General features: G+C 71.4%; 53 protein-coding genes (2 of these 53 cut by a window edge). 33 read left to right on the top strand and 20 right to left on the bottom strand.

Features of this window, described 5'->3' with window-relative positions; genetic code table 11:
* Both AQI94_RS14335 and AQI94_RS14330 read left to right on the top strand, forming a co-directional pair.
* Positions 1-1,147: the 3' portion of a family 20 glycosylhydrolase gene (locus AQI94_RS14335; RefSeq protein WP_031036419.1), read on the top strand. The gene continues 674 nt to the left of window position 1, outside the view; the window shows 1,147 of its 1,821 coding nt (coding positions 675-1,821); the start codon falls outside the window, past its left edge; it ends in the stop codon at positions 1,145-1,147.
* A gap of 12 nt (positions 1,148-1,159) precedes the next feature.
* Complete coding sequence (locus AQI94_RS14330) at positions 1,160-2,692, top strand: alpha-L-fucosidase (protein ID WP_031036417.1); 1,533 nt, start codon at positions 1,160-1,162, stop codon at positions 2,690-2,692.
* A 168-nt stretch (positions 2,693-2,860) separates the two neighbouring features.
* Here AQI94_RS14330 and AQI94_RS14325 read toward each other — a convergent pair whose 3' ends face one another.
* Positions 2,861-3,883 (bottom strand): LacI family DNA-binding transcriptional regulator, encoded by a 1,023-nt coding sequence (locus AQI94_RS14325; protein WP_051831873.1) that lies wholly within the window; start codon positions 3,881-3,883, stop codon positions 2,861-2,863.
* Positions 3,884-4,103: 220 nt separating this feature from the next.
* On the opposite strand from AQI94_RS14325, the gene AQI94_RS14320 reads away from it, so the two are divergent.
* The 6 genes from AQI94_RS14320 to AQI94_RS14295 are packed head-to-tail and all read left to right on the top strand — an operon-like array spanning position 4,104 to position 13,464.
* The gene (locus AQI94_RS14320) at positions 4,104-5,390 is read left to right on the top strand and encodes an ABC transporter substrate-binding protein (protein WP_031036414.1); all 1,287 of its coding nucleotides are present in this window, start codon (positions 4,104-4,106) and stop codon (positions 5,388-5,390) included.
* 2 nt (positions 5,391-5,392) lie between these two features.
* On the top strand, positions 5,393-6,289 hold the full coding sequence (locus AQI94_RS14315; protein ID WP_031036411.1) for a carbohydrate ABC transporter permease: 897 nt from the start codon (positions 5,393-5,395) through the stop codon (positions 6,287-6,289).
* Positions 6,286-7,116, top strand: a complete 831-nt coding sequence (locus AQI94_RS14310; RefSeq protein ID WP_031036406.1) for a carbohydrate ABC transporter permease — start codon at positions 6,286-6,288, stop codon at positions 7,114-7,116. The genes AQI94_RS14315 and AQI94_RS14310 overlap by 4 nt, the downstream gene beginning before the upstream one ends.
* Positions 7,117-7,147: 31 nt before the next feature.
* Entirely contained in the window at positions 7,148-8,395 is a 1,248-nt protein-coding gene (locus AQI94_RS14305) for a glycoside hydrolase 5 family protein (RefSeq protein ID WP_031036405.1), read from the top strand.
* A 13-nt stretch (positions 8,396-8,408) separates the two neighbouring features.
* Entirely contained in the window at positions 8,409-10,400 is a 1,992-nt protein-coding gene (locus AQI94_RS14300; protein WP_031036404.1) for an endo-beta-N-acetylglucosaminidase, read from the top strand.
* A 49-nt stretch (positions 10,401-10,449) separates the two neighbouring features.
* Complete coding sequence (locus tag AQI94_RS14295; RefSeq protein ID WP_031036403.1) at positions 10,450-13,464, top strand: alpha-mannosidase; 3,015 nt, start codon at positions 10,450-10,452, stop codon at positions 13,462-13,464.
* Positions 13,465-13,573: 109 nt separating this feature from the next.
* Here the strand turns inward: AQI94_RS14295 and AQI94_RS14290 are convergent, their stop codons facing one another.
* Positions 13,574-14,275 carry a FadR/GntR family transcriptional regulator gene (locus AQI94_RS14290; RefSeq protein ID WP_031036401.1) on the bottom strand — a complete coding sequence of 234 codons (702 nt, stop codon included), beginning with the start codon at positions 14,273-14,275 and terminating at the stop codon, positions 13,574-13,576.
* 204 nt (positions 14,276-14,479) lie between these two features.
* On the opposite strand from AQI94_RS14290, the gene AQI94_RS14285 reads away from it, so the two are divergent.
* The 8 genes from AQI94_RS14285 to AQI94_RS14250 are packed head-to-tail and all read left to right on the top strand — an operon-like array spanning position 14,480 to position 22,307.
* The gene (locus AQI94_RS14285; protein WP_031036397.1) at positions 14,480-15,553 is read left to right on the top strand and encodes a sugar ABC transporter substrate-binding protein; all 1,074 of its coding nucleotides are present in this window, start codon (positions 14,480-14,482) and stop codon (positions 15,551-15,553) included.
* Positions 15,550-17,043 (top strand): sugar ABC transporter ATP-binding protein, encoded by a 1,494-nt coding sequence (locus AQI94_RS14280; RefSeq protein WP_031036395.1) that lies wholly within the window; start codon positions 15,550-15,552, stop codon positions 17,041-17,043. The genes AQI94_RS14285 and AQI94_RS14280 overlap by 4 nt, the downstream gene beginning before the upstream one ends.
* Positions 17,036-18,061: an ABC transporter permease gene (locus AQI94_RS14275; RefSeq protein WP_031036393.1), complete on the top strand. Its 1,026-nt coding sequence runs from the start codon at positions 17,036-17,038 to the stop codon at positions 18,059-18,061. The genes AQI94_RS14280 and AQI94_RS14275 overlap by 8 nt, the downstream gene beginning before the upstream one ends.
* Positions 18,062-18,096: 35 nt before the next feature.
* Positions 18,097-19,446, top strand: a complete 1,350-nt coding sequence (locus tag AQI94_RS14270) for an L-fuconate dehydratase (protein WP_031036391.1) — start codon at positions 18,097-18,099, stop codon at positions 19,444-19,446.
* Positions 19,443-20,198, top strand: coding sequence for an SDR family NAD(P)-dependent oxidoreductase (locus tag AQI94_RS14265; protein ID WP_031036388.1), 756 nt, complete (start codon positions 19,443-19,445; stop codon positions 20,196-20,198). Before AQI94_RS14270 ends, AQI94_RS14265 begins: the two co-directional genes overlap by 4 nt.
* Positions 20,195-21,163, top strand: a complete 969-nt coding sequence (locus tag AQI94_RS14260; RefSeq protein WP_031036385.1) for an aldo/keto reductase — start codon at positions 20,195-20,197, stop codon at positions 21,161-21,163. The genes AQI94_RS14265 and AQI94_RS14260 overlap by 4 nt, the downstream gene beginning before the upstream one ends.
* Positions 21,160-21,474, top strand: a complete 315-nt coding sequence (locus AQI94_RS14255) for an L-rhamnose mutarotase (RefSeq protein WP_031036381.1) — start codon at positions 21,160-21,162, stop codon at positions 21,472-21,474. Before AQI94_RS14260 ends, AQI94_RS14255 begins: the two co-directional genes overlap by 4 nt.
* On the top strand, positions 21,471-22,307 hold the full coding sequence (locus AQI94_RS14250; RefSeq protein WP_031036377.1) for an amidohydrolase family protein: 837 nt from the start codon (positions 21,471-21,473) through the stop codon (positions 22,305-22,307). The genes AQI94_RS14255 and AQI94_RS14250 overlap by 4 nt, the downstream gene beginning before the upstream one ends.
* Here the strand turns inward: AQI94_RS14250 and AQI94_RS14245 are convergent.
* Entirely contained in the window at positions 22,295-23,722 is a 1,428-nt protein-coding gene (locus AQI94_RS14245) for a lipase maturation factor family protein (protein ID WP_031036375.1), read from the bottom strand. The two genes, AQI94_RS14250 and AQI94_RS14245, sit on opposite strands and share 13 nt — an antisense overlap.
* A gap of 133 nt (positions 23,723-23,855) precedes the next feature.
* Here AQI94_RS14245 and AQI94_RS14240 point away from each other — a divergent pair, with 133 nt between their 5' ends.
* The 3 genes from AQI94_RS14240 (at position 23,856) to AQI94_RS14230 (ending at position 28,091) form a co-directional block, all read left to right on the top strand.
* Positions 23,856-25,046 (top strand): DUF6777 domain-containing protein, encoded by a 1,191-nt coding sequence (locus tag AQI94_RS14240; RefSeq protein WP_062229749.1) that lies wholly within the window; start codon positions 23,856-23,858, stop codon positions 25,044-25,046.
* A 62-nt stretch (positions 25,047-25,108) separates the two neighbouring features.
* Positions 25,109-27,196: a SpoIIE family protein phosphatase gene (locus AQI94_RS14235; protein ID WP_031050006.1), complete on the top strand. Its 2,088-nt coding sequence runs from the start codon at positions 25,109-25,111 to the stop codon at positions 27,194-27,196.
* A 31-nt stretch (positions 27,197-27,227) separates the two neighbouring features.
* On the top strand, positions 27,228-28,091 hold the full coding sequence (locus tag AQI94_RS14230) for an Fpg/Nei family DNA glycosylase (protein ID WP_031050007.1): 864 nt from the start codon (positions 27,228-27,230) through the stop codon (positions 28,089-28,091).
* 10 nt (positions 28,092-28,101) lie between these two features.
* Here AQI94_RS14230 and AQI94_RS14225 read toward each other — a convergent pair whose 3' ends face one another.
* The 3 genes from AQI94_RS14225 to AQI94_RS14215 form a co-directional block, all read right to left on the bottom strand.
* Entirely contained in the window at positions 28,102-28,755 is a 654-nt protein-coding gene (locus AQI94_RS14225; protein ID WP_031050010.1) for a zf-HC2 domain-containing protein, read from the bottom strand.
* Positions 28,756-28,906: 151 nt separating this feature from the next.
* A complete protein-coding gene (locus AQI94_RS14220; RefSeq protein ID WP_031050013.1) occupies positions 28,907-29,422 on the bottom strand; it encodes a hypothetical protein in 516 nt (171 codons plus the stop codon).
* A 135-nt stretch (positions 29,423-29,557) separates the two neighbouring features.
* On the bottom strand, positions 29,558-30,103 hold the full coding sequence (locus AQI94_RS14215; RefSeq protein WP_031050016.1) for a sigma-70 family RNA polymerase sigma factor: 546 nt from the start codon (positions 30,101-30,103) through the stop codon (positions 29,558-29,560).
* A 231-nt stretch (positions 30,104-30,334) separates the two neighbouring features.
* On the opposite strand from AQI94_RS14215, the gene AQI94_RS14210 reads away from it, so the two are divergent.
* On the top strand, positions 30,335-31,486 hold the full coding sequence (locus AQI94_RS14210; protein ID WP_031050018.1) for a CapA family protein: 1,152 nt from the start codon (positions 30,335-30,337) through the stop codon (positions 31,484-31,486).
* Between the two features lies 1 nt (position 31,487).
* Here the strand turns inward: AQI94_RS14210 and AQI94_RS14205 are convergent, their stop codons facing one another.
* Positions 31,488-31,964: a MarR family winged helix-turn-helix transcriptional regulator gene (locus AQI94_RS14205; RefSeq protein WP_031050021.1), complete on the bottom strand. Its 477-nt coding sequence runs from the start codon at positions 31,962-31,964 to the stop codon at positions 31,488-31,490.
* Between the two features lie 57 nt (positions 31,965-32,021).
* On the opposite strand from AQI94_RS14205, the gene AQI94_RS14200 reads away from it, so the two are divergent.
* The gene (locus AQI94_RS14200) at positions 32,022-32,849 is read left to right on the top strand and encodes an alpha/beta fold hydrolase (RefSeq protein WP_031050024.1); all 828 of its coding nucleotides are present in this window, start codon (positions 32,022-32,024) and stop codon (positions 32,847-32,849) included.
* A gap of 21 nt (positions 32,850-32,870) precedes the next feature.
* Here the strand turns inward: AQI94_RS14200 and AQI94_RS14195 are convergent, their stop codons facing one another.
* Positions 32,871-33,332 (bottom strand): universal stress protein, encoded by a 462-nt coding sequence (locus AQI94_RS14195; protein ID WP_031050027.1) that lies wholly within the window; start codon positions 33,330-33,332, stop codon positions 32,871-32,873.
* Positions 33,333-33,649: 317 nt separating this feature from the next.
* Here AQI94_RS14195 and AQI94_RS14190 point away from each other — a divergent pair, with 317 nt between their 5' ends.
* Positions 33,650-34,519, top strand: coding sequence for a polysaccharide deacetylase family protein (locus tag AQI94_RS14190; protein ID WP_062229748.1), 870 nt, complete (start codon positions 33,650-33,652; stop codon positions 34,517-34,519).
* 30 nt (positions 34,520-34,549) lie between these two features.
* Here AQI94_RS14190 and AQI94_RS14185 read toward each other — a convergent pair whose 3' ends face one another.
* The gene (locus AQI94_RS14185; protein WP_031040967.1) at positions 34,550-35,221 is read right to left on the bottom strand and encodes a class F sortase; all 672 of its coding nucleotides are present in this window, start codon (positions 35,219-35,221) and stop codon (positions 34,550-34,552) included.
* Positions 35,222-35,554: 333 nt separating this feature from the next.
* On the opposite strand from AQI94_RS14185, the gene AQI94_RS14180 reads away from it, so the two are divergent.
* A complete protein-coding gene (locus AQI94_RS14180) occupies positions 35,555-36,046 on the top strand; it encodes a hypothetical protein (protein WP_031040965.1) in 492 nt (163 codons plus the stop codon).
* Positions 36,047-36,083: 37 nt separating this feature from the next.
* Here AQI94_RS14180 and AQI94_RS14175 read toward each other — a convergent pair whose 3' ends face one another.
* The 3 genes from AQI94_RS14175 to AQI94_RS46225 form a co-directional block, all read right to left on the bottom strand.
* A complete protein-coding gene (locus tag AQI94_RS14175) occupies positions 36,084-36,617 on the bottom strand; it encodes a hypothetical protein (RefSeq protein ID WP_031040964.1) in 534 nt (177 codons plus the stop codon).
* 210 nt (positions 36,618-36,827) lie between these two features.
* On the bottom strand, positions 36,828-37,592 hold the full coding sequence (locus AQI94_RS14170) for a bestrophin-like domain (RefSeq protein WP_107064221.1): 765 nt from the start codon (positions 37,590-37,592) through the stop codon (positions 36,828-36,830).
* A gap of 21 nt (positions 37,593-37,613) precedes the next feature.
* Positions 37,614-37,745: a hypothetical protein gene (locus AQI94_RS46225; protein WP_263973302.1), complete on the bottom strand. Its 132-nt coding sequence runs from the start codon at positions 37,743-37,745 to the stop codon at positions 37,614-37,616.
* A gap of 786 nt (positions 37,746-38,531) precedes the next feature.
* Between AQI94_RS46225 and AQI94_RS14165 the strand changes: the two genes are divergently transcribed.
* From AQI94_RS14165 to AQI94_RS14155, 3 genes are all read left to right on the top strand, one after another.
* A complete protein-coding gene (locus AQI94_RS14165) occupies positions 38,532-39,500 on the top strand; it encodes an SCO0930 family lipoprotein (RefSeq protein ID WP_031040961.1) in 969 nt (322 codons plus the stop codon).
* Between the two features lie 284 nt (positions 39,501-39,784).
* On the top strand, positions 39,785-40,606 hold the full coding sequence (locus AQI94_RS14160; RefSeq protein ID WP_031040958.1) for an SAM-dependent methyltransferase: 822 nt from the start codon (positions 39,785-39,787) through the stop codon (positions 40,604-40,606).
* Positions 40,603-42,747, top strand: coding sequence for a putative bifunctional diguanylate cyclase/phosphodiesterase (locus tag AQI94_RS14155; protein WP_031040955.1), 2,145 nt, complete (start codon positions 40,603-40,605; stop codon positions 42,745-42,747). The genes AQI94_RS14160 and AQI94_RS14155 overlap by 4 nt, the downstream gene beginning before the upstream one ends.
* A gap of 16 nt (positions 42,748-42,763) precedes the next feature.
* Here the strand turns inward: AQI94_RS14155 and AQI94_RS14150 are convergent, their stop codons facing one another.
* On the bottom strand, positions 42,764-44,005 hold the full coding sequence (locus AQI94_RS14150; RefSeq protein WP_031040952.1) for an outer membrane protein assembly factor BamB family protein: 1,242 nt from the start codon (positions 44,003-44,005) through the stop codon (positions 42,764-42,766).
* A 42-nt stretch (positions 44,006-44,047) separates the two neighbouring features.
* Positions 44,048-44,935, bottom strand: coding sequence for a LysR family transcriptional regulator (locus tag AQI94_RS14145; protein ID WP_031040949.1), 888 nt, complete (start codon positions 44,933-44,935; stop codon positions 44,048-44,050).
* An 84-nt stretch (positions 44,936-45,019) separates the two neighbouring features.
* Between AQI94_RS14145 and AQI94_RS14140 the strand changes: the two genes are divergently transcribed.
* The 5 genes from AQI94_RS14140 (at position 45,020) to AQI94_RS14120 (ending at position 50,341) form a co-directional block, all read left to right on the top strand.
* Complete coding sequence (locus AQI94_RS14140) at positions 45,020-45,727, top strand: succinate dehydrogenase (RefSeq protein ID WP_051831999.1); 708 nt, start codon at positions 45,020-45,022, stop codon at positions 45,725-45,727.
* Positions 45,728-45,729: 2 nt separating this feature from the next.
* The gene (locus AQI94_RS14135) at positions 45,730-47,676 is read left to right on the top strand and encodes a fumarate reductase/succinate dehydrogenase flavoprotein subunit (RefSeq protein ID WP_031040944.1); all 1,947 of its coding nucleotides are present in this window, start codon (positions 45,730-45,732) and stop codon (positions 47,674-47,676) included.
* Positions 47,673-48,422: a succinate dehydrogenase/fumarate reductase iron-sulfur subunit gene (locus tag AQI94_RS14130; protein ID WP_031040941.1), complete on the top strand. Its 750-nt coding sequence runs from the start codon at positions 47,673-47,675 to the stop codon at positions 48,420-48,422. The genes AQI94_RS14135 and AQI94_RS14130 overlap by 4 nt, the downstream gene beginning before the upstream one ends.
* Before the next feature lie 270 nt (positions 48,423-48,692).
* Positions 48,693-49,463: a GNAT family N-acetyltransferase gene (locus tag AQI94_RS14125; protein ID WP_031040939.1), complete on the top strand. Its 771-nt coding sequence runs from the start codon at positions 48,693-48,695 to the stop codon at positions 49,461-49,463.
* Complete coding sequence (locus tag AQI94_RS14120; RefSeq protein WP_078902658.1) at positions 49,463-50,341, top strand: lysophospholipid acyltransferase family protein; 879 nt, start codon at positions 49,463-49,465, stop codon at positions 50,339-50,341. Before AQI94_RS14125 ends, AQI94_RS14120 begins: the two co-directional genes overlap by 1 nt.
* Here the strand turns inward: AQI94_RS14120 and AQI94_RS14115 are convergent.
* On the bottom strand, positions 50,298-52,646 hold the full coding sequence (locus AQI94_RS14115) for an ATP-binding cassette domain-containing protein (protein WP_031040933.1): 2,349 nt from the start codon (positions 52,644-52,646) through the stop codon (positions 50,298-50,300). The two genes, AQI94_RS14120 and AQI94_RS14115, sit on opposite strands and share 44 nt — an antisense overlap.
* Positions 52,647-52,656: 10 nt before the next feature.
* Positions 52,657-53,655, bottom strand: a complete 999-nt coding sequence (locus tag AQI94_RS14110; RefSeq protein WP_031040931.1) for an LLM class flavin-dependent oxidoreductase — start codon at positions 53,653-53,655, stop codon at positions 52,657-52,659.
* Between the two features lie 83 nt (positions 53,656-53,738).
* Between AQI94_RS14110 and AQI94_RS14105 the strand changes: the two genes are divergently transcribed.
* The gene (locus AQI94_RS14105) at positions 53,739-54,410 is read left to right on the top strand and encodes a nucleotidyltransferase domain-containing protein (RefSeq protein WP_037941716.1); all 672 of its coding nucleotides are present in this window, start codon (positions 53,739-53,741) and stop codon (positions 54,408-54,410) included.
* Here the strand turns inward: AQI94_RS14105 and AQI94_RS44595 are convergent.
* The 3 genes from AQI94_RS44595 to AQI94_RS14095 form a co-directional block, all read right to left on the bottom strand.
* A complete protein-coding gene (locus AQI94_RS44595; protein WP_158806200.1) occupies positions 54,392-54,559 on the bottom strand; it encodes a hypothetical protein in 168 nt (55 codons plus the stop codon). The two genes, AQI94_RS14105 and AQI94_RS44595, sit on opposite strands and share 19 nt — an antisense overlap.
* A gap of 7 nt (positions 54,560-54,566) precedes the next feature.
* Complete coding sequence (gene rpmF / locus AQI94_RS14100; RefSeq protein ID WP_031040924.1) at positions 54,567-54,737, bottom strand: 50S ribosomal protein L32; 171 nt, start codon at positions 54,735-54,737, stop codon at positions 54,567-54,569.
* A gap of 69 nt (positions 54,738-54,806) precedes the next feature.
* Entirely contained in the window at positions 54,807-55,217 is a 411-nt protein-coding gene (locus AQI94_RS14095; protein ID WP_031040922.1) for a hypothetical protein, read from the bottom strand.
* A gap of 128 nt (positions 55,218-55,345) precedes the next feature.
* Between AQI94_RS14095 and AQI94_RS14090 the strand changes: the two genes are divergently transcribed.
* Entirely contained in the window at positions 55,346-55,837 is a 492-nt protein-coding gene (locus AQI94_RS14090; RefSeq protein ID WP_031040919.1) for a phosphatase domain-containing protein, read from the top strand.
* A gap of 11 nt (positions 55,838-55,848) precedes the next feature.
* On the opposite strand, the gene AQI94_RS14085 is transcribed toward AQI94_RS14090, so the two are convergent.
* Positions 55,849-56,057, bottom strand: the 3' portion of a protein-coding gene (locus tag AQI94_RS14085) for a dodecin (protein WP_031040916.1). It continues 7 nt past the right edge of the window; 209 of the gene's 216 nt are visible here — the last part of the coding sequence; the start codon falls outside the window, past its right edge; it ends in the stop codon at positions 55,849-55,851.

Raw genomic sequence — 56,057 nt, 5'->3', positions numbered from 1 at the left:
CCACGTCGAGATCATCCCCGAGATCAACTCCCCGGGGCACATCGACCCGTGGATCGAGAACCGCCCGGACCTCCAGCTGACCGACTCCGACGGCGCCAAGCAGCCCTCACGTCTCGACATCACCCAGCAGGCGGCCTTCGACTACTACACGGGCCTGATGGACGAGTACGCCCAGGTCTTCACGGCGAAGTCCTGGCACATGGGCGCCGACGAGTACATGCTCGGCTCCGACTTCGCCAAGTACCCGCAGATCCTCAAGTACGCCCGGCAGAAGTACGGTCCGGACGCGACCCCGCAGGACGCCTTCGTCGACTTCGTCAACCGCGTCCACGACCACGCGGCGAGCAAGGGCATCGGGCTGCGCATCTGGAACGACGGGCTGACCGGCGCCAACACCGTGCCGGTGAACACCGACACCACGGTCGAGCACTGGCTGAACGTCGCGGTCAAGCCGAGCGGGCTCATCGCGCAGGGCTACTCGGTGATGAACTCCGCCTACTCGCTCTACCTGATCCGCGGCGGCTTCCACAGCGACACCGAGTCGCTGTACGACCAGAAGTGGGACCCGCGCAGCTTCGAGGGCGAGCGGCTGGCCTCCTCCCACGGGGTCACGGGCGCGAAGATCAGCCTGTGGCCGGACAACGGACGCGGTGAGACCGAGAACGAGGTCGCCGTGCGGCTCTGGCCCGCCCTGCGGCACGTCGCCCAGGCCACCTGGGGCGATCCGCATCCCGACGCGAGCTACACGGAGTTCGCGGAACGCGGTACCGCTGTCGGGCACGCGCCCGGTTGGCGGGACCTGACCCGGGTGCCGGTGGCGGACGGGACGTACACCTTCGGGCGGTCCTTCACGGCCTCGGTGCAGCGCACGGCGGACGGCTATGTGACCCTCCGGTCGGCGGCCGGCTGCCTCGCGATCAGCGGCGGCAAGCTCACGCTCAACGTGCCGCTCCAGCCCGGCGTCGAGGCGACCTGGGACACCTGCGACCCGACGAACACCCTGCAGCGCTGGGAGCTGGAGCCCGCGCCGGGCGGCCACCGACTCGTCAACGCGATCACCCGGATGGCGCTCACGGTCACGGACGACGGCCGGATCGTGCAGGACCCGGCCGACCAACGCACCCCCACAGTCTGGCACTTGAGCTGAGGAGCCCCCCCCATGACCGTCTCCAGACGCCTCTTCGTCACCGCCGCGGCCGGCCTTGCCGTGACCGGCGTTCCGGGCCGGGCGGCCGCCCTCGACGGTGACGGCTGCTACCGCATCCCCGTCTCGCCGGACGACACCGAGGCCGACCTCGTGCGCAAGGCGTCCCAAGTCCGGCCCACCGCACGGCAGATCGCCTGGCAGAGCCTGGAACGGACCGCGTTCCTGCACTTCGGCGTGAACACCTTCACCGGCCTGGAGTGGGGCACCGGCGACGAGGACCCGGACGTCTTCCAGCCGGCCGGCCTCGACACCGACCAGTGGGCGGCCGCGCTGAAGGACGGCGGCTTCAAGCTGGCCATCCTCACGGTCAAGCACCACGACGGCTTCGTGCTCTACCCCTCCCGCTACACCGACCACACCGTGGCGTCGAGCAGTTGGCGGGACGGGCGGGGTGACGTCCTGCGCTCCTTCGCCGACTCGATGCGACGGCACGGACTCAAGGTCGGCGTCTACCTCTCACCGGCCGACGAGAACCAGTACCTCCACGGCGTCTACGCCAACGGCAGCGCCCGCTCCCCGCGCACGATCCCGACCCTCGTGGCGGGCGACGACCGTACGCCGGACCGCTCCTTCACCCTCCCCGCGACCGACTACGGCGCCCACATGCTCAACACCCTGTATGAGGTGCTCACCGAGTACGGGCCCGTCGACGAGGTGTGGTTCGACGGCGCCCAGGGACACATCCCGCCCGACAAGGTCGAGAGCTACGACTGGGACAGCTGGTACACCCTCGTACGGTCCCTCGCCCCGGACGCGGCGATCGCCGTCACCGGCCCCGACCTGCGCTGGGTCGGCAACGAGAGCGGCATCGCACGCGAGGACGAGTGGAGCGTGATCCCGGTCAAGGAGAACCAGTACGGCCGCACCGACTGGGCGCTGTCGTACGACACACCCGACGAGGGCAGCCGCGCCGCCCTGGTGAAGGCGCAGCCCGCGACGGACCACCTCCAGTGGTGGCCCGCCGAGTGCGATGTCTCCATCCGCGACGGCTGGTTCTACCACGCCGACCAACAGCCCAAGTCCGTCGACTACTTGACGGAGATCTTCTTCGGCTCGGTGGGCCGCAACGCGGTGCTCCTGCTGAACGTCCCGCCGGACACCGACGGCCTGCTGCACCCCACGGACGTCGTCCGGCTGCGGGAGTTCCGTGAGCGCGTCGACCGCGAGCTGCCCCGCGACCTTGCGCGGGGCGCGCACCGGACCACGGCACCGGGCCGGGTCACCCTGGACCTGGGCCACGAGCGGGAGGTGGACCGGGTCCGCCTCGCGGAGGACATCCGGCACGGTCAGCAGGTGGAGGACTTCGTCGTTGAGGCCTTCCGCGACGGCACCTGGACCGAGGTCGCGGCCGCCGGGACGATCGGCGCGAGCCGCATCCTGCTGCTGCCGTCTCCGGTGCGGGCCCGGAGATGGCGGCTGAGGGTGACACGGTCCCGAAGTGCCGTACGGGTGGCGGAGTTCGGGTTGTACCGATCCGAGGTCTGAGGGGGCCGGGGGCCGGGCCACCGGATCGCGGGCGGTCGGGTGGCCCCTTCAGTCACCGGGGCAGCGACCGGCCGAAGGGCATGAGGTCCTGTTCCCGGCCGGGGGAGCCGCTCGCATCCGCTTCCTCGCCCGACCGCCCTGCTCCTCCGCCCGATCCGACCGGACGGCTCACCGTGGCGGGCGCGCGGTGCGCGCGGCCGCCGTGCTGTCCCGCACGATCAACCGGGGCACCGGCACCCGTACGGTCCGGGCCGGGCCGCCGTCCAGCAGCGCGGTCAGTTCGGTGGCCGCCGTGCGGCCGAACTCCACGCTGTCCCGGGACAGGGCCGACAGCCAGGGCTTGACCATGCGGCACAGCGCCGAGTCCTCCCAGGCCACCACCGACACGTCCGCGGGGACCGAGCGGCCCAGTTCGGTCGCGGTGGCGACTCCGGCGAGGGCCATCACGTCGTTGTCGTAGATCAGCGCGGTAGGCGGGGCGGACGCCTCAAGGACCCGGCGGGTCACGGCCGCGCCCTCCGCGTCGGAGTAGTCGGTGGTCACCGATTTCACCGCGGTCAGCCCGCGCCGCTCGGCCTCCGCGCGCAGGGTGCGGATGCGGCGCTCGGTGTGGGCGAGCCCCGGCAGGCCCGCGATGTGGACGATCCGCCGGTGGCCCAGCGCGTACAGCTCGTCCACGACCGCGGCCATCGCGCCCGCGTCGTCCGCCCAGACGGTCGACAGCCCGGGATGGCGTTCGTCGGGGGCGCCGCCGATCACCACGCCGGGCAGGCCCAGTTCGTCGAGAACCCCGGTGCGGGGGTCGTCGGTCCGGGGGTCCACCACCAGTACGCCGTCCACCCGGTGCTCGGCCCACCAGCGCCGGTACACCGCGCACTCGTCCTCGACGTCCTCCACCACCTGGAACAGCAGGCCGAGGTGACGCTCCGCCAGCACCTCCTGTATCCCCGAGACGAGCTGGAGGAAGAAGGAGTCGACGCCGAGCGTCTCGGCGGGGCGGGCGAGGACGAAGCCCACCGTGGCGGCGCCCTCGCCGGACAGCGCGCGGGCCGCGGTGCTGGGGCGCCAGCCGAGTTCCTCGGCGACCTGCCGTACCCGGTCGCGGGTGTCCTCGGAGACCCCGGGCCGGCCGTTCAGCGCGAAGGAGACCGCGCTCTGGGAGACCCCGGCCCGCCGCGCGATGTCCTTCATCGTGGGCCTGCGGACAGGTGACCGCTTGCCTGACACGCTCTTTCCCCCTTTCCGCGACGGTTGGTCCGCGCAGAATGTACTAATGCGGTTCAGTGGCGTCAACCTAATACGCATTAGTCACTAAACACATTAGCTGTGCGAGATGCATTGACGGGCCCGCGGGGAGGCGTGCAGGGTCTCCGTCGTTGGCCACCTCCGCCGCGAAGGAGAACGGTTCGCCGTGCCCATTTCCCGCAGAACCCTCGCTGCCGCCGCCGTCTGTGTCGTCCTGCCGCTGAGCGGCTGCGGCTCCGGCGACGACAGCGGTTCGAGTGACGCCTCCGGCAAGATCGAGGGCGACATCACCTTCCAGACCTGGAACCTCAGGGCGAATTTCAAGGACTACTTCGAGGGCCTGATCGCCGACTTCGAGAAGAAGTACCCCAGCACCGACGTGAAGTGGATCGACCAGCCCGCCGAGGGCTACGCCGACAAGATCAGCGCCGATGCCGCGGGCGGCACCCTGCCCGACGTCGTCAACGTGTCCCCGGACCTGGTCGCCCCCCTCGCCAAGGCCGGCCTCGCGCTCGACCTCGACAAGGCGGCCGGACAGTACAGGAAGGAGTACCTGGACGGCGCCTGGGCCAGCCACCGGATACCGGGCATGAGCGGCACGTACGCCTTCCCCTGGTACCTCAACACCGGCCCGCTCTTCTACAACAAGTCCCTCTTCGAGGAGGCCGGGATCGACCCCGACCAGCCGCCGAAGACCTATGACGAACTCTTCACCGACGCGCTCGAACTGGCGAAGAAGAGCGACGGCAAGGTCGCCACCCTCGCCAACGTGCCCACCGTCGAGGACTTCGGCCGCTACGGCGTCCCGCTCATGAACTCCGAGGGCACCGCCTTCGCGTTCAACGACGCCAAGGGGGTCGAACTGCTCACCAAGTACAAGGAGTTGTACGACGCCAAGGCGCTCGACCCGCAGGCGCTGACCGCCACCCCCGAGTCGTCCGGCAAGAAGTTCCTCACCGGGGCCGTCGCCATGAACCCCGGCAGCGCCCTGGACCTCGGCAACTTCAAGAAGCAGGCGCCGAACCTGTACCGGAACATCGGCATCACCGACCAGATCACCAGCACCGGACACGTCAACATGTACGTGATGGGCGTGATGGTCAACGCGCAGACCAAGAAGAAGGCCGCCTCCGTCGCCTTCGCGCACTACGTCACCGACGCCGAGCACCAGATGTCCTTCGCGAAAAAGGTCGCCATCTTCCCGAGCACCGCGGGATCGCTGGACGACCCGTACTTCACCAAGGAGGACGGGACGGACGAGACGCGGGTCCGGATCGCCGCCGCCAAGTCCCTGAAGAGCGCGGTCAACTACACGCCCGTGCTGTTCAGCGAGCAGATGAAGACGGCCCTGCGCAACGAGGTCGCCAAGGCGTTGCAGGGCAAGGAGAGCCCGAAGGAAGCTCTCGACAACGCTGTCAAGGCCTGTGACACCCTGCTCCAGCAGCAGGGATAGTCATGGCCGCTGTCTCTCGGGCGCGCCGGGTGCGGCGCCAGCTGCCGCTGAGTCCCTGGTTGTTCGCCGCTCCCGGGCTGCTGATCATCGGCGTGTTCATCCTGTACCCGTTCGTCTCCACACTGGTCAACGCCTTCACCGACAAGCGCACCCTGATCCCCGGCGAGTTCGTGGGCCTCGCGAACTTCCGTGAGCTGCTGCACGACGACATGTTCTGGATCGGCCTGCGCAACAGCACCCTGTACGTCCTCGGAGTCGTGCCCGCGCTGGTGATCCTGCCGCTGCTGCTCGCGCTGCTGGTCCAGAAGAACATCCCCGGCATCACCTTCTTCCGGTCCGCCTTCTACACCCCGGTCGTCGCGTCGATCGTCGTGGTCGGACTCATCTGGGTCTGGCTCCTCGACGAACGCGGCCTGATCAACTCGTTGCTGGAGGCCGTCGGGGTCGGCCGGGTCGGCTTTCTGAGCGACCAGTGGCTGCTCCTGCTGAGCGCCATGGCGGTCACGGTGTGGAAGGGCCTCGGCTACTACATGATCATTTATCTGGCCGCGCTGGCCAACGTGCCGCGTGAGCTGCACGAGGCCGCGGCGGTGGACGGGGCCGGGGCGATCCGGCGGTTCGTCACGGTGACCGTGCCCGCCGTCCGTTCCACCATGGCACTCGTCGGGGCGCTGTCCTCGGTCGCCGCCTTCAAGGTGTTCTCCGAGGTCTACCTGATGGCCGGCCCGAGCGGCGGACCGGCCGGCGAGGACACCACGCTCGTGATGCTCGTCCAGCGCACCGGCACCGGACTGACGGGCCGGGTCGGCTACGCGTCCGCGATCTCGGTCGTCGTCTTCGTCGTCACCGTCGCGCTGATGCTGCTCGTGCTGCGAGCCGATCGGAGGGGGGAGGCATGACCCGGACACGCAAGGGCGAACTGGTGCTGCGCTACGTTCTGTTGCTCGCCGTCCTGGCCCTGACCGTCGGCCCCTTCCTCTGGCAGCTGTCGACCTCGCTCAAGGGCCCCACGGAGGACATCTACAGCTCGCCACCGTCCTTCTTCCCTCGGCACCCGACCCTGCACAACTACGAGCGCGTCTCCGACACCATCCCCGTCTGGGACTACGCCTTCAACTCGCTGAAGGTCGCCACCGCCAACGTCGTGACCAACTGCGTCGGTTCGGCACTCGCCGGCTACGCCCTGGCCCGGCTGCGCTACCGCGGTCGCCGCGCGGCCACCCTCGCCTTCGTCCTGGCGATGCTCGTGCCCGTGGAGGGCATCATCATCGCCCAGTTCACCACCATGCGGGAGCTCGGCCTCAACAACACCCTGGTCGGCGTGGTCCTGCCCGGCTGCATCGGCGCGATGAACGTCCTGCTGATGCGCAACGCCTTCCTCAACCTGCCCTACGAGATCGAGGAGGCGGCCTACGTCGACGGCGCCGACGTCTGGCAGCGGTTCCTGCGGATCGCGCTGCCGTCGGTGAAGGGGACCGTGGCCGTCGTCGCGATCTTCGCCTTCATGGGCGCCTGGGACGACTTCCTGTGGCCGCTGATCGTGTTGAGCGACCCCTCGAAGTTCACCCTCACCATCGGCCTCAACTACCTGCACGGCACCTTCGCCAACGACGAACGGCTCGTCGCCGCGGGCACGGTCATCGCCGTGGCCCCGCTGATCGCCCTCTTCGCCGGTCTCCAGCGGTACTTCTTCCGCGGAGTGGGCGAGGGGGCGGTGAAGGGCTGAACCCCCGCTCCGCGTCTGACAAGGACTCCGCATGCCTGCTGCCGTGCGCTTCGGCGTCAACTACACCCCGAGCGTCGGATGGTTCCACCACTGGCTCGACTTCGACCTGGACGCCGTCCGCGCCGACCTCGACTCGATCGCCGCCCTGGGCCTCGACCACATTCGGGTCTTCCCGCTGTGGCCGTACTTCCAGCCGAACCGCACCCTGATCCGGGAGCGTGCCGTAGCGGACCTCGTACGGCTCGTCGACGCCGCCGCCGAACGCGGACTCGACGTCAACGTCGACGGTCTGCAAGGGCACTTGAGCAGCTTCGACTTCCTGCCGGCCTGGACACGGACCTGGCACCGGAGCAACCTCTTCACCGACCCGCGGGTCGTCGAGGGCCAGGCCGCCTATCTGCGCACGCTGGCGGCGGCGCTGGCGGACCGCCCCAACTTCCTCGGCATGACCCTCGGCAACGAGATCAACCAGTTCTCCGCCGCCCCCCATCCGGACCCGGACCCGGCCACGCCCGAGCAGATCGACGCCTGGCTCACCCGCATGCTGGCCGCCTGCGAGGAAGGGGCGCCCGGCCGGCTGCACCTGCACGCCGAGTACGACGCCACCTGGTACCAGGACGACCAGCCCTTCACCCCCGCCCAGGCCGCCCGCCACGGCACCGTCACCGCCGTGCACTCCTGGGTCTTCAACGGCACCGCCCAGCGTCACGGCCGCACCTCCGTCGAGAGCGAGCACCACGCGGCCTACCTCGTCGAGCTGAGCAAGGCCTGGGCCGACGACCCGCACCGGCCGGTCTGGCTCCAGGAGGTCGGCGCACCCGCGCCGCTCGTCCCGCCCGAGCACGCCGCCGCCTTCACCGAGGCGACCGTGGCCGGCGCCCTGGACTGCCCCGACCTGTGGGGCATCACCTGGTGGTGCTCCCACGACGTGTCCCGGGACCTGGCCGACTTCCCGGAACTCGAGTACGGGCTCGGCCTGTTGACCAACGACCGGCAACCGAAGGACACGGCCCGGGTGCTGGAGCGGGCGGCACGCGCCGGCTCGGCCGCCCCGGACCGCCGTACGACCGCTCTGGTCGTCCCCGCCGACCCCGGCTCCCGCTCGCTCTGCGCACCCGGCGGCCCGGTCTACGACGCCTGGTTCCGGCTGGTCGCCGACGGCGCCCGCCCCACCACCGTCCTCGACGCCCGTGCCGCCGACCGGGACCACCTGTCCGCGCGCGGCATCACCGAGGTCGTCACCCCCGATCAGGTACTCCCACCCCACAAGGACCACTAGGAGGCACCCGCTCGTGAACCCCACCAGACGCACGGTCCTGTTCGCCGCGACCGCGACGGCGCTGCTGCCCGCCCTCCCCGCGCAGGCCGTGACGGCGACCGCGCTCCAGCCGTACGCCACCTACTGGTACCCGGACTCCCTGCCCGCCGGCAGCCCCGGCGCCGGCATCACCTGGCGCAGCCTCAAGGCGTGGCGGCCCGCCGACGACGCCGACCTCGCCTTCAACGCGGCCTCCGTGCCGCTCGCCGCCCGCTTCACCCCGACGCCCGCGAACCCGACGGCACGCGCCGACCAGGCCCGCGTCCAGTCGCTGGTCTCCTTCGGGCCCACGGCCGGCAACCCCTCGCAGGGCTCGGCCACGTCCGACTACTACGCCTTCGGGCACTGGGCCTACGTGGACGAGCTGGTCTTCTGGGGCGGCTCGTCCGGCGAGGGGCTGATCCTCGCGCCGAACGCCCCGATCGTGGACGCCGCCCACCGCCACGGCGTGCCCGTCCTCGGCACCATCTTCCTGCCGCCGGTCGCCTACGGCGGACAGCTGCGGTGGACCCGGGACCTGGTGCAGAAGGACGCGGCGGGGCGGTATCCGCTGGCGGACCGACTCGTCGCGGTCGCCACGGCGTACGGCTTCGACGGCTGGTTCGTCAACGCCGAGACCGGCGGAGGGGACGCCGCCCTCGGGGCGGACATGCTGGGATTCGTACGGGAGCTCAAGTCCCTCTCCGCGGCGAAGGGCCAGCGGGTCACCTGGTACGACTCGATGACCGTGGGCGGGACGGTGAGCTGGCAGGGCGCGCTCAACAGCCGGAACCAGCCGTTCTTCGAGACCGCGGACGACATGTTCGTCGACTTCCGTTGGACGGCGGGCAGTCTGGCCTCCTCGGGCACGCTGGCACAGCGACTGGGCCGCAGCCGCTACGCGTTGTGGGCGGGCGTCGACGTGGAGGCGAACGGCTGGAACACGTCCGGGAACTGGGACGCGATCGTGCCCCGGGACCGGGCCCATGTGACCTCGATCGGGCTGTACCGGCCGGAGTGGACCCGCAACCACCTGCCCTCGGACCAGCGGGGACCGGAGCACTTCCACGCGGCCGACGACCGCTTCTGGACCGGGGCGTCGCTCGATCCCTCGCGGCCGGACGCCACGGACGGCTGGCGGGCTCCGGCGGTGTCGGTCGCGGACCGGTCGACGGTCACCGCGCTGCCCTTCGCGAGCGTGTTCAACACCGGGCACGGGCTGCGGTGGTACGAGGAGGGGACCGTCACGTCGGAGACCGCGTGGAACCACCTCGGGCTGCAGGACCGGCTGCCGTCGCGGCGGTGGGTGGTGCGGACGGACGGATCGCGCCCGGCCGTCTCCTTCGACTTCGCGGACGCCTGGCGGGGCGGCAGCAGCGTCCTCGTGGCCGGTGTCGTGGACGCGCCGGTCACCGTGGACCTGTACACCGTACGGCTGCCGATCAGCGGTGACACGGTGGTCGAGCTGACCCATCGGACCGACGAGGGCGAGGTGGGCGTCGAGCTCGCGGTGGCCACCGCCGACCCGTCCGCGCCGGGGGCGACACCGCCGTACACCTACCGTCCGGTGACCACCGGCGACGGCTGGCGGACCTCGACCGTACGGCTCACCGGGCTCTCCGGGTCCCTCCACACGCTCGGCGTACGGCTCACCGGCGCCGGCTCGGTGAAGTGGCGGCTCGGCGCGATCGCCGTGCACGACACCCACCGCACCCCCTGCCCGCCCTCCGGACTGCGGGTCACCGCGGCCTCGGGCGGCGACCTGCGCCTGGCCTGGAACCGGGCACCCGGCGCCGTACGCCACTACACCCTGCACCGGCTCCTGCCCGACGGCACCCGGCGCTTCCTCGGCGCCACCTGCCAGCAGGCCTGGTTCGTCGCCGGCCTGCGCCCCGAACAGGGCGAGCGGCAGGCACGGTTGGAGCTGCGCGCCGTGGGGGAGCTGTACTCGTCGTCGGACCCTGTGACCGTCACCCATCCCTGGTGACCCCGTGACCCACCTCTGGTAACCCCCGGAACCCTGGAGAGCACCCCGCATGCATGACGACCGCAGCCTGGTCGAGGCCCGCCTCAGGCGCGTCCTCGACGAGCGCCTCCGCCCCGCCGTGTACCCCGAGTCCGTGCCGCTGGAGGTGGCGGTGTGGCACGCGCCCGACGAGCCGGTGCCCGTCGCCGAGGGCCTGGCCGCCGAGCCGGAACCCATCGCGGTGGGCGCCCGCTGGGGTGCCCCCTGGGGCACCAGCTGGTTCCGCGTCACCGGGACCGTCCCCGAGGAATGGGCCGGCAGGACCGTGGAAGCCGTCCTGGACCTCGGCTTCGACGAGAACATGCCCGGCTTCCAGTGCGAGGGCCTGGTCTACCGGCCCGACGGCACCCCCGTGAAGGGCCTCAACCCGCGCAACCAGTGGGTGCGGATCGGCGCGCCCGTCGAGGGCGGCGAGGAGGTGCGCCTGCACGTCGAGGCCGCCTCCAACCCCGTCATCCTCGACTACCACCCCTTCCTGCCCACACAGTTGGGTGACAAGGAGACCGCGGGCAGCGAGCCGCAGTACCGGCTGGCGCGCATGGACCTCGCCGTCCTCGACGAGACGGTGTGGCAGCTGGTGATCGACCTGGAGGTGCTCGGCGAGCTGATGGCCGAGCTGCCGGTGGACTCGGCGCGCCGCTGGGAGATCCTGCGGGCGGTGGAGAAGGCGCTGGACGCCCTGGACCTCCAGGACGTGGGCGGCACGGCGGCACAGGCCCGCGTACGGCTGGAGACGGTCCTGACGGAGCCCGCCGTCCCCTCCGCCCACCGCATCAGCGCCGTCGGCCACGCGCACATCGACTCGGCGTGGCTGTGGCCGCTGCGCGAGACGGTCCGCAAGGTCGCCCGGACCACCTCCAACATGACCGCGCTGCTCGACGACGAGCCGGAGTTCGTGTTCGCCATGTCCCAGGCCCAGCAGTGGGCGTGGGTGCGCGACCACCGGCCCGAGGTGTGGGCGCGGGTCAAGAAGGCGGTCGCCGACGGGCGGTTCGTGCCCGCCGGCGGCATGTGGGTGGAGTCGGACACCAACATGCCCGGCTCGGAGGCGATGGCCCGTCAGTTCGTGCACGGCAAGCGGTTCTTCCTCGACGAGTTCGGCATCGAGAACGAGGAGGCGTGGCTGCCCGACACCTTCGGGTTCGCGGCCGGACTGCCGCAGATCATCAAAGCGGCCGGGTCCAAGTGGCTGCTGACCCAGAAGATCTCCTGGTCGCAGACGAACAAGTTCCCCCACCACACCTTCCGGTGGGAGGGCATCGACGGCACCCGGATCTTCACCCACTTCCCGCCCGTCGACACCTACAACTGCTCCATGAAGGGCAGCGAAATCGCCCACGCGGCAAGGAACTTCAAGGACAAGGGGGTCGCCCGGCACTCCCTCGCCCCCACCGGCTGGGGGGACGGAGGCGGGGGCACGACCCGGGAGATGATCGCCAAGGCGGCCCGCCTGCGCGACCTCGAAGGGTCGGCGGCCGTGGCCTGGGAGACCCCGGCGGAGTTCTTCGCCAAGGCCGAGGCCGAGTACCCCGAACCACCGGTGTGGGTCGGCGAGCTGTACCTAGAACTCCACCGCGCCACCCTCACCAGCCAGGCCAGGACAAAGCAGGGCAACCGTCGCAGCGAACACCTCCTGCGCGAGGCCGAGCTGTGGGCGGCGACCGCGGCCGTACGGGCCGGATTCCCCTACCCGTACGAGCAGTTGGACCGCATCTGGAAGACGGTGCTGCTCCACCAGTTCCACGACATCCTGCCGGGCTCCTCCATCGCGTGGGTCCACCGGGAGGCGCGGCGCACCTACGACCGGCTCGCGGACGAGCTGAACGGCATCGTCGACGCGGCCCAGCGCGCGCTGGCGGGGGAGGGGGCCCGGGAACTGCTCTTCAACTCCGCACCCCACGGCCGGCGGGGAGTCGCGGCGGGCGGCGCCGGACCCGCGGTCACCGAGGGACGGACCACGGTGACCGGGCGACCCGGCGGCGGGCACGTCCTGGACAACGGCGTCCTGCGGGTCGAGGTCGACGCCCGGGGCCTGGTCGTCTCCGCGTACGACATCGCGGCCGACCGGGAGACCATCGCGGCCGGGCAGGCGGGAAACCTCCTCCAACTCCACCCGGACTTCCCCAACATGTGGGACGCCTGGGACGTGGACGAGTTCTACCGCAACACGGTCACGGATCTCACCGGCGTGGACGGGATCGCCCCCGAGGGGCACGGGGTGCGGATCACGAGGACCTTCGGCGCCTCCCGCGTCAGCCAGCTCCTGTCGCTGGCGCCGGGGGAGCGGCGGCTGCTGGTGGACACGGAGGTCGACTGGCACGAGACGGAGAAGTTCCTCAAGCTCGCCTTCCCGCTGGACGTGCACGCCGAACGGTACGCCTCGGAGACGCAGTTCGGGCACTTCCACCGGCCCACCCACACCAACACCTCATGGGAGGCGGCGAAGTTCGAGGCCTGCAACCACCGCTTCGTGCACCTGGAGGAACCCGGCTGGGGCGTGGCGCTGGTCAACGACTCGACGTACGGCCACGACGTGACCCGTACCGTGCGCACGGACGGCGACCGGGGCACGACCACCACGGTCCGGGCGTCGCTGCTGCGCGCCCCGCGGTTCCCCGACCCGGAGACCGACCAGGGCGTCCACCGCTTCCGGCACGCGCTGGTCCCGGGGGCCGGGGTCGGGGACGCGGTGCGGGAGGGGTGGCGGATCAACCTGCCGGAGCGGTCCTTGCGGGGGTCCCAGGAGGTCGCCCCGCTCGTGTCGGTCGACCAGGAGGCGGTGGTCGTCACCGCGGTCAAGCTGGCCGACGACGGCAGCGGGGACGTGGTGGTCCGCTTCCACGAGGCGCACGGCGGCCGGGCACGGGCCACGCTCACGGCCGGGTTCGAGGTGGCCGGGGTCACGGCGACGGATCTGCTGGAGCGACCGTCGGCCGACGCCGCCCCGCTGCGGAGGGAGGGGAACGAGGTCTCGTTGCGGCTGCGGCCGTTCGAGCTGGTCACGCTGAGGTTCGCCAGGGCCTGAGCGGGGCCGGCGACAGGGGGCGGGTGAGACCCCGCCCCCGACAGGGGGGCGGGTGAGATCCGCCCCCCTCCTCACCGATCCTCCGTCCGCTGCTCGGCCCGCCCCGGGGTCACCCCCCGAGCTGCGCCCGCAGCCACTCCTCCACCTCGCCCACATGCGCGGCGGCCGCCGCCCGGGCCGCCTCCGGGTCGTGGGCGACCAGGGCCCGGTGGATCGCGGCGTGCTCGCGCCGGGTGCGCTCGAAGGCGCCCTCCTCCTGGTAGCCGCGCCAGACCCGGGCCCGGAAGGTGCGCGAGGACAGGCCCTCCAGGATCGCCGCCATCGTGTCGTTGCCGGCGGCCGCCGCGATCTCCCGGTGGAAGGCCAGGTCGTGGGCGAGGATCACCTCGGGGTCGTCGGTGGCGTTCATCGCCGTGAGGTGCTTCTCCACCTCGGCCAGCTGGTCGGGGGTGATGCGGGCGGCGGCCAGCGCGGTCGCCGTCGACTCCAGGATGCGGCGCACCTCCAGCAGCTCCACCAGCCGCGGGCCCCGGGACAGATCGGCGACCACGCCGAAGGTCTCCAGCAGGTCGCCCGCCTCCAGCTGGGTGACGTAGATGCCCGAGCCGTGCCGCGCCTCCAGCACGCCCAGGACCGTCAGCGCGCGGATCGCCTCCCGCATCGAACTGCGGGAGATGCCCAGCTGGACCGCCAGATCACGCTCGGTCGGCAGCCGCTGGCCCGGCTCCAGCCGGCCCTCGCCGATCATCGCCTTGATCTGCTCGATGGCGCGCTGCGGCACGCTTCCCTTCTGCGGGGCTGTCTCGTCCACGCCGCTCCTCCCCTCACCGGATGCCCCACACCGGGGGCGCCGCAGTCTATCCGGCGATGTGGTCGGACCACTATGGCCGGAAGAAGGGAAAAACTGCCGCCACGGGGTATTGCCAGGGGTGAGTGGTCTGATAAGTATGCCGTCATCTGCTCGAACACGCTCATGCTCGATCATGCGAGAACACGCTCAACGAGGAGCCGCCAGATGCCCGGCAGGACAGTGGGGAAGCGGAACAGGATTCGGATCATCGGTGCGGTGGCCGCGGCCGCGAGCGCCTCGCTCGTGCTCGCCGGGTGCGGCAGCACCAAGGACACCGGCAGCGCGGGCACCGGGGGCGGTGACGGGACCGGCAAGGTAGGCGTGATCCTGCCGCTGCTGACCTCGCCGTTCTGGCAGTCGTACAACGACTACGTGCCCAGGATGGCCAAGTCCGAGGGGGTGGACACGCTGAAGACGGTCAACTCCAACAGCGACCCCTCCCAGCAGATCACCGACATCAACAACGAGCTCAACCAGGGCGTCAAGGGCCTGGTCGTCGCCCCGCTGGACAGCGCCGCCATCGAGGCCGGCCTCGACCAGGCCGAACGCAAGGGCGTCCCGGTCGTCGCGGTCGACGTGGCCCCCGACAAGGGCAAGGTCGCCATGGTCGTCCGGGCGAACAACGTGTCGTACGGCGAGAAGGCCTGCCAGTACCTCGGGGAGCAGATCCCTTCCGGCAAGGTCGTGCAGATCATGGGCGACCTCGCCTCCGTCAACGGCCGCGACCGCTCCGAGGCCTTCCGGGCCTGCGTGAAGAAGAACTTCCCCAAGCTGAAGGTGCTGGAGATCCCCGCCAAGTGGGAGTCCGACGCGGCCGCCTCGCAGCTGGGCACCCTCCTGAACGCCAATCCCGACCTCAAGGGCATCTACATGCAGGCCGGCGGCGTCTACCTCGCGCCGACGCTGCAGACCCTCAAGTCCAAGGGGATGCTGAAGAAGGCCGGGCAGGCGGGCCACATCAGCATCGTCTCCAACGACGGCATCCCGCAGGAGTACGACGCCATCCGCAAGGGCGAGATCGACGCCACCGTCTCCCAGCCGGCCGACCTGTACGCCAAGTACGGCATGTACTACATCAAGGCGGCGATGCAGGGGAAGACCTTCAAGCCCGGCCCGACGGACCACGACTCCACGATCGTCAAGCTGTCGAGCGGCATCCTGGAGGACCAGCTGCCCGCGCCGCTGGTCACCAAGGACAACGTCGACGACCCCAAGCTGTGGGGCAACACGGTCAAATGAGCACCCCACTCGTGGAAGCCCAGGGGGTCGTCAAGCGGTACGGCCCCACGACCGCCCTCGCCGACGGCCGTCTCAGCGTTCTGCCCGGCGAGTCCCACGCGCTCGTCGGGCGCAACGGCGCGGGCAAGTCCACCCTCGTCACCATCCTCACCGGCCTCCAGTCCCCCGACGAGGGCACCGTCCGCTTCGACGGCGAGCCGGCGCCCCCGCTCACCGACCGGGACGCCTGGCGGAGCAAGGTCGCCTGCGTCTATCAGAAGCCCACCGTCGTACCGGAGTTGACGGTCGCCGAGAACCTCTTCATCAACCGGCAGCCGCTCCGGCGCGGGTTCATCAGCTGGCGCAGCCTGAAGAAGCAGGCGACCGAACTCCTCGACACCTGGGACGTGAGCGTCGACCCGGAGGCACGCACCGCCGACCTCAAGGTCGAGGACCGCCAGATGGTGGAGATCGCACGGGCGTTGAGCTTCGGCGCCCGCTTCATCGTCCTCGACGAACCGACCGCACAGCTCGACAAACGGGAGATCGAGCGCCTCTTCAGCAGGATGCGCTCGCTGCAGGACTCCGGGGTCACCTTCCTGTTCATCTCGCACCACCTCCAGGAGGTGTACGAGGTGTGCCAGACGGTGACGGTCCTCAGGGACGCCCGCTGGATCACCACGGCCCCGGTCGCCGACATGCCCCGGGCCGCCCTGATCGAGGCCATGGCCGGCGAGACCCTCGCCGAACAGGCCGTACAGCTCAGGCAGGTCGAGGACACCGCGCCCGTCCTCCTCGACGCCCGCGGCCTGACCTCCGACGCCTACGAGGACGTCGACCTCACCGTGCGCCGCGGTGAGGTCGTCGGGCTCGCCGGCATCAGCGGCAGCGGCAAGACCGAGCTCGCCGAGTCGTTCACGGGACTGCACACGCCGACGAGCGGCACCGCACGGCTCGACGGCAGGCCGCTGCCGTTCGGCGACGTACAGGCCAGCCTGAAGGCCGGCGTCGGCTTCGTGCCGCGGGACCGGCACGCCCAGGGCCTGGTCTTCGGCATGACCATCGGCGACAACGCCACCCTCAGCGTCCTGGACCGGCTCGGCCGCCACGGCTTCGTCGGCACCGACCGCAAGCGCGGCTTCGCCACCGAACTGATCGACCGCCTCGACATCCACACCGAGGGCCCCGACCAGCCCGTCTCCGATCTCTCCGGCGGCAACGCGCAGAAGGTCGTCATGGCCCGCGCCCTCGCCTCCGACCCCCGTCTGCTGGTCCTCATCAACCCCACCGCGGGCGTCGACGTGAAGTCCAAGGAGTCCCTGCTCTCCCGCGTGGACACCGCCCGCGAGGACGGCACCGCGGTCCTCGTCGTCTCCGACGAACTCGACGACCTGCGCCGCTGCGACCGCGTCCTCGTCCTCTTCCACGGCCGCGTGGTCGCCGAGCACCCGGCCGGCTGGCGCGACCACGAGCTGATCGCCTCCATCGAAGGAGTGGACCACCATGGCTGACACCCAGGCCCCGCCGGTGAAACAGGCGCGGGTGCCCGAGGCGCGGGCGGCCCGGACGGTCCTGCTGCGCCGCGCCCGCGAACTCGCCCTCGTGCCGGCCCTGTTGCTGCTCATGGTGCTCGGCGCGTTCGTCAACGACTCGTTCCTCACCGAGCGCAACCTGATCTCGATCCTCGGCGCGTCGGCCGCCCTGGCGATGGTGGTGCTGGCCGAGTCGCTCGTCCTGATCACCGGCAAGTTCGACCTCTCCCTGGAGTCGGTCGTCGGCATCGCGCCCGCCGTGGGAGCCCTCCTCGTCCTGCCCGCCGCCCAGTCCGGCTGGGGCACCGAACTCCCGGCCGCGCTCGCCCTGTCGGCGGTCCTCGTGGTCGGCGCGGTGGTCGGCGCCTTCAACGGCGTCCTGGTCGTGAAGTTCAAGCTCAACGCGTTCATCGTGACGCTCGCGATGCTGATCGTGCTGCGCGGACTGCTCGTCGGCGCCACCAAGGGCAAGACCCTCTTCGGCATGCCGGACAGCTTCTACTCCCTGGCCACCACGACCTTCCTGAACATCCCGATGTCCGTGTGGCTCGCCGCGGTCGCCTTCGCCGTCACCGGCCTCGTCCTGAAGTACCACCGCGTCGGCCGCTCCCTGTACGCCATCGGCGGTAACCCGGACGCGGCCCGCGCCGCCGGCATCCGCGTCGAACGCGTGATGCTCGGCGTGTTCGTCGTCGCCGGAGTCCTCGCCTCGGTCGGCGGCATCATGCAGACGGGTTACGTCGGCGCGATCAGCGCCAACCAGGGCCAGAACATGATCTTCACGGTGTTCGCGGCGGCGGTGATCGGCGGCATCAGCCTCGACGGCGGCAAGGGCACCATGTTCGGCGCCCTGACCGGCGTACTCCTGCTGGGCGTCGTACAGAACCTGCTCACGCTCGCTCAGGTGCCGTCCTTCTGGATCCAGGCCATCTACGGCGGAATCATCCTGGTCGCCCTCATGATCGCCCGCGTCACGACGGGGCGTGCCCAGGACTGAGCCCGGCCGCTCCGTCCCCTACCGAAAGGCCTTCCGTGTCCTCTACCCCCGCCCGTGTCACCGCGGTAGACACCTACGACATCCGCTTCCCCACCTCGCGCGAGCTCGACGGCTCCGACGCGATGAACCCGGACCCCGACTACTCGGCGGCCTATGTCGTGCTCCGCACCGACGCGGCCGACGGGCACGAGGGGCACGGGTTCACCTTCACCATCGGGCGGGGCAACGAGGTCCAGGTCGCCGCGATCGAGGCGCTGCGCGGGCATGTGGTCGGCCGGTCCGTCGACGAACTGTGCGCGGACCCGGGGACGTTGAACCGCGACCTGATCGGCGACAGCCAGCTGCGCTGGCTCGGCCCCGAGAAGGGCGTGATGCACATGGCGATCGGCGCGGTCGTCAACGCCGTGTGGGACCTGGCCGCCAAGCGCGCCGGCAAGCCGCTGTGGCGGCTCCTCGCCGAGGGGGACCCCGAGTGGCTGGTCGGCCAGATCGACTTCCGCTACCTCACGGACGCGCTCACCCCTCGGGAGGCCCTTGAGATCCTGCGCCGGGGACGCGAGGGGGCCGACGAGCGGGTCGCGAAACTCCTCGCGACCGGCTACCCGGCGTACACCACCTCCGCCGGCTGGCTCGGCTACGACGACGAGAAACTCACCCGGCTCGCCGCCGCGGCCGTCACCGACGGCTTCCGGCAGATCAAGCTCAAGGTCGGCGCCGATCTGGCGGACGACATACGGCGCTGCCGCGTCGCCCGCCAGGTCGTCGGCCCCGGCATCCGCATGGCGATCGACGCCAACCAGCGCTGGGACGTCGACGAGGCGATCCGCTGGACCCGGGCGCTCGCCGAGTTCGACCCGTACTGGATCGAGGAGCCCACCAGCCCCGACGACATCCTCGGCCACGCGGCGATCCGCGAGGCGGTCGCCCCGGTGAAGGTGGCCACCGGTGAGCACGTCCAGAACCGGGTCGTCTTCAAGCAGCTCCTCCAGGCAGGCGCCCTCGACATCGTCCAGATCGACGCGGCCCGCGTCGGCGGCGTCAACGAGAACCTCGCCATCCTGCTGCTCGCCGCCAAGTTCGGCGTGCCGGTCTGCCCGCACGCGGGCGGGGTCGGTCTGTGCGAACTCGTCCAGCACCTCTCGATGTTCGACTACGTGGCCGTCACCGGCACGACCGAGGACCGGGTCATCGAGTACGTCGACCATCTGCACGACCACTTCCTCGATCCCGTGGTGATCCGCGCGGGCCACTACAGGGCACCCACCGGCCCCGGCTTCTCGGCGGCCATGCGCCCGGAGTCCATCGCGCGGTACACGTTCCCGGCCGGCGCCTTCTGGGCAGAGGACCTCGCCGACGGCACACACAAGAAGGGGCAGGCGGCATGAGCGACTTCGAGGGCCTGAGGGCTCTGGTGACCGGCGGCGCCTCCGGCATCGGCCGGGCCACCGCGGAACTCCTCGCCGCACGCGGCGCCCGGGTCGCCGTCCTCGACCTGGACCCCTCGTCCGTCGAGAAGCCGCTGCTGGCGTACCGCGCCGACGTCAGCGACGACGACTCCGTGCGCGCGGCCGTCGCCGCGGCCGCGGCCGACCTGGGCGGACTCGACGTCCTGGTCAACAACGCGGGTATCGGCGCCCAGGGCACCGTGGCCGACAACGACGACGCGGAATGGCACCGCGTCCTCGACGTCAACGTGGTCGGCATGGTCCGGGTCGCCCGCGCCGCCCTGCCCCACCTGCGCGAGTCGGCGCACGCGGCGATCGTGAACACCTCGTCGATCGGGGCCACCGCCGGGCTTCCGCAGCGGGCGCTGTACTGCGCGAGCAAGGGGGCGGTGTACTCCCTGACGCTCGCCATGGCCGCCGACCACGTCCGCGAGGGCATCCGCGTGAACTGCGTCAACCCCGGCACCGCGGACACCCCGTGGATCGGCCGCCTGCTCGCCAAGGCGCCCGACCCGGCCGCCGAACGCGCCGCCCTGGAGGCCCGCCAGCCCACCGGCCGCCTCGTCTCGGCCGACGAGGTCGCGGGGGCCATCGCCTACCTGGCGAGCCCGCTCTCCGGCGCCACCACCGGCACCTCCCTCGCCGTCGACGGCGGCATGCAGGGACTGCGTCTGAGGCCGGTGGGCCGGTGAACACCCTCGGCAGCAGCGGCGTCCCGGTCAGCGGGCTGGGCTTCGGCGCCGCCGTCATCGGCAACCTTTTCACCGAGGTGCCCGACGAGCAGGCCCACGAGGCGGTCACCGCCGCCTGGCAGCGCGGCATCCGCTACTTCGACACCGCCCCGCACTACGGACTGGGCCTGTCGGAACGCAGACTGGGGGAGGCCCTGAGCGCCTTCCCGCGCGCGGAGTTCACCGTCTCCACGAAGGTCGGCCGCCGACTGGAGCCGTCCACGCACGGCGGCGACGACCTGGCGGACGGCTTCGCGGTCCCCGCCGCCCGCCGCCGTGTCTGGGACTTCAGCGCGGACGGCGTACGACGCACCCTTGAGGCGAGCCTCGAACGGCTCGGTCTCGACCGCGTGGACGTCGTCTACCTCCACGACCCCGACGACCACGCCGACGAAGCCTTTCGCGAGGGCTATCCGGCCCTGGAGAAACTCCGCTCGGAGGGGGTCGTCGGGGCGATCGGCGCCGGCATGAACCAGGCCGGGATGCTCACCCGCTTCGTCCGCGAGACCGACGTCGACGTGGTGCTGTGCGCCGGGCGCTACACCCTGCTCGACCAGAGCGCGCTCACCGAGCTGCTGCCCACCGCCGTCGAGCGGGGCGTCTCCGTGGTGATCGGCGGCGCCTTCAACTCCGGTCTGCTCGCGGACCCGAGGCCGGGGGCGACGTACAACTACGCGCAGGCCCCGGGCGATCTGCTGGACCGGGCCCTGCGCATGCGGGAGGTCGCCGAGCGGCACGGCATCGGCCTGCGGGCCGCCGCCCTCGCCTTCTGCGCCGCCCACCCGGCCGTCGCGAGCGTCCTCGTGGGCGCCCGCTCGGCGGCCGAAGTCGAGGACGCCGCCGACCAGTTCGCCACCCCGGTGCCGCCCGCCCTCTGGCGGGAACTGCGCGACACCGGCCTCCTGACCACCGAGGAGCCGTCATGAGGATCGCCCTGCACACCAAGGTCCGCGCGGACCGCGTCGAGGAGTACGAGGCCGCCCACCGCGAGGTGCCCGTCGAACTCACCGACGCGATCCGCGCCGCCGGGGCCGCCTCCTGGACGATCTGGCGCAGCGGCACCGACCTCTTCCACGTCCTGGAGTGCGAGGACTACGGCCGTCTCCTCGCCGAGCTGGAGAAACTCCCGGTGAACGTCACCTGGCAGGCCCGCATGGCCGAACTCCTCGACGTGGTGCACGACTACTCCGGCGAGGGCGCCGACGCGGGCCTGCCCGTCGTGTGGGAGCTGCCGTGACGGTCGTCGACGCGCACCACCATGTGTGGGACCTGTCGGTGCGGGACCAGGACTGGATCGCCTCGGACAGCCCGCTGCGCCGGAACTTCACCCTGGCGGACCTCGCGCCGGAGGCCGCCGCGGCGGGAGTCGACCGCACCGTCCTCGTCCAGACGGTGACCGTGCCCGAGGAGACTCCCGAGTTCCTCGCCCTCGCGGCCGGCCACGAGCTGATCGCCGGAGTCGTCGGCTGGACGGGCCTGACCCGCCCCGACATCGCCGACGAGCTGGCCCGGCTGCGCTCCCTCCCCGGCGGCACCCGCCTCAAGGGCATCCGCCACCAGGTCCAGGGCGAGCCCGACCCCGGGTGGCTGCTGCGGCCGGACGTACGCCGGGGCCTGACCGCCGTGGCCGACGCGGGTCTGGTCTACGACCTGGTCGTCCTCCCGCACCAACTGCCCGCCTGCGTCAAGGCGGCCGAGTCGCTTCCCCAGCTCACCTTCGTCCTGGACCACTTGGGGAAGCCGCCCATCGCGTCCGGCAGTCCGGAACCGTGGGCGACCGACGTCCGTGCCCTCGCCGCCCTCCCCAACACCGTCTGCAAACTCTCCGGCATGGTCACCGAGGCGGACCTCGCCACCTGGACGATCGACGACCTGCGCCCGTACGCCGACACCGTCCTGGACGCCTTCGGCCCGGACCGCCTGATGTTCGGCTCGGACTGGCCGGTGTGCACCCTGGGGGCCACCTACGGCGAGACGATGTCCGTGACGAAGGAACTCACCGCAGGTCTCGGCACCTCCGAACGCGCCGACGTCCTCGGCGGTACCGCCACCCGGACCTACGGCCTCTGACCTGCGGCCGGCCGCGTCAACCGTGTGGGCGGCAGGAACTCCCGCACGTACGTCCGCTCCCAGCACGCCCCCGTCTCCCGAAGCTCGCGCCAGGTGGTGTACCGGTACCGGAACAGTCGGGCGCGGACATGACGGGGCGGCTCGTCCGCCGGGAACGGGGAGCGGCGCAACAGCCGCAGCGTGGCGGGGTCGTTCTCCAGGAGTCGCTCGACCATCGTGCCGAACCACGCCCCGGCGTACGCCGGGGACAGCGCGGCGAACCACATCATCCAGTCCAGACGCAGATGGTAGGGCGCGAACTGGCGCGGCCAGCGCCGTGGATCGCCCGGCTTGCCCTTGAACTCGTACTCCCGCCACTCGGAGTCCCTGCGCGGCACGTCGTCCGCGGTGCCCTCGACCACCACCTCGTGGCGGATGCGGCTGACGCTGCCGAACGCGCCGTAGGTGTTGACCAGATGGAGCGGATCGAAGGAACGGTTCATGATCTGGCTCCGGGTGATCATGTTGCGCACCGGGTGGTAGCTCAGGGCGAGGAGGAGCGCGGCGACGGCGAGGACCGTCACCTCGTACCAGAGCGGGGTGGCGGGCAGGTCCGGCGCGTCGCCCGGGAGTTCCAGCGCCGACACCGCCAGCACGATCGTGATCCAGTTGAGCCAGGCGAAGTTGCCCGACAGCACCAGCCACAACTGGGTCACGATCATCAGGGACGCGGCGGCCGTGGCGACCGGCTGCGGGGTGAACAGGAGGAAGGGCACCACGAGTTGCGTGACATGGTTCGCGGCCACCTCCACCCGGTGCACGGGCCGCGGCAGCCGGTGGAAGAACCAGCTCAGCGGACCCGGCATCGGCTGGGTCTCGTGGTGGTGGTCCAGGCAGGTGAGCTTGCGCCAGCAGGCGTCGCCGCGCATCTTGATGAGTCCCGCGCCGAACTCGACCCGGAACAGGACCCAGCGCAGCAGGAACAGCACCACGACCGGCGGGGCCACGTCGTCGTTGCCGAGGAACACCGCGAGGAAGCCGACTTCGAGCAGCAGGGACTCCCAGCCGAAGCCGTACCAGGTCTGGCCCACGTTGACGATCGACAGATACAGCAGCCACGGCACCAGCCACAGCAGCATCCCGCCCCACAGCGGCAGCCGGGAGTCCAGGCCCGCCACCAGCGCGGCCGACACCCCGCAGCCCGTCCACGCGCACAAAGCGAAGAACCGGTCCGAGTAGTGGAGTTGGAACAGGCTCGGGGCCCGCCGGAAGGGCACCCGTGCCACGAAACGCGGGACCGGCAGCATTCCGCGCTCCCCGAGCAGCGCCCGGAACTGCAGGGCCGCCGCCAGGAACGCGACGAAGTACAGCCCCGCCAGAGCCCGCTGGAAGACCAGCCGGCTCAGCCAGTAGTCGGGTGCGGTGAACCAGTCCACGGCCGTGCTCTCCTGCCTCCATTGTCCAGCCGGACCCTGTGTGACTCTCCGTGTACCTCCCTTCCGCTTGCGTAACCCAAGTGAGTGAAGCAGACAATAGTGATGAATTGCCCGGTATGGACGGGAGAACGCGGTGCGGACACCCACCACAACCCTCGCCACGGCCTGCGCGCTCGCGGCGGCACTCCTCGTCGCCGGATGCGGCGGGGCCGGGGGTGAGAACGGCGTCGAGACCCGGGGTGAACTCTTCCTCCAGCCGGCGGAGGCCGCGGGGCCGAGTCCCTTCACCCGCTCGGCGGCCACCACGGCCCCGCCCCTCACCCGAGTGCCCCGGCGGGACCCGGCCGCCCCGCGGACCGTCTCCGGCGGCACGCCCGGCCTCTACGGAGGCACCGAGCGCGTCGGCAGCTGTGACGTGGCACGGCAGATCGACGACCTGACCACCGACCCCTCCAGAACGCGCGCGTTCGCGCGGGTCGCGGGCGTCGCCCCGGTCTCGGTCCCGGACTACCTGCGCGGACTCGCCCCGGTCGTCCTGCGCGCCGACACCCGGGTCACCGACCACGGCTACCGCGACGGCAGGGCGAGCGGCTTCCAGTCGGTCCTCCAGGCGGGCACCGCCGTCCTCGTCGACAACCGGGGCGTCCCGCGCGTCCGCTGCGCCTGCGGCAACCCGCTGACGCCCCCGGTGGCGATGCGGGGCGGCGCGGTCATGAGCGGACAGCCGTGGTCCGGGTTCCGGCCCACCGAGGTGATCGTGGTGGCCCCCAGCGAGCAGCTCGTCACCGACATCACCATCATCGACCTCGTCCACCACTCCTGGATCGAACGCCGGATCGACCACGACTGCCGGCACGACCACGCCGTACCGCCGCCGGAACCGCAACCGCTGACCCCCACGGCACCCCCGGGCGGCAGCGCGTCACCGGACACGTCCCTCGGCGCCGCCCCTCGGCGGCCCGCGCCCGGCTGCCCGCCCCCGCCTCCGACCGCCACGCCCACGCCCGGCGCCACCGTCAGGCCCGGTGCCAGGGCCACGGCCACGGCCACCGAGGGGCCGTACGGCGGGAGCTGCCCCTCGCCCACCGCGAGCGCCGCCCTCACCCCGCCGCTCGCGACGCGGCCCGGAACCCCCGCGGTCCCGCCGGACGGCAGCCGTACGACCGTCCCCGTCCCCGTCGACCCCGGGACCGGGATCGGCCCCGAGACCGTCCCGGACACCCCGGATCTCCCCGACGGCGGCGGGCTGATCCCCGACGACACGGCCGCCCCGACCGGCACCGACACCGTCTTCGACACCCCCACCGACGTCCTCGGTGCCTGACGGCCGCCGAAGACACCGCCGCCCCGGTCGAAGAATCGGGCAAATCCTGGCAAGGTGGCTCCATGGTTGATCGGGGAGCGAGCGCCCTGTCACTCCCGGACGACTGGCCCGCCCACCCGGATCCGATCCTGGCGCTCAACCGCATGGGCAGCTTCGACTGGGACCTGGACACCGGTCTGTTCCACATGGACGCCCAGGCCCACGAGGTCTTCGACCTGCGCCCCGACGAATACGACGGCAACCCGGTGAGCCTGGCCGTCCGGGTCCCGAGCGCCGAGGGACTCCGGCTGGACACCCTGGTCGCCCGGGCCATCAAGGACGGCAGCGAGAACTACGGCACCTACTTCCGGCTGCGCTGCCGGGACGGCACCCTGCGCTGGACCCACACCCAGGGGTACATCCGGCGCGACGAGACGGGCCGTCCGCGCCGGATCATCGGGATCGTCCGTGACGCCACCCAGGAGATGGGCGAGCTGGAGGCCCGCCGGGAGCAGGCCGCCCAGGACGAGGCCCTGCGCCGGCAGACCAACGTCGTCCAGCTCACCACGGCCGCCCTCGCCCACGCCCGGACCGTCCAGGACGTCATCGACGTCCTCAAGGACACCCACGGCCTCACCCACCTCGGCGCCACCAGCCTGGTGATGGGCCTGGTCGAGGCGGGCCGCATCCGGCTGATCGCCGAGGGACCCGCGGGCAGCTTCGTGCCCGGCACCGACATCACCCGGATCGACGAGCCCTACCCGATGAGCGAGGCCGTGCGCACGCTGACCCCCCGGTTCATCGAGTCACCGGAGGAGTTCGCGGACCGCTACCCGATCCTGTGGCCGCACATCACCGGCCTCGACATCACCTCCGCGGCCTACCTCCCGCTGATCGCCGAGGCCCGCCCGATCGGCGCCATGGGCCTGCTCTACAGTGACCGGCGCGGTTTCACGCCCGAGGACCGCAACGTCCTCATCGCCCTCGGCAGCAGCATCGCCCAGAGCCTCCAGCGGGCCATGCTCTACGAGCAGCAGAAGGACCTCGCCACCGGTCTCCAGCAGGCCATGCTGCCGCGCACCATCCCGAGCGTCCCCGGTGCCGACGTCGCCGTCCGCTACCGGGCCGCCGGCGCCGAGGGTTCCCTGCCCCGGGACATCGGCGGCGACTGGTACGACCTGATCCCGCTGCCCGGCGGCCGCGTCGGTGCCGTCATCGGAGACGTCCAGGGCCACGACACCCACGCCGCCGCTGTCATGGGCCAGCTGCGGATCGTGCTGCGGGCCTACGCCGCCGAGGGGCACCCCCCGGCCACGGTGATGGCCCGGGCCTCCGTCTTCCTCCACGAGCTCGACACCGACCGCTTCGCGACCTGCCTGTACGCCGAGGCCGACCTCGCCACCGGAGTCGTCCAGGCCGTCCGCGCGGGCCACATCGACCCCCTGGTCCGGCACGCCGACGGCAGCTGCCGCCGGGTGACCGTCGAGGGGGGACTGCCGCTCGGGCTGTCCGCCGAGTTCGGGCAGCTCGACTATCCCGTCGCCACCCTCGAACTCGACCCCGGGGGCACGCTGCTGCTGTGCACCGACGGGCTGGTCGAACAGCCCGGCGCCGACCTCGACGACGGCATGCAGACCCTCACGAGCCTCATCGCCGTGGGCCCCACCGACGTGTGGGAGCTCGCCGACCGGCTCATCGACGTGGCCGAGGAACGCGGCGGTGACGACGACGTGGCACTGCTCCTGCTGCGCCGCCGCGGTCTGGACGCCCCGCAGTCCGGCGGCCGCCTCCAGCAGCACGTGGCGTCCGGGGATCCCGAGGCACTCACCGGGGCCCGGCACATGATCCGGGCCGCGGTCGGCGCCTGGGGCGCGCGGGAGCGCTCCGACGAGATCGAACTCGTCGCCGACGAGCTGATCACCAACGCGCTGATGCACACCGAGGGCGCCGCCATCGTCACCCTGCGGGTCCTGACCCGCTCCGACCGGCGGATGCGCGTAGAGGTGGAGGACTCCTCCAGCGCCCTGCCGCGCCGCCGGGAGGCGGGCGAGTCGGGGGTCTCGGGCCGGGGCCTGCTGCTGGTCGACCTGCTGAGCGATGTGTGGGGCGTGGAGGCGCGGGGCGGCGGGAAGTGCGTGTGGTGCGAGTTCGTCGTGGGGGAGCGGAGCTGACCGCAGCGGCCCCCGGTGGCACTCTGGACGTATGCCGGAACTCCCCGAGGTGGAAGCGCTCAAGGACTTCCTGACCGAGAACCTGGTCGGGCACGAGATGGTGCGTGTGCTGCCGGTGGCCGTCAGCGTCCTGAAGACGTACGACCCGCCGCCGACCGCGGTCGAGGGCCGCGAGGTGGTCGCCGTGCACCGCCACGGCAAGTTCCTCGACCTGGAGACGGACGGCGGCCCGCACCTGGTCACCCATCTGGCCCGCGCGGGCTGGCTGCACTGGAAGGACCGTCTCCCCGACGGCCCGCCCCGCCCCGGCAAGGGCCCGCTCGCCCTCCGGGTGGCGCTGGAGACCGGCGCGGGCTTCGACCTCACCGAGGCCGGTACCCAGAAGCGCCTCGCGGTGTACGTGGTGGCCGATCCCCAGGACGTACCCGGCATCGCCCGTCTGGGCCCCGACCCGCTGGCCGAGGACTTCGACGGGGCGAGCCTCGCGGCCCTCCTCAAGGGCGAGCGCCGGCAGCTGAAGGGCGCCCTGCGCGACCAGAGCCTCATCGCCGGGGTGGGCAACGCCTACAGCGATGAGATCCTGCACGCGGCGAGGATGTCCCCGTTCAAACTGGCGGCTTCCCTGACTCCCGAGGAGACGGAGAGCCTCTACCAGGCCCTGCGCGGCACCCTCACCGAGGCGGTGGAACGATCGAGAGGGGTGGCGGCGGGCCGCCTGAAGTCGGAGAAGAAGTCCGGCCTGCGGGTCCACGGCCGCACCGGCGATCCCTGCCCGGTCTGCGGCGACACCATCCGGGAGGTCTCCTTCAGCGACTCCTCCCTGCAGTACTGCCCCACCTGCCAGACGGGCGGCAAGCCCCTGGCGGACCGGCGGTTGTCGCGACTGCTCAAGTGACCGGACGCCGTCAGCCCGGCTCCAGCGTCACCAGATGCTCCCCGCCCGACGTCCTGACCTCGTAGTGGTCGATCTGGTCGGCGTGGAAGGTGGAGCTGCCCATCATGGTGTTGTCGTCGGTGGCGTGCCCGGTGGCGTTCCAGCCGGTGACGGTCTCCTCCTTGCCGTCGTGGCTGATCGCGACGAGGTGGCAGGCGCGGGGCCCGGACTCGTCCTTGACCCTGAGCTCCACCTGGGTGCCCCAGTCCTCGTCCTCGGTGGTGACCTGGGCCCACACACCGGAGCGGGCGTCGGTGGCCTCGATGCTGCTGGTCGGCGGCGTGTCGCCGCCCGTCGTCATCGCGAGGGTGGAACCGCCCACGGTCAGGACCACCGAGGCGGCCACCGCGTACAACAGGCGCCTGCGCCGTGCCCGGTGCCGGGTGGCGACCTCGCCGAGGAGGCGGTTCAGGAGCTGCGGGCCGGGCTGGGCCATCGGGTGCACGGTCCGCGGTGTCGCCCGCCGGTACAGCATCATCTGACGGGTCACAGGACCGAACTCGGTCACGTGTGCCGCGCACTTGGGGCACTCCATGAGGTGGTCCTCGAAGCGGAAGGCCTCCGCCTCGTCCAGCACGCCGAGCGCGTACGCGCCGACGTCGCGATGCCTCTCCAAGGACCTCATGCCGAAACCTCGTGCCGTTGGGTGTGGGTGGGGTTACTCCTTGCTCCCACCGGTACGCACCAGCCCGCCGAATCACTCAAGGCATGCACAGAATCGTGACCAAGGGATTCGGAGCGGTCGGCCCCGCGGATTGGTCCGAATCGCAAGCAATCTAGAAGAGGTGGATGGCGAGGTGGCCGAGCGGCAGACCGAGCTGCCAGGCCGGTGTCCACACCTTCGGACCCTCGTCCTCGCCGATCCCCGCCGCGCCGCCCGGCACGGCGTTCAGGTCGGGCGCGAGCAGCTCCGTCTCCTCCAGCCAGCGCCAGGCCGCGGCCGCGAGTTCGAGGTCCGCTGCGGGCCCGCCGGTGGCGACCGCCTCGGCGGTCAGCGCGGCCATCCGCTCGCACACCCAGTCCTGCCACGGCTGGTCGTACGCCGTCAGGGACAGCCAGTTCTCCAGCTGTGAGACGACCTGGATGCCGGAGAGCTCTCCCTCGGTGTCGGCGAGGAAGACGGTCAGCGCCAGCGCGTCCCGTCCGGCACGGAACTCGAAGGACGTCGGCGGCATCAGATCGCCGGAACGCAGCAGCTCGTCGGCGATGTACTCGGCGTACAACCAGGCCATGGGGACGACCAGTTCGCCACCGCCGGTGCCCTCCGTGCTCTCTTGACCTCTGTGCAGCATCCCTTCCTGCCTTCCTCCGGTGCGTGCGCGTCGCCCGTCGCCGGGCCCCCATCCGGAACACGGATGAAGACAGCCGATTACTCAACAGGGGTCTTCAGCAAGGCGCTTTACGGAGGTTTGACTTTCCCATTGGTTTCACCGCAGGTCGGCCGCGTATCCCGGAAGCACCCGGCGCAGGGCGCGCAGCGCGTAGTACGCGCGGGACTTCACGGTACCGGGCGGAATCCCCAGGATCTCGGCGGCCTCCGCCACACTCGCCCCCTGGAAATACACCAGCACCAGGACTTCACGGTGCTCCGGAGTGAGTGTCTTCACAGCCTCGCGTACGTCGAGGGCGGCGGCCGCCCGCTCGGCGTGGTCGGCGCACACCCGCGCGTTCTCCAGGACGGCGTCACCGACCTCGGGCGGACGCGCCTGCCGGGCCCGCCGCGCGTCGATCGCGAGCCGCCGCCCCACCGTCAGCAGCCAGGGCCGTACGGACTCGAAGTCGTCGGCGCGCAGTGCCTCGGGGTGCTGCCAGGCGCGGACGAGGGTCTCCTGCACGAGGTCCTCGGCGCGTTGCCGGTCGCCGTCGCTGAGCCGGAGGAGGAGCGCGAAGAGGGGCCGGCCGTGCTCCCGCTGCAGTGCGGCGAGCTCGTGCTCGGCGGTCGTCCCGTTCGTGAGGGTGGTTCCGGCCGTCATGGCCGTATGGCACCTCAGCGCGGGGCCGGGGGACAGGGCACGCACAAGGATCTGCGGCGGACGGTCGATCGCGTCGACGAACGGTTCGGTGAACGGTCCCTTCCGGTCCCTCGCGCGTCTGTGCCGCGTCCCGTGCGCCCCGGACGGGTCAACAAGGCGGTCAGTCCGTTTGCGGACACGGACAAGCTCATACCTATTCGTCAGTAAATATGACCTCAGTGGGGTGAGCTGATGATTGCACGCAGACAGCAGGTTGCCCTGGCCCTCACGGCCCTTCTCGCCGGAGGAGCGGCCTGCCAGGCGCACGACCACGCGGCACCCGGGCATCCGGCCCCGGCCGCCGCCGCCGCACCGCACGGCTTCACGCTCGTCGCCTCCGGTGACGTCCTGCCGCACAGCTCGATCATCGACCGGGCCCGCTTCGACGCGGGCGGGAACGGCTACGACTTCCGCCCGATGCTGGCCGGGGTCCGCTCCGTCGTCTCCCGCGCCGATCTGGCGCTGTGTCACATGGAGACCGTCTACGGCGCGAACGGCGACTACACCGGTTACCCGACCTTCAAGTCACCGCCCGAGGTGGCCCAGGCCCTCGCCGTCACCGGCTACGACGGCTGCTCCACCGCCTCCAACCACACCCTCGACGACGGCGCCGGGGGAATCCGCCGCACCCTCGACGCCCTGGACCGCGCCGGCGTACGACACGCCGGTTCGGCCCGTACCGAGGGCGAGGCGCGTACGGTCACCGTCCTGCGTGCGGGCCCGGCGAAGGTCGCCCACCTCGCCTACACCTACGACACCAACGGCTTCCCACTGCCCCAGGGGCAGCCCTGGGCCGTGAACCTGATGGACGAGACCAAGATCCTCGCGGACGCGCGCGCTGCCCGGAAGGCGGGCGCCGACGTGGTCGTCGTGTCGCTGCACTGGGGCACCGAGTGGCAGGACGCGCCCGACGAACAGCAGCTGGCCCTGGCCCGCGACCTGACCGCCGCCCGTACCGGCGGGCGTCCCGACGTCGACCTGATCCTCGGCACCCACGCCCATGTCCCGCAGGCGTACGAGAAGGTCAACGGCACCTGGGTGGTCTACGGCATGGGCGACCAGATCGCCGGCGAGATGTTCAACCACGACGGCGCCCAGGACCCGCGCGGCAACCAGTCCACCCTTGCCCGCTTCACGTTCGCCCCGCCCGCCAGGCCGGGCGGGCGCTGGCGGGTCGCGAAGGCGGAGTTCGTGCCGCAGATGTTCGACGTGGACGCCGGCCGGGTGGTGAACCTCAACCGGGCGATCGCGCAGGGCGCCGATGTCGAGGGCGTCCGCGACCGGATCCGGGAGGTGGTGCTGAGCCGGGGCGCGGCCAAGGACGGGCTCACGATGGGGCAGTAGGTCAGTCCACGTCCACGTGGTCGAAGGTCCGCAGCATCTCCTTCAGGACGCGCACGCACGCCCGGAGTTCGGCGTCGGTCAGCTCGCCGCCGCCGACCTGCCGGTTCAGGGCGTGCTCGCGCGCGAGGATCGCGGTGATGACGGCCACGCCGTCGTCCGTGATCCGGATCAGCGAGGACCGCTGGTGCGCGGGGTTGGGGGTGGCCTCGGTCCAGCCCCGCTCCGTCGCCTCGTTGGTCATGCGCTGCACGAACTGCCGCGTCAGCGCCATGATCCGGGCCATCTGAGGAACCGTCATGGGCCCGTACCTGTGCAAGAGGACGAGCACGGAACGCACGCCGACGGACACCCCGGCGACCGCCTCGTCCTGCTCCAGCTTGCGCAGTCCGCGCCGGTAGAGCGCGCCGACCAGGTCGAACACCTCGGAGACGCGGTGGCCGAGTTCGTCGGGGGGAAGTGGCTTGTCCATGTCGCTCACCGGGCCATCATGACGCCTCGGTTGTCAAAAGCGGGAAATTATGACACCTTGGTTGTCATGACGACGGCAGCGACAGCTTCGGATCTGCGTTTCTTCACCTCTACCGATGGCGACCTCGCCTATCGCGACACCGGGACCGGCGACCTCGTGGTCCTCGTGCACCCCGGCTACGCCGACCACCGGGTCTTCGACCGCCAGATACCGGCACTGGTCTCCGCCGGTTACCGCGTGATCGCGCCCGACGTGCGAGGCCACGGTTTCTCCGCCAACGCGAGCGGGCCCTTCCGGTGGGCCGACGACCTCGGCGACCTGCTGCGCCACCTCGACGCGGGGCCCGCGGTCCTCGTCGGTCTGTGCATGGGCGCCGCCGTCGCCACCGACACCGTGCTGGAACACCCCGGGCTGGTCCGCGCGCTGGCCGTCTGCGGAGGCGGCACCAGCGCGTTCGAGTACACCGACCCGTGGACGGTGGAGCGCGCGGCCGAGTCGGCCCGCATGCTGGCCGCCGGTGATGTCACCGGCTGGATCGAGGCCTTCGCCAAGAACGTGGCCGGACCGCACCGCACCGTGGACGAGCTCGACCCCGACGTCGTACGGCACATGCGGGAGATGGCCACGCACACCATCTCCAAGCACACCCTCGGCGAGACGAACTGGCTCGTCCCGCTCGACGATCCCTGGAGCCGCGTGCCGAAGATCGACATACCGGTTCTCGCCGTCCACGGTGCCCTCGACGCGGCCGACGGCATCGACATGCCGGAGCGGCTCGTGCGGACGGTCCCGGACGGACGCTCGGTGACGATCGCGGACGCCGGGCACTTTCCCAACCTGGAGAAGCCCGAGGAGTTCAACGCGATCGTGCTGGACTTCCTGCGCGAGCTCTGACACCCCGCCTCGGCAGGTCCGTTACGGCACCACTGTCACCGGCCACCGCCCGGCCTTGACCAGCCGCACCGCCACGGAACCGACGATCCGGTGGCCGGCCTGCTCCGAGGCGCCGACGACCACCGCGTCGGCCTTGAGCTCGTCGGCCGCCTTCGTCAGCCCGCCGTAGGGGTCGCCGCGGAAGGTGTGGAACTCCCAGCGCACATCGAATATCCCCTTGTTCTGCTCGGTGGCATGCCGGATCTGGGCGACCAGGTCCTCGGCGATCTCGTCCGTGGTCTCGGCGACCGGAGCGCCGAGCGCGGCACCCGAGGCGATCACCGGCTGGACGTACACCACGGCGAGCAGTGCGTGCTGTCGTCTGGCCAGGCCTCCGGCGTAGGCCGCGGCGCGGAGCGAGGAGTCGGAGCCGTCCACGCCGACGACGATGACCTTGGGTCCGTCCGTGCCCCGCTCGAACTGGTGCGCATGCTGTTCCGTCACGGCTGTGAGGCTATCGGAAGCCGCAGGTCCGGACGGCCCGCGGGACCTGTCGACCTGGGTGCGCAAGCTTTGCCGAAACGGGGCACCCGGGGGGCGGGCGGCGAACGGGCGGCCACGGAGGCCCGCCGCCGCCCTCGGCGCCCGGCCTCGACGGAGGGGACGAGGCCGGGGCCGCCGCCGACCGACCCTGTACGGCCTCCTCCTGACACCCCGCCATGCCGCGCCCGGGTGCCTTCGCTGGGCCGGGCGGGTGTATTCGTGCCGCCGCACCGGTGTTGCTGAGGTGCGTCGGCGCTCTGCCGGGCGACTGATGAGTCATGACGAAGGATCAGTTGCTCACACGGCTGTCGTCCAAGGCGGCGGTGGTGCTCACGCGGCGCCGGGCCCTGCTGGCCGGCGCCGCCGCGGTCGGGGCCGCCGGTGCGGCCGGAGTGCTCGCGACCCTCACGGGCGAGGAGCCGGTCCGGCCGGCGCTCCCCGCCGCCGGCCCACCGGCCCACCGCGCGGTCAAGCCCTCGGCCTACCGCCTCCAGCCCCTGACCGGATACGGCCCGCCGCCCACCGCCCCCAGGAAGACACTCGTACGCCACGAGCCGTTGCTGAAGGTGTCCGGACGCGGCCGGACCATGGTGCTGACCTTCGACGACGGACCCGACCCCCGCTACACCCCGCACATCCTGGACACACTGGCCGAGCACGACGTCCGCGCGATGTTCTTCGTGTGCGGGGAGATGGCGGTCGACAACCAGGACCTGCTGGCCCGGATGTCCGACGAGGGACATGTCGTCGGCAACCACACCTGGTCCCACCCGCTGCTCACCCGGCTGAGCCGTTCCCGCATCCGCTCCGAGATGGAACGCACCAGCGATGTCATCGAGGACGCCTACGGCGAGCGTCCGCAATGGTTCCGCGCTCCCTACGGAGCCTGGAACCGCGCCGCGTTCCAGCTCGGCGCCGAACTCGGCATGGACCCCCTCGCCTGGACCGTCGACACCCTCGACTGGACCACCCCGGGCACGCGACGCATCGTCGGCGCGGTGGAGAACGGCGCCGCCCCCGGCGTCGTGGTGCTCTCGCACGACGCCGGGGGCGACCGCTCCCAGAGTGTCCGGGCGCTGCGCGACTATCTGCCGCACCTCATCGATTCCGGCTATCACATCACCGTTCCACGACGGCAGTACGTATAGCCGGAATGCGCCCGCCGGGTCGGGGAACGCTCAGCGGACCTCGACCAGGCGGGCGAAGGCGACGACATTTCCCGCGTAGCCGCTCTGCTTGGAGAAACCACCTCCACAGGTGATGACCCGCAATTCGGGGGTTCCCTTGGAGCCGTAGACACGGTCACCGGGGAAATTGCTCTTCTCGAAGACCTCGATGCCGTAGATCTCGAAGACCGCCGTCTTTCCGTCCTTGCGCCTGACCTCGACGCGATTTCCCTTCTTCAGGGCCCCGAGTCCGTAGAACACGGCGGGGCCCTGTTTGTTGTCGACATGGCCGACGACGACCGCGGTGCCCTTCTCGCCCGGGGAGACCGCGCCGGTGAACCAGCCGGCCAGGTTCGGGTCCTCCGGCGGCGGCGCGCCGACCCAGCCGTCCGGGTCCAGGCCGACCGGCACCATCGGCGCGTCGACCCGGATCGCCGGGATGGAGACCCGGTCGGGCACGGCGAACGGCAGGGGAGCGGGGGCGTGACCGAAGACGGTGCCGTGCACCCGGCTGTCCGCGGCGGCCGCCGACGCGGGCTGCGGCGGCCCGACGTCGAACTCCCCCGAACCGTTCCGAATGAGCGCGAGGCCGGTCAGCAGAACAAGCGCTATCACGCCCCAGGGAGCGCGCTTCTTCCGCTGCTCCTCCACTTCGGCCAGATCGGCCAGCTCGGACGCAGACATTGACTTCCCCTCTCGACGCGGCCGTCGCCGTGTCATTCGCGCATAGGAGAACGCTAAGTCCCGCGCACGCAACCGGCGACGGGTCGGTGGCGAACGGGTGGCCCCCGAACGCGGGTGGTGAGCCATCCGAGTTGCCGTGAACAGGAATTTTCTGACGGTCCGTGACCTGCGAAGATATCCGATTGTGTGCTTTTCCTTCGGCGTGTCCTCTCACCAGGACGGAGCATTGTCGAAATGCGGTCCTGCGCAAGGCGTCTGAGGGTATTTCTGGGAGGCGTTTTCTCGCCGATCCACCGGGGACCGTTCCCGGGGCGTCTCCCGCGGAGGATTCACATGCGTACTACTCGTGCCCTGGCGGCCGCCGGTGCCGCAGTCGCCGTGCTCGGACTCGCCGCCCCGGCGGCCGTCGCGCGGGACGGCATGAACCTGAACCCGAGCAATGTCGTCGCCCTTCCCAACGTCATCGCCCGGGGCGGCCAACTGACCATCACCGTCAACAACTGCACCGGCAACGCCACCGCGAGCTCGGACGCGTTCCGGACGACCAGGCTGACGACAGGGGCCAACAACATGGCGACGGGGCGCGCCACGGTCAACCGGGACGCGGCCACCGGATCGCACAGCATCAGCGTCGTCTGCGGCAACGGCACCGTGATCAACCCCACGGCCTTCACCGTCATCGGCGGGGTCCGTGGTGGCCTCGGCGGCAGCAGCTCCAGCGGGGCCACCCCGACCGACATGGCCATCGGCAGCGGTCTGGTGGCGCTGGCCGTCATCGGCGGCGGGGTGTTCTGGATGCGCCGGAGGTCCGAGAGGCACATCTGATCTCCGCCCCTTCGGAGACTCACGGCCGCACGAGCCGTCAGGCGCCGTCCTCGCCGCCGCGCCGACGGGAGAAGTAGTACGCCGCCCCGACCGAGCCCACGATCAGCAGGGCGCCCATGCCGAGCTCCTTGGCGTCGAACCCGGCGAGGCTGCCGCCCTCACCGGCGTGCACGCCCCGGTCGGGTTCGAGCGGCACCGGTGTGGGGTCGAGCGGGCGGAGCCCGGAGATGGTCAGGCCCGTGGAGCCGTTGACGCCGTCACAGGTGAAGGTCACCCGGTAGACCGCACCGGGTCTGGCGTCCCAGTCGACCACGACCGTCGCCTGGCTCTTGCGCGGCGGGATGGTGATGGTGTCGAACACCCCCGAGGTGACGGTCGCCGAGCCCTTGCAGCCACCGTGGTCCCGTTCCAGCAGCAGTGCCACCTGTCCGCCCGGGGCGATGGTCGAGGGCAGGACGCTGAAGCCGAAGGGCGTGACGTCGTTGTCGCCCTTCGCCACGGCGGCCGGTGCGGACAGGGTCAGGGCGGTCACGCCCAGCAGAGCGGCCGAAGCGACGCGTATCGCGCGCATGGTGGTTCCTCCGGTCCCCGAGGAGCAGCTGCGGACCTGTTCCGCCTACGCCAGAAATGCACCTCGATGACCGAAACGCTAGGAACAGGTGTACGTTTGCGCGATCCCTGTCGCTCCGAATGGGGTATAGGTGTGGGCCGCTCAGGGGACGCCGACGGCGTGTCGGACATCGGACGCCCCCCTCGGGCGATAACCGCGGTGCGCGGGCCGTCAGCCCTTGATGTCCGGGAAGAGGGCGAAGAACGGCTCCGCCGACGCCGTGATGCCGCGGCTGTAGGGAGCGTCGAAGTCCCAGATCAGGAAGAGCAGGAAGGCGATCAGCGCGGAGAACAGGCCGGCCAGGATCAGTTCGCGTGTCGTACGCCGGATCTGCAGCGCGAAGACCATCCCGATGGTGACCACACCGCCGCCCAGCAACCCGAACCAAACCACCCCGGGCATGGTCGGCTCGACCGAGTCCGCGCGGGCGTTGCGGGCCTGGTCGACGGCGGCCACCTGGTCGACGAGCGGCTGGTAGGCCTGCGCCTCGAAGTCGGTCTTCGGCTCGTAGGAGGTGACGTCCGTGCGGATCCGGTCGAGGAGCTCGGTGCCCGTCCCGGTCATACGGCGGTGGTCGGCCATCTCCTTCCACTCGGTCGTGACGACGTGTCCGACATAGGCGTTGACATCGGCCCGAATGCGGTCACGGACGTCGGCCGGGTAGACCTGGACCCGCTCCGAGATCTCGTGCAGCGCCTGCGCCTCCGCCTGGACGTGGTCCTGGGCCGCGCTGCGGGCCTCCCACACACCCGCGATGGCCAGACCCAGGACGATGGCGTACACGACCCCGATCCACATCGTCATGTACTCGATGACGTCCGGGGTTTCGCTGGGGTCCTCGTCCACGGGTGCCGCCTTGTGGCGGACGAGCGTGATGGCGACCACCACCGCGCACGCGGCCAGCATCGCGAGGATGAGAACAAGCCATTCCGGCAAGGGATGCCTCCAGGGTCGGCACTAGCGGGGCCGCAGGGCGGCCACGGCGACCACCGCGGGCGCGGTGATGAGCAGGACGTAGATCACGGGCGAGGTCGTGCTGTGGGTGGGTCGGTCGGGTGCCTTCGCGTGGTGGTAGGCCGGGTAGCTCACCGGGGGCGCGGAGGGGCCCGGAGCCGGCCTGGGCGGCGGCGTCCGCGTCGGGGCCGGCGTCGGGGTCGGGGTGGGAGTCGGGGTCGGGGTGGGTGCGGGAGGTGGAGTCGGCCGCGCCCGGGGTGGCGCCGGCGGAGGTGCCGGTGCGGGCGGCGGCGGTGGGGGAGGCGGTGGCTTCGGCGTCGGGGTGGGCCTGGGCTTCGGCGGCTTGTGCGTCGGCGGCGGCTTCGGTGTAAGGGTGGGAGAGGGGGGTGGAGTGCACGGGGGCTCTGGGGGAGTGGGGGTGGGCGTGGGTGGGGGCGTGGGTTTCGGTTTCGGGCAGGGCGGGAGAGTGGGCCAGGCGAGGTTTCCGGCGACCGCCACCACCTCGGCGCCGCCGGGACCGACCGAGGCGTAGGCGCAGGCATCCGCCTCGGCCACCCCCGCCGTGGGGCCGATCAGCGCCCACGACAAGGTCAGCAGGGCCAACGCGCGTATGGCGGTGGCGGATTGGGGTGATTCGGGTCGATGCACGACGGAGATCATGAGGCCTGTCCCGCCGTCTTACGCGCGGGCGCGAAGAGATTGCTCCGAAGGAGGGATAAAAGGCAGCCCGGTGTTTGAATCCTGAGCGACCGTCCGTCCGAGGAGGCGTACGTCTGTGCGGTTTGAGGCGGGTGTGGTCACAGCCTCCGGAAAAGAAATATCCGTACCGTTGAACACAACCCCTGGTCCGCTGCGTATCCATGGTCGTGCGGCGGCGCAGCAGGGCGCTGCAACACCCTTATGAATTATGGGGAGTTGACGATGAAGACCTCCTGGCGGAGCGCCTCACTCGTGGCAAGCGCCGCGGCGGTGCTGGCACTGACGACGGCGTGCGGTCAGGAAGGCGGCACCTCGTCGGTGGGCAGCCAGAACGTCGGCGCCACGGCGGCGGCGGGCGGTTACGGCGGGGTCGGCTCCGGTGTCGGTACCGGGACCAGCCCCAGTCCGACGGCGAGTTCCACCGCGATCGGCCAGGGGAACCTGGGAGCCCAGTCCGCCTCGGCCGGCAAGCTGCAGGTCTCCGCGAACGCCGAACTCGGGGACGTGCTGACCGATGCCACCGGTCTCAGCCTCTACCGCTTCGACGAGGACACCGCCGAGCCGCCGAAGTCGAACTGCAACGGTGACTGTGCGACGGCCTGGCCGCCCGTGCCCGCGGACGACGCCTCGGCCGGTGCCGGCATCGACAAGGCGCTGCTCGGCGAGGTGACCCGGGCCGACGGCAGCAAGCAGCTGACCATCGCCGGCTGGCCGGCCTACCGCTACGCCAAGGACACCAAGGCGGGCGACCTGACCGGCCAGGGCGTGGGCGGCAAGTGGTACGCGCTGGCGCCCACGGGCAAGAAGGCGTCCGTCGCCAGCCTGCCCGGACTGTCCACGCGCAACGACCCGAACCTCGGCGAGATCGTCGTCGACAAGAACGGCATGACGGTCTACCGCTTCGCCAAGGACAAGGCCTGGCCCAAGCCCGTCTCCAACTGCACCGGTGCCTGTCTGGAGAAGTGGCCGGCCGTCGCGCCGGTGTCGGCGAACGACACCAAGGGCGTCCAGAAGAAGGGCCTGATGAGCTTCACCCGCTCCGACGGGGTCAGGCAGCAGACGGTCAACTGCTCGCCCATCTACACCTTCGCGGCCGACAAGCAGCCAGGCGACACCAACGGCCAGGGTGTCGGCGGCACCTGGTACGCCGTCCGTCCCAACGGAGAGATGGTCGGCGTCTCCGACAAGTGACACCGGCCTCACCGCCGCACCGGTCCGACCCCTCCGCACCGCATGGAGGGGTCGGACCGGTTTTGCCGTCATTCCCCCCAACTCCCCGCGATTCGCCGCCCGTTCCGGAACTCTCCGGAGCGTGGCGGCTACGTTTCGTCGAGCAGCCACAGCAACTTCCAGGCGGCACGTGCCGCGGGCAGTGACCGGGAACGGACGGTCAATTTCCGTTTCCGCTCGCTCCATTGGCGGGCGATCAGTAGCCTCAGCTCGAACACCGGATCGCCTACGCCTTGGAGAGATACATGGAGCGTCCCGCCTGGGCACCCCGGAACATCGACATCTCGGTGCCGAGCGTCGCGCGTATCTACGACTTCTACCTGGGCGGTTCGCATAACTTCGAGGCCGACCGGGAGGCGGCCCGCAGGGCCATGGAGTTCGCGCCGGGGCTGCCGAAGACCATGCAGGCGAACCGGGCGTTCCTGCGGCGGGCGGTGCGCTTCGCCGCCGACGAGGGCATCACCCAGTTCCTGGACATCGGTTCAGGCATCCCCACCTTCGGCAACGTCCACGAGGTGGCCCAGAAGGCCCGCCCCGGCGCCCGGGTTGTCTACGTCGACCACGACCCGGTGGCCGTCGCGCACAGCCAGGCGGTCCTGGAGGGCAACCCGGACGCGGGCGTCGTCGCGGCGGATCTCCGTAAGCCCCAGGAGATCCTTGCGAATGCCGAGGTCCAGCGCCTGATCGACCTGAACCGGCCGGTGGCGCTGCTTCTCGTTGCCATACTGCACTTCGTGGAAGACGCGGACGACCCGTACGGAGCGGTGGCCGAGCTGCGCGACGCGCTCGCGCCCGGCAGCCTGCTGGTGCTCACCCACGCCTCGTTCGAGGGAATCCCGCTTCCACCGGAGCGGGCCGAAGGGGCGGTGGACGTGTACAAGGACATTCGCAACCCGCTGATCATGCGCTCGCGCGACGAGATCGCGCGGTTCTTCGAGGGGTACGACATGGTGGAACCGGGACTGGTGTCGCCGCCGCGGTGGCGGCCCGAGACGGCAACCTGGGACCCCGACGACGAGGATCCGTGGGCCTTCGCGGGGTTCGCCGGCGTGGGGCGTTCCGCGTGATCGCCGAGCCGGACGGGCCGGAGGACAGACTGCGCCGGTTCGCGACGATCTGGAGCCGGGCCGTGTTCCCGGTGACCTCGACGTCCGCGACCCGGCCGGAGTTCGAGGAGCAACTGCTGCCGCTGGCCCGCCGGTTGAGCGAGGCGCTCGCGGCCAGGACCGTCGACACGGACGCCGGCCGGGCGGTGGGTGCCGCCCTCGTCGACGCGCACTGCACGGATCCGGAGGCGCTGACCCGTTCCCTGGACTGCGTCGACGCCTATCTGGTGCTCTACTGCGGCGGCGACGGCGACCGGGAGGACCTGCGGTCCCGGTCCTCGCGGTTGCAGCACGCCATGGCCGCCGGTTTCGCCCACGCGCTGCGCGAGCGGACGCTGGCCGAGCAGGAGGCCATCGCGCGGGCGGCGCTGGAGGCGCAGGGCCTGGTGGCCCAGGCACTGCACGCCACCGAAGCCCGCTTCCGGGCGGTGTTCGAGGGCGCGGCCATAGGGATCGGCATCGCCGACCTGGACGGCAACGTGCTCCAGGTCAACGGCGCGCTGCTGCGCATGTTCGGCATCACCGACCAGACGATGCGCGGTCGCAGGGTTCAGGAGTGGACACACGCCGAGGACGCGCCGCAGACCTGGACGCTCTACGACGAACTCGTGCGCGGCGAGCGCGAGCACTACCACCTCGAAAAGGCCTTCTCCCGCCCCGACGGGACGGTCCTGTGGACCAACCTGACGGTCTCCCTGCTGCGCGACGCCGACGGTGAACCGCAGTACCAGCTGGCCCTCATGGAGGACACCACCGAGCGCCGGCTGCTCAACCTACGGCTGCGCTACGAGGCCACCCACGACGCCCTCACCGGGCTGCCCAACCGCACCCTCTTCTTCGAGCGCCTGGAGAAGGCGCTCAGCGCGGGCGAGGGCCAGCGGTTCGGCCTGTGCTACCTCGACCTCGACGGGTTCAAGACGATCAACGACAGCCTCGGCCACGCGGCCGGCGACCGGCTGCTCGTGGAGGTCGCCGACCGGCTCCAGTCCTGCGCGACCGCGCCGGGGGAGATGGTCGCCCGGCTCGGCGGCGACGAGTTCGTGGCGCTGACCACGGGCCCCGACACCGAGAGCGAGGTCGACGACCTCGCGGCGCGCATCATGAACGCGCTGCTCGCCCCGGTCCGTATCGACGGCCGGGAGCTGACCGTGCGCGGCAGCATCGGCATCGTCGAGGGCCCGGCGGGGGAGCGGGGGCCCGCGGAGGTGCTGCGCAGCGCCGACATCACGATGTACCGGGCCAAGTCGGCGGGCGGCAACCGCTTCGAGCTGGCCGACCCGGAGGCCGACGCCCGCGCCATCACCCGGCACGGACTGACCACACAGCTGCCCGTGGCCCTGGAACGGGGCGAGTTCTTCATCGAGTACCAGCCGCTGGTACACCTCGGCGACGGCAGTGTGCGGGGTGCCGAGGCGCTGGTGCGCTGGCTGCACCCGCAGCACGGCGTCCTCGGCCCCGACCGGTTCATCCCGCTCGCCGAGCACACCGGGCTGATCGTGCCGCTCGGCCGCTGGGTCCTGGAGCAGTCGGTGCGGCAGGCCCGCGCGTGGCGAGAACGGTACGGGCAGGACGTGGCGGGCGACCCGCTCCGGATCAACGTCAACCTCTCGCCCTGCCAGCTCACCCACCCCGGCCTGGTCCAGGACACGGTGGACATCCTGGAGCGCGCCGGCGTCGCACCGGACGCGCTCTGCCTCGAAGTCACGGAGTCGGCCCTCATCGGCGCCGACGACGACCTGCTCAAGCCGTTGCGGCGGCTCGCCGAGATGGGCGTGGACATCGCCCTGGACGACTTCGGCACCGGTTACTCGAACCTGGCGAACCTGCGGCGTCTCCCGGTCAGCGTCCTCAAGCTGGACCGGTCCTTCACCCAGAGCATGCAGCAGTTCCCCGCCGACCCGGTCGACCTCAAGATCGTCGAGGGGATCGTCTCGCTCGCCCACGGCCTGAACCTGGCGGTGACGGTCGAGGGCGTCGAAACCGGGGCCCAGGCCGAGCAGTTGCGGATACTGGGCTGCGACACCGCCCAGGGCTGGTACTACGCCCGCCCGGGCCCGCCGGAGCGGCTGCACGAGCTGGCGTTGGTGGACGCGACGGGCTGAATCCCGGCTCCCGGTCCTAGGGCAGCGGCAGAGAGCGCAGGGAACCGTGGGTACGGGCCATGACGACGACGTGGCCCGTGTCCCCGGCCGGCAGGACGAGCGCGGGGTGTTCGCCGTCCCTGGTCTGCGAGTACGCGGCCGACATGCGGGGCGCGGCGTTTCCGGTTCCCCGCGGACCGGCGTGCAGGTCGATCGTGATCACGCGGCCCCGCCTGGCGCGGTCGTTGGCGGGGGTGAAGGTCACGAACCGGCCGCCGGCCACAGCCGCGCCGTCCGTCCTGGTGGCGTACGTGCTCCACAGCTTGCGGTCGTTCTCGAGGTCGTACGCGTACCAGTTGCCCGCGCTCGTGTCCTCGGCGCCGGCCTCGTACAGCACCAGGACGCCGTCGTCGGAGATCACTCCCTGCACGGGCTTGTCGATGGTGTTCCGCGGGGTCGGCAGCGGCCTCAGCGTCGCCGGATCCAGCCGGTGCATGGGCGGGAAGGTGTCCCCGGCGGAGAACGGACTGCCGGTGCAGACCAGGTAGTGGCCGCCGGTGACGAGGTGCGGGCACTCGACGCCCACGGGGCTGGATGCCACGGTGGCACCGGTGCGGGCGTCGCGGGCGGTGACCCGGGTGATGCCGTCGGCCGTGTAGACGCGGCCCCCGAACGCGGCCAGGGGTTCGCCCGGGCTCCAGCCGACCGCCCGGTGCCACAGGGGCGTGCCGTCGGACGCGCGCACGGCGTCGAGAACGGCGCCGGTGCGGACGAAGGGATCCGGGGCGTGCAGGGCGTAGACGACCCCGTCCGCGGCGCCGAGGGCGCCGTAGACGCGGCCGGTGGGCAGTCGACGGGTCCACGCCCGCGTACCCGTCCGCAGGTCCGCCGCGTGGAGCGCGCCCGCGACCCCGGCCACGGCCCGTGCGTCGGCCGCGTCGACGAGCAGTTCGGCGCTCTTGGCGTGGTCGTCGGCGGGCACGGTCCAGGTGACCCGGCCGTCGGCCCGCGAACGCCCCACGAGCGAACCGGAGTTGGTCGCACACACCACCTGGTGCGCGGTCGCGCCGCAACTGCCGTGGGCCTCCGGGCGGGTGACGGACGCCGTCCACGCCCGCCACGGGCCCGAAACCGACATCGAGGTCGTCTCCACCGTCGGCCCCGAGGCGCCGGACGGCGACGAGACCGCCGGGCTCTTCGGTCCGCCGGACGCGGTGTTCCCCGCGCACCCCACCAGCACCAGCAAGGCCGCGCCCACCGCGACGATCCGCCGCTTCATCCCCGCCCACCCCCGTCCGAGAAGCCCTCATGCTACGGCTGCTCAACGCTCCAGCAGCATCCGCTGCAACTCCCGTGCCGCCCGCGGCGGAGCCACGTCGCTGCGGTGGGCCAGCGCGATCGTCCGGTGCAGTCCGGGCCGGGCGAGCGGAGTGACCCGCAGCCCCCGTCCGGAGCGGGTGGCGACCATCCGCGGTACGACGGCCACGCCGAGGCCCGCCCGTACGAAACCCAGTACCGCGTCCATCTCCCCGCCCTCCACCGCGAAGTCCGGCTCGAACCCCTCGGCGCGGCACGCGGCCACGGTCAGTTCGCGCAGGTCGTAGCCGTGCCGGAACATCACCAGCGGCTCGTTCTCCAGGTCGGCGACGCGCACCGTGCGGCGGCCCGGACCGCCGGGCGCGGGCGCCTCCGGCGAGGAGACGACGACCAGGTCCTCGCGCAGCAACTCCACCGTCGTCAGCGCCGGGGACGGCGTCGGCAGCGGGAGGACCACCAGGGCCAGATCGAGGGCGCCGCGCGCGAGCAGCCGTACGAGGTCGTGGGAGCCGCCCTCCTCGATCATCAGCCGGATGCCCGGATAGCGGTCGTGGAAGGCGCGCAGCACGTCCGGCAGCAGGCCGGTGCACAGGCTCGGGGTGGCTCCCAGCCGGATCCGTCCGCTGCGCAGCTGCACCAGCTCCTGCACCTCGTGCCGGGCGGTGTCCGCGTCGGCCAGGATGCGGCGGGCCAGCGGCAGCAGCGCCTCGCCCGCGTCGGTGAGGGTGATGTTGCCGCGCGCCCGGGTGAAGAGGTCCGCCCCGAGCTCCCGCTCCAGCGCCCGGATCTGCTGCGACAGCGAGGGCTGGGCCACATGGACCGCCTCCGCTGCGCGGGTGAAGTGCCGGGTCTGGGCGACCGCCACGAAGTACTGGAGCTGCTGGAACTGCATCCTCGTACGATAGCCGTTCCCTATGAAATCAAGCCGGACCATGTCTTGGACCGATCGGGCCCTTCGGCTCTAGCGTCTTGACCCATGGCTCTGGCAACGCGGACGGACCGACGGCCGTCCTTCGCACGCACGGTGTGGGACAGCTCTGTCGGCAAGAAGACCGTGATGGCCGTCAGCGGACTGATCATGCTGCTGTACCTGGTCGTCCACATGATCGGCAACCTGAAGATCTTCTTCGGGGCGGGAGAGTTCAACCACTACGCGCACTGGCTGCGCACGGTCGGCGAACCGTTCATGCACTACGAGTGGACACTCTGGCTCATCCGGATCGTGCTCGTGGTCGCCGTCGTCGCGCACGCCGTCTCGGCGTACCAGCTCAGCCGCCGCGACATCCGGGCACGGCCCAGCAAGTACGTCCACAAGAAGCCGCGGGCGAGCTACGCGACGCGCACCATGCGCTGGGGCGGGATCATCCTCGGCCTGTTCATCGTCTGGCACCTCCTCGACCTGACGACCGGGACCGTGCACTCCGGCGGCTTCCAGGAGGGCCACCCCTACCAGAACGTCGTGGACACCTTCTCCACCTGGTACGGCAACGTCATCTACATCGTCGCGATGCTCGCCCTCGGCCTGCACGTGCGGCACGGCTTCTGGAGTGCCGCGCAGACCCTCGGCGTCGGCAGCCGCAGCCGCGACCGCGCCCTCAAGGCCGTCGCCAACGTCCTCGCACTGCTGCTCACGGCCGGCTTCATCGCCGTACCCGTGGGTGTCATGACCGGAGTGGTGAGCTGAACATGACCTACGTCGACTACACGACCGGTGCGCCCCTGACCGACGGCAAGGCACCTTCGGGGCCCGTCAACGAGCGCTGGGACAAACGCCGTTTCGAGGCCAAGCTCGTCAACCCCGCCAACCGGCGCAAGCACACCGTGATCGTGGTCGGGACCGGTCTAGCCGGCGGCTCCGCGGGTGCCACCCTCGCCGAACAGGGCTACCACGTCGTCCAGTTCTGCTACCAGGACTCCCCGCGCCGCGCCCACTCGATCGCCGCACAGGGCGGCATCAACGCGGCCAAGAACTACCGCAACGACGGCGACTCGGTCCACCGCCTCTTCTACGACACCGTCAAGGGCGGCGACTTCAGGGCGCGCGAGTCCAACGTCCACCGCCTGGCGCAGATCTCGGTCGAGATCATCGACCAGTGCGTGGCGCAGGGCGTGCCCTTCGCGCGGGAGTACGGCGGGCTCCTCGACACCCGCTCCTTCGGCGGGGTGCAGGTCTCCCGGACCTTCTACGCCCGCGGCCAGACCGGCCAGCAACTGCTGCTCGGCGCCTACCAGGCCCTCAGCAGGCAGATCGCCGCCGGGAACATCGAGATGCACCCGCGCACCGAGATGCTCGACCTGATCGTCGTGGACGGGAAGGCGCGCGGGATCGTGGCCCGGGATCTGATCACCGGGCGCATCGACACGTACTTCGCCGACGCCGTCGTCCTGGCCTCCGGTGGCTACGGCAACGTCTTCTACCTGTCGACGAACGCCATGAACTCCAACGCGACGGCCGTCTGGCGGGCCCACCGCCGAGGTGCCCTCTTCGCCAACCCGTGCTTCACCCAGATCCACCCCACGTGCATCCCGCGCACCGGCGACCACCAGTCCAAACTGACGCTGATGAGCGAGTCGCTGCGCAACGACGGCCGGATCTGGGTGCCCAAGGCCAAGGGCGACACCCGGCCGCCGAACAGGATCCCCGAGGACGAGCGCGACTACTACCTGGAGCGCATCTACCCGTCCTTCGGCAACCTGGTCCCGCGTGACATCGCCTCCCGCGCCGCGAAGAACGTCTGCGACGAGGGCCGGGGGGTTGGGCCCGGCGGACAGGGCGTCTACCTCGACTTCGCCGACGCCATCGAGCGGATGGGACGCAAGGCCGTCGAGGCGAAGTACGGCAACCTCTTCGACATGTACCAGCGGATCACCGACGAGGATCCGTACCAGGTGCCGATGCGGATCTACCCGGCCGTGCACTACACGATGGGCGGGCTGTGGGTCGACTACGACCTGCAGACCACCGTCCCCGGCCTGTTCGCGATCGGCGAGGCCAACTTCTCCGACCACGGGGCCAACCGCCTCGGCGCCTCCGCGCTGATGCAGGGCCTGGCCGACGGCTACTTCGTGCTGCCGGCGACCATCAACGACTACCTGGCCCGCAACCCGCACCAGGACGCGGTGACCGGCCAACACCCCGCCGTGCAGGAGGTGCTGGCGGAGACCGCGGACCGGCTCCACCTGCTCCTCGCCGTCGACGGCGACCGCACACCGGACTCCTTCCACCGTGAACTCGGTGAACTGATGTGGGAGTTCTGCGGCATGGCGCGCACCGACTCGGGGCTGCGCAAGGCCCTGGAGCGCATCCCGCAGATCCGCGAGGAGTTCTGGCGGCGCATCAAGGTCCCGGGCACCGGCGAGGAGTTCAACCAGTCGCTGGAGAAGGCGAACCGCGTCGTCGACTACCTGGAGCTCGCCGAGCTGATGTGCCTCGACGCGCTGCACCGCGCCGAGTCCTGCGGCGGTCACTTCCGTGAGGAGTCCCAGACGCCGGACGGTGAAGCGGCCCGTGACGACGACGCGTTCGCCTACGCGGCGGCCTGGGAGTTCACCCGCACCGGCGAGGCTCCCGTCCTGCACAAGGAAGACCTGGTCTTCGAGTACGTCCACCCCACCCAGCGGAGCTACGCATGAAGCTCACCCTGCGCGTCTGGCGGCAGAAGAACGCCGACGCCGACGGCGCGATGTCCACGTACGAGGTGGACGGCATCTCGTCCGACATGTCCTTCCTGGAGATGCTGGACACCCTCAACGAGGAGCTCATCCTGCGCGGTGAGGATCCGGTGGCCTTCGACCACGACTGCCGCGAGGGTATCTGCGGCGCGTGCTCGCTCGTCATCAACGGCGACGCGCACGGCCCCGAGCGGACCACCACCTGTCAGCTGCACATGCGGTCCTTCTCCGACGGTGACACGATCGACGTCGAGCCGTGGCGGGCCTCCGCCTTCCCGGTGATCAAGGACCTGGTCGTGGACCGGTCGGCCTTCGACCGGATCATCCAGGCCGGCGGGTACATCACGGCACCCACCGGGGCGGCCCCCGAGGCGCATGCCACCCCCGTGCCCAAGCCCGACGCCGACTTCGCCTTCGAGCACGCCGAGTGCATCGGATGCGGGGCGTGTGTCGCCGCCTGTCCCAACGGCGCGGCCATGCTCTTCACCTCGGCCAAGGTGAACCACCTGAACGTCCTGCCGCAGGGGGCGCCGGAGCGGGAGACCCGGGTCCTCGACATGGTGGAGCAGATGGACGAGGAGGGCTTCGGCGGCTGCACCCTGACGGGCGAGTGCGCCACGGCCTGCCCCAAGGGGATCCCGCTGGTCTCCATCACCAGCATGAACAAGGAGTGGCTGCGGGCGACCCGGAAGGCCGCCAAGCGCTGAGAGACGTTCGCCGACAAGGTGCGGACGGGTGGGGCCGGACGTGGTGCTCAGGTCCGGCCCCGCCAGGATGTCCGGCAGCGCTCACCTCTCCCCGGACACCGCCGGGACACCGGACGGTCGGCGGAGTCGGAGGCCCCGGACACCTTGCCCGAGGCGTTCAGCCGCCGCACATCCGCACTCCGGGAAACGGTCACGTACACGCCAACCGGCGTCGGGAGAACAGGGACAGCGGCACCGCTCGCCGCCTCCGCCTGTGACCTGGAGAGTGCCATGACCGGCGTTTCCACCCTGGACCGTCCCCCGCAGAGCGTCGCCCCCACCCGCTACACCGTCACCCTGGCCCGCGACGAGGACGACGTACGGGCCGCGCAGCGGCTGCGGCACGACGTGTTCGCCGGGGAGATGGGCGCCCTCCTGACCACCCCGGAACCGGGCCTCGACGTGGACGGCTTCGACGCCCACTGCGACCACCTGCTGGTCCGCGACACCGTGACCGGCCAGGTCGTCGGCACCTACCGGCTGCTGCCCCCGGAGCGCGCCGCGGTGGCCGGACGCCTGTACTCCGAGGGCGAGTTCGACCTCGCGCCGCTCGACGCGATCCGCCCGAGACTCGTCGAGGTCGGCCGTTCCTGCGTGCACCCCGACCACCGCGACGGCGCCGTCATCGGTCTCATCTGGGCCGGGATCGCCCGCTACATGGTGGACCGCGGCCACGAATGGCTGGCCGGCTGCTGCTCCATCCCGCTCGCCGACGGCGGCGCGCTCGCCGCCGGCACCTGGGACCGCGTGCGCACCAAGTACCTGGCCCCCGAGGAGTTCCGGGTACGGCCGCTGCTGCCCTGGGAGCCCGCGGAGGCGACGCCCGCCGCGCACACCGAACTCCCCCCGCTGCTGCGCGGCTACCTCCGCCTCGGCGCCTGGGTGTGCGGACAGCCCGCCCACGACCCGGACTTCGGGGTGGCCGACATGTACGTGCTGCTGTCGATGCGCCGGGTCAACGCCCGCTATCTGCGGCACTTCCTCTCGCTCGTCCCGGCCTGATGAGCGTCTGGCTGCCCAGCGCGCCCTGCACCCCGGGGGCGTGCCTGGAGCGGACCGGGTCCGCCACGGCGGTGCCCCGTGCCGTGCTGCGGCTCCTCGCGGTCACGGCGGTGCTGCTCGCCGGGATCGCGCTGCTGCCGGTCGGCCGGCTGGTCCCGGCCGGCGCGGTCAGGTGGTGGTGCCGGGCGGTGGTGCGGGCCTCGGGGGTCCGGGTCCGTCTGTCCGGCGCCGCCGCGCCCACGGGCGGGGTGCTCCTGGTCGCCAACCACATCTCCTGGCTGGACATCCCGCTGATGGCCGCCGTACGCCCCGCCAGGATGCTCGCCAAGTCCGAGATCCGGCAGTGGCCCCTGGCGGGACGGCTGACGGCCGGCAGCGGCGCTCTGTTCATCGAGCGGGACCGGCTGCACGCCCTCCCGGACACGGTCGCGCGCATCGCCGGCGCGCTGCGCGGGGGCGCGGCGGTCGCCGTCTTCCCCGAGGGCAGCACCTGGTGCGGACGCGCCCAGGGCCACTTCCGCCGGGCGGTGTTCCAGGCGGCCCTGGACGCCGGGGTGCCGGTCCAGCCGGTGAGCCTGCGTTACCGGCTCGGCGACGGCGGGTCCAGCACGGCCCCCGCCTTCGTCGGCGACGACTCGCTGCTGGCGTCGGTGTGGCGGGTGGTGTCGGCGCGCGGACTGACGGCCGAGGTGGAGGTCCCGGCCCCGATTCCCCCGGGCACTCACCCCGACCGCCGCTCCCTGGCCCGGGCGGCACAGGCGTACGCGTGCCGGGGGCGGACCGGTGAGCACCGGGCGTCGGTGATCACGAAACCCTCCGTCACCGGGACCGGCGTCAGACCCCGGAGCCCAGTGCTCGTGCCAGGTACGGCGCCGTAGCGCCGGCCCGCGCCTCGGCCACGTCCCCCGGCGCACCGGTCGCCACGATGCGGCCGCCCGCGTCGCCGCCGCCCGGGCCCAGGTCGATCACCCAGTCCGCGCCCGCCACGACCGACATGTCGTGCTCCACGACGATCACCGTGTGGCCGGCGTCCACGAGACCGTGCAGCTGGCGCATCAGGACCTCCACGTCGGCCGGGTGGAGACCGGTGGTGGGTTCGTCGAGGAGGTAGAGGGTGTGGGCGCGCCCGGCGCGCTGGAGTTCGTTGGCGAGCTTGATGCGCTGGGCCTCGCCGCCGGAGAGTTCGGTGGCGGGCTGGCCGAGGCGGAGATAGCCGAGGCCGACGTCGAGGAGGGTGGTGAGACTGCGGGCCACCTGCGGGGTGTCCGCGAAGAAGTCCGCCGCCGACTCCACCGTGAGGTCGAGCACCTGGGCGATGTTCCGTCCCCGGTACGTCACTTCGAGCGTCGCGGGGTTGTAGCGGGCCCCGCCGCAGTCGGGGCAGGGCGTGTAGGTGCTGGGCAGGAAGAGCAGCTCCACACTGACGAACCCCTCGCCCTGGCAGGTCTCGCAGCGTCCTCCCGCCACGTTGAAGGAGAACCGGCCCACACCGTAGCCGCGTGCGCGCGCCTCCTCGGTGGCGGCGAAGACCTTGCGCACGACGTCGAACAGGCCCGTGTAGGTCGCCAGGTTGGAGCGCGGGGTGCGGCCGATCGGCTTCTGGTCGACCGAGACCAGACGCCCCACCCCCGCGGACTCCGCCGTGATCTCGCCGACCAGCGTGGACTTGCCGGAGCCGGACACCCCGGTCACCGCGGTGAACACGCCGAGCGGGAACTCGGCCGTCACCCCGCTCAGGTTGTGCCGGCTGACCGGACCGACCCGCAACCGGCCGTGTGGCGTGCGCACTTCACGCTGCACCGCGGGGGAGCGGTCGAACAGGTACCGGGCGGTGGCGGACTCCGCGACCTTCGCCAGCTCCGCGACCGGGCCGCTGTGCAGCACCCGCCCGCCGTGCTCCCCCGCCCCCGGTCCGACGTCCACCAGCCAGTCCGCGCCCCGCATCACGTCCAGGTGGTGCTCCACCACGAACACCGAGTTGCCGGCCGCCTTCAACCGCGCCAGCACGGTGAGCAGCGCCTCGGTGTCCGCGGGGTGCAGTCCGGCCGAGGGTTCGTCGAGGACGTACACCACTCCGAACAGGCCGGACCGCAACTGGGTGGCGAGACGCAGCCGTTGGAGCTCGCCCGCGGACAGGGTGGGGGTCGCGCGGTCCAGGCTCAGATAGCCTAGGCCGAGCTCCACGACCGGTGCGATACGGGACTTGAGGTCCTCGGTGAGGACCCGCGCGGTCTCGCCGCTGCCGACCAGCGCGGCGGCCAGCTCGGTCAGCGGCAGGGCCGCGAGCTCGGCGATCGTGCGCCCCGCGAAGGTGACCGCCATCGCCTCCGGACGCAGCCTGCTGCCCCCGCAGGCCGGACACGGGGCGGAGACCAGGAACCGCTCCGCCTTCGCCCTGAGCGTCTGGCTCCTGGAGTCCGCGAACGTCTTCAGGACATAGCGGCGGGCGCTCATGTACGTGCCCTGGTAAGGGCGTTGGATACGGTCCGCGTCCCGCACCGGGTGCACGGTGACGACCGGCTGCTCGTCGGTGAACAGGATCCACTCGCGCTGCTCGGCGGGCAGCTCACGCCACGGCCGGTCCACGTCGTACCCGAGCGCGTCGAGGATGTCCCGCAGGTTCTTGCCCTGCCAGGCGCCGGGCCACGCGGCGATGGCGCCCTCGCGGATCGACAGCGACGGATCGGGCACCAGCGACTGTTCGGTCGTACGGTGGACGCGGCCCAGGCCATGGCATTCCTGGCAGGCGCCGACCGTCGTGTTGGGGGAGAAGGAGTCGGAGTCGAGCCGTTCGGCGCCCGGCGGGTAGTCACCGGCTCGGGAGAACAGCATCCGCAAGGAGTTGGAGAGGTTGGTGACCGTGCCCACGGATGAGCGGGACGTCGGCGCCGAACGCCGCTGTTCGAGCGAGACGGCGGGCGGCAGCCCGGTGATCTCCCCGACCTTCGGCGCTCCCACCTGATGGATCAGCCTGCGCGCGTACGGAGCCACCGACTCGAAGTACCGGCGCTGGGCCTCCGCGTAGACCGTCCCGAACGCCAGCGACGACTTTCCCGACCCGGACACCCCCGTGAACACGGCCAGGACATCCCGTGGCACATCGACGTCCACCCCCTGGAGATTGTGCTCACGGGCACCGCGGACGCGGACGTACGGGTCGTGGGGGGTGTGGGGGCCGTGCATGGGAACGACTCTAACCGGAGGTGATCGTCGCCAGCCGCCGGTAGGACTCCAGCAGGGCCTCACGGTCGTACGTGCTGGTCGTGACCAGCACCTCCTGGGCTCCGGTCTCCTTCAGGACCGTCTCCAGCTCGTGGGCGACCTGCTCCTCGGTGCCCGCGAGGTGTCCGGCCAGCCCGGCTTCGTAGAAGCCCCGCTCCTTGGCCGTCATCGGGAGCGACTCGACGCGCTCGGCGGGCGGCAGGGCCGGGAAGGTGCCGTGGGTCCGGGAGTACGCCATCGACCAGGCCTCCGGGACCAGCAGGCGCCGCGCCTCCTCGGGAGTGGCGGCGACCGCGACCGTGCCCGAGATGACGACGTACGGCTCGGACGCCCAGGGGGAAGGGCGGAAGTGCGCGCGGTAGTGGTCGATGCCCCGCTGCATCTTCTCGCGGTTCCTGAGGTCGCCGATGACCATCGGCAGGCCCGTGCGGGCCGCGATCGCCGCGCCCTCGCCCATGGCCAGCACGAAGGGCGGCACGGTCAGGCCCTCGGCCGGACGGGCGTGCACCCCCGTCGGGGAGGTGCCGCGGAACCAGCCCAGCAGTTCCTCCAGCTGTACGGCGAAGTCGTCGGCGTCGTCCTTGCCGCGGCCCAGTGCCTTTCGCACGCCGTCGGTGAAGCCGACCGAGCGGCCCAGGCCCATGTCGATCCGGCCGGGGAAGAGGGACTCCAGCACCCCGAACTGCTCGGCGACGACCAGCGGTTGGTGGTTCGGCAGCATCACGCCACCGGTGCCGACCCGGATCGTGTCCGTGGCCGAGGCCACGGCGGCCGCCAGCACGGTCGGCGCGGAGCCCGCGACTCCCGGCACGCCATGATGTTCCGAGACCCAGAAGCGGTGGTACCCGAGTCCCTCCAGCTCCCGCGCCAGGCGGACGGTGTCCTGGAGCGCCTGCGCGTTCGTGCCGCCCTCGCGGGTGCGGGAGCGGTCGAGGACGGAGAAGCGGGTGGAGGCGGTCAGGGAACTCACACCGGCTTCAACGCCTGATCGGACGACGTATTCCGCCGAAAACCGGATGACCGCGATCACCGCAGGTCAGCACAATGGGCCGGGTGACCGTCCAGAACATCCTGCTCTCCGGCATCGTCGGCTCGACCGCGTACGGACTCGCCCGTGAGGGCTCCGACGTGGACCGGCTCGGCATGTTCGCCGCGCCCACCGAGACCCTGCTCGGCCTGCACACGCCGAAGGAGTCCCACGTCAGCACGGCACCGGACCGCACCCTGCACGAGGCGGCGAAGTGGTGCCGGCTCGCCCTCGGCGGCAACCCGACCGTCATGGAACTGGTGTGGCTCCCGGACGAGCTGTACGAGGTGCGCACCCCACTGGGCGACGAACTCATCGGCATCCGCGGGTCGTTCCTGAGCGCCCAGCGGGTCCGGGACGCCTATCTCGGGTACGCCACCCAGCAGTTCAGGAAACTGGAGAGCCGCGACGGCGACCACCGCACCGCCAAGCACGCCCGGCATCTGAAGCGGCTCTGCCACCAGGGCCTGGAGCTGTACACCACCGGACGGCTCACGGTCCGGGTCGAGGACCCCGAGGAGTACCACCGCTTCGGGGAAGCCGTCGCCGCCGACCCGGCCTCGGCCCGGTCGCTGCTCGCCCACTACGAGACCGCGTTCACCGAGACCCGCAGCGCGCTGCCGGACCGGCCCGACGAGGCGCGGGCCGAGGCATGGCTGCGCCGCGTCCGCGCACGGTTCTACGACACGGCCGCGTGAGCGTGCGCCTGCGTCGCCTCGTGGTCGCAGGTGTCGTCGACGCCGTAGGTCTCCCAGGCGGGGAAGGGGTCCACGAGCGGGCGGTCCTCGTCCGGGGCCCCGAGAAAGCCGGAGAGCACGGTGACGGGCAGGAGGCGGTCGTGGGGCATCTCGCCCTCAGCCCTCGGGGCGCAGCAGGCCGCGCTCGTACGCCTTGACGAGGTTCTGCGGGACGAGATGGGTGACGCCGTCGATCGTGACCGGCACCAGATGCGTGGTGCCGGCCTTCCACTGCGAGCGGCGGTGACGGGTGTTGCTGCGGGACATTTTCCGCTTCGGGACAGCCATGGGGGAACCCCTTCAGGGCCTCGGTGGGTGGGCACCCAGACGCTATATGAAAATGGATCCCATTAACAACTAACGGCGGCGCCGGGACCGCACCCGGGCCTCCCGGGGCGGCTCGATGAACTGGAGCTCCAGGGTCAGGGGCGGCTCGGCGATCCCCGGACCGCCCGCCGCCGCCCACCGCACGACCTCCTCGGTGCCCTCGTCGTCCATGACGAACCCGATCCAGGCCGCCTTGCCTCCCGCCCGGCGCCCGGCGGCCGAGGGGCGTACGACGATGACGTTCGCCTGGTCGCAGGGGCCCAGGCAGTCGGTCGTACGGATCTGGAAACCGTGCTCGGCGGCGCCGGCCCGCAGCAGCTCCAACTGCCAGGCGTGGTCGGTGCCGGGGTGCTTGCGGGCGTCGCCGCAGCAGCAGCCCCGGCAGACGACGAGGGTGCAGGAACCGGAACCGGCCAGAAAGGTGCGGGGCGTCGAGGACATGGGAGAAGCATGCAGCCTGCATTGATCACGGAGTGCGGGCGGGGTGCCCCGGGAGCCGGAAGCGCGCCCCGCTCGGCGGCACCGAAGTCGCCCGGGGCGGGAGGGTTGCCGGGGCTAGGGTGGGTGAGGTGACCGACAGCGACAAGCTCCCGCTCGCCGTGTTCGACCTGGACAACACCCTTGCCGACACGGCCCACCGACAGCGGTTCCTGGAGCGCGGTCCGCGCGACTGGGACGGCTTCTTCGCGGCCGCTCCCGAGGATCCGCCGATCCCGGAAGGCATCGCGCTGGTGCTGAAGAGCGCCGAGGAGTGCGAGATCGTCTACCTCACCGGGCGGCCCGAGCGCTGCCGACAGGACACACTCGCGTGGCTCGCCGCGCAGGGCCTGCCTGAAGGGCGCGTGCACATGCGGCGCAACGACGACCGGCGACCCGCCCGGCGCACCAAACTGGAGATCCTGAAGCGGCTCGCCCGCACCCGGGAGATCCGGATCCTGGTGGACGACGACGAGTTGGTCTGCGAGGACGCCCGACGGGCCGGCTTCACCGTCGTACGGGCATCCTGGACCGCCCTTTCCGCGACCCTGGAGGTGGCCCAGGAGCGGGAGGGGCGGACCTGACGGCCGTCGGTTCAGTCGGACTCGTCGAGGCGGAAGCCGACCTTCAGCCCCACCTGCCAGTGCTGGATCTGGCCGTCCTCGATCTGGCCCCGCACCTGGGTCACCTCGAACCAGTCGAGATTGCGGAGGGTCTGCGAAGCACGGGCGATGCCATTGCGGACGGCCTCGTCGACGCCGTCCGGTGAGGTGCCGACGATCTCGGTCACGCGGTAGGTGTGGT

Source organism: Streptomyces pseudovenezuelae (genome assembly GCF_001513955.1).
Classification (GTDB): domain Bacteria; phylum Actinomycetota; class Actinomycetes; order Streptomycetales; family Streptomycetaceae; genus Streptomyces; species Streptomyces pseudovenezuelae.
This window is presented reverse-complemented; position numbering and strand designations above follow the sequence as displayed.

Excerpts from the sequence above, each read along its gene's own strand:
- AQI94_RS14165 (WP_031040961.1), top strand. The coding sequence starts at position 38,532 with ATGAAGACCTCCTGGCGGAGCGCCTCACTCGTGGCAAGCGCCGCGGCG.
- AQI94_RS14115 (WP_031040933.1), bottom strand. The coding sequence starts at position 52,646 with ATGCACGGCCCCCACACCCCCCACGACCCGTACGTCCGCGTCCGCGGT.
- AQI94_RS14305 (WP_031036405.1), top strand. The coding sequence starts at position 7,148 with ATGCCTGCTGCCGTGCGCTTCGGCGTCAACTACACCCCGAGCGTCGGA.
- AQI94_RS44595 (WP_158806200.1), bottom strand. The coding sequence starts at position 54,559 with ATGCCCCACGACCGCCTCCTGCCCGTCACCGTGCTCTCCGGCTTTCTC.
- AQI94_RS14230 (WP_031050007.1), top strand. The coding sequence starts at position 27,228 with ATGCCGGAACTCCCCGAGGTGGAAGCGCTCAAGGACTTCCTGACCGAG.
- AQI94_RS14160 (WP_031040958.1), top strand. The coding sequence starts at position 39,785 with ATGGAGCGTCCCGCCTGGGCACCCCGGAACATCGACATCTCGGTGCCG.
- AQI94_RS14315 (WP_031036411.1), top strand. The coding sequence starts at position 5,393 with ATGGCCGCTGTCTCTCGGGCGCGCCGGGTGCGGCGCCAGCTGCCGCTG.
- AQI94_RS14185 (WP_031040967.1), bottom strand. The coding sequence starts at position 35,221 with ATGTCTGCGTCCGAGCTGGCCGATCTGGCCGAAGTGGAGGAGCAGCGG.
- AQI94_RS14210 (WP_031050018.1), top strand. The coding sequence starts at position 30,335 with ATGATTGCACGCAGACAGCAGGTTGCCCTGGCCCTCACGGCCCTTCTC.
- AQI94_RS14235 (WP_031050006.1), top strand. The coding sequence starts at position 25,109 with ATGGTTGATCGGGGAGCGAGCGCCCTGTCACTCCCGGACGACTGGCCC.
- AQI94_RS14095 (WP_031040922.1), bottom strand. The coding sequence starts at position 55,217 with ATGTCCTCGACGCCCCGCACCTTTCTGGCCGGTTCCGGTTCCTGCACC.
- AQI94_RS14180 (WP_031040965.1), top strand. The coding sequence starts at position 35,555 with ATGCGTACTACTCGTGCCCTGGCGGCCGCCGGTGCCGCAGTCGCCGTG.
- rpmF (WP_031040924.1), bottom strand. The coding sequence starts at position 54,737 with ATGGCTGTCCCGAAGCGGAAAATGTCCCGCAGCAACACCCGTCACCGC.
- AQI94_RS14275 (WP_031036393.1), top strand. The coding sequence starts at position 17,036 with ATGGCTGACACCCAGGCCCCGCCGGTGAAACAGGCGCGGGTGCCCGAG.
- AQI94_RS14220 (WP_031050013.1), bottom strand. The coding sequence starts at position 29,422 with ATGCTGCACAGAGGTCAAGAGAGCACGGAGGGCACCGGCGGTGGCGAA.
- AQI94_RS14280 (WP_031036395.1), top strand. The coding sequence starts at position 15,550 with ATGAGCACCCCACTCGTGGAAGCCCAGGGGGTCGTCAAGCGGTACGGC.
- AQI94_RS14225 (WP_031050010.1), bottom strand. The coding sequence starts at position 28,755 with ATGAGGTCCTTGGAGAGGCATCGCGACGTCGGCGCGTACGCGCTCGGC.
- AQI94_RS14120 (WP_078902658.1), top strand. The coding sequence starts at position 49,463 with ATGAGCGTCTGGCTGCCCAGCGCGCCCTGCACCCCGGGGGCGTGCCTG.
- AQI94_RS14310 (WP_031036406.1), top strand. The coding sequence starts at position 6,286 with ATGACCCGGACACGCAAGGGCGAACTGGTGCTGCGCTACGTTCTGTTG.
- AQI94_RS14130 (WP_031040941.1), top strand. The coding sequence starts at position 47,673 with ATGAAGCTCACCCTGCGCGTCTGGCGGCAGAAGAACGCCGACGCCGAC.
- AQI94_RS14200 (WP_031050024.1), top strand. The coding sequence starts at position 32,022 with ATGACGACGGCAGCGACAGCTTCGGATCTGCGTTTCTTCACCTCTACC.
- AQI94_RS14330 (WP_031036417.1), top strand. The coding sequence starts at position 1,160 with ATGACCGTCTCCAGACGCCTCTTCGTCACCGCCGCGGCCGGCCTTGCC.
- AQI94_RS14255 (WP_031036381.1), top strand. The coding sequence starts at position 21,160 with ATGAGGATCGCCCTGCACACCAAGGTCCGCGCGGACCGCGTCGAGGAG.
- AQI94_RS14140 (WP_051831999.1), top strand. The coding sequence starts at position 45,020 with ATGGCTCTGGCAACGCGGACGGACCGACGGCCGTCCTTCGCACGCACG.
- AQI94_RS14125 (WP_031040939.1), top strand. The coding sequence starts at position 48,693 with ATGACCGGCGTTTCCACCCTGGACCGTCCCCCGCAGAGCGTCGCCCCC.
- AQI94_RS14150 (WP_031040952.1), bottom strand. The coding sequence starts at position 44,005 with ATGAAGCGGCGGATCGTCGCGGTGGGCGCGGCCTTGCTGGTGCTGGTG.
- AQI94_RS14190 (WP_062229748.1), top strand. The coding sequence starts at position 33,650 with ATGACGAAGGATCAGTTGCTCACACGGCTGTCGTCCAAGGCGGCGGTG.
- AQI94_RS14175 (WP_031040964.1), bottom strand. The coding sequence starts at position 36,617 with ATGCGCGCGATACGCGTCGCTTCGGCCGCTCTGCTGGGCGTGACCGCC.
- AQI94_RS14135 (WP_031040944.1), top strand. The coding sequence starts at position 45,730 with ATGACCTACGTCGACTACACGACCGGTGCGCCCCTGACCGACGGCAAG.
- AQI94_RS14265 (WP_031036388.1), top strand. The coding sequence starts at position 19,443 with ATGAGCGACTTCGAGGGCCTGAGGGCTCTGGTGACCGGCGGCGCCTCC.
- AQI94_RS14215 (WP_031050016.1), bottom strand. The coding sequence starts at position 30,103 with ATGACGGCCGGAACCACCCTCACGAACGGGACGACCGCCGAGCACGAG.
- AQI94_RS14145 (WP_031040949.1), bottom strand. The coding sequence starts at position 44,935 with ATGCAGTTCCAGCAGCTCCAGTACTTCGTGGCGGTCGCCCAGACCCGG.
- AQI94_RS14325 (WP_051831873.1), bottom strand. The coding sequence starts at position 3,883 with ATGAAGGACATCGCGCGGCGGGCCGGGGTCTCCCAGAGCGCGGTCTCC.
- AQI94_RS14285 (WP_031036397.1), top strand. The coding sequence starts at position 14,480 with ATGCCCGGCAGGACAGTGGGGAAGCGGAACAGGATTCGGATCATCGGT.
- AQI94_RS14295 (WP_031036403.1), top strand. The coding sequence starts at position 10,450 with ATGCATGACGACCGCAGCCTGGTCGAGGCCCGCCTCAGGCGCGTCCTC.